Source organism: Flavobacterium xizangense (assembly GCF_054075145.1).
Genome location: NZ_JBSIPG010000005.1, coordinates 57232 through 114902, shown reverse-complemented (window position 1 = coordinate 114902; position 57671 = coordinate 57232). Strand labels below are relative to the sequence as shown.

Genomic DNA, 57671 nt, shown 5'->3' with positions numbered 1-57671 from the left:
TGCATTATCATCAAAAAGACTGGAAGTTAAAGTTGATATATTCATTCTTGTTGGGGCAGTATTCTAAAAAAGTTTTATTTTTATTTAATGAAAAGATTCTTGTTTTTTAACATTATCCTTCACTTTTGTTCGATAAATATATAAAAGCAAATATTTAAAAACAATTATTTTACACAAAAGAGACAGTTTCCTAATATAGAAAACTGTCTCTCTTAATTGATTTAACTAAGCTTTTGCTTAAATGTTAAAATTAATTCTATTAACTTACTATAGTTATATTGTAAGATTTTACCGCTTATAGATTTATTTGTTTTTAATAAATTTAAGAGATGCAACACCAAAATTTGTTTTAATTTTTAATATGTAATTTCCTGCGTGAAGTCTGGAAACATCAATATTTGAAATATTTTCAGCATGAGGTACAGAAATAACTAATTGTCCTAACATATCATAAACATACAGCGCCTGTTTTTCTGTTTCCTTCTTAGTGTTAATATTCAAAACATCTTTCGTCGGAGTTGGATAAATGTTGAAATATTCTGAAAACTCAAAATCTTGCGTACCCAACGCCTTAAATGTTGAAGTAGCTTTATTGGTTAAAATTGGAAAATTATAATCAAAATAAATATTGGCTTCATTTTCAAAAGTATCCCCTACCTTTAGAGTTGGCAATGTTTTTATTTTAAAAGCGATGTATCCATTTCGATTGACATTATTAAAAGGAAGATTAATATTTTCGAAAATAAATTCAACTTTATTTCCATCAGAAATTTTTGTCATATACGAATGACTTGAACTAGTTGGCACTAAAGTGGAAATATCAAATTTTGACAAATCAATCAAATCTTTAATAACAATATTTTTCGCCATATAAGTTCCTGTGTTTTCAAAACGAATCATATAATGAACATATCCCCCAATTAAACTTGGAATAACAATATTTCCTTCTAAGCAAGTTTTATCGTTTGGATCATAAGAACCAACTACAGTTTCATTATATGAAAAAGTATTATCAATAGGCAATTCATCTGTTGCAGAAGAAGTTATTGTTGCGACATACGAGAGAACATCACCATTATTTACCGCTGGAATTTCAGTTGGAGAATTAACGTCAAAATTTACTAAAATCTGTCTGGACTCGAAAGGCTTTAAATTATTGAAATTCCATGAAATTTTATTTGATGATGTTGTAGAAACTGAAGGACTAGCACCAGTTAAATCAAGAACAGCGTCATTAAATGCTAAACTAACTGTTCCTGATTGGGCACCATTTCCTTTATTTTTAAACACAATTTTATATCTAGCAGCAAAACCAGGTCGTGATGGCCAAATTGGCAAGAATGTCACTTCTAAATCATTATGAACTCCTATTGCTTTAATACAAAAATCCTGCTGAAATGGACTTGAAACTGTTGGAAATTCAACTTGGGTTGAAGCAGGAGAAATTGAAAAGTAACTAGAATTTTCAAAAACGGGCGTAACTTTATAATTTCCAGCTGGCACTTTTGCATCATATTTCCCTGCCTCATTGCTTATAAAATTTCCTGATTTCACCCCATCATCAATTTTGAATTTTAAGAACGAAGCTTGGACATCTAAAGCATCGCACCCATTATTATTTAAATCATTACGATTTGTCAACTGAATTGAATAACTTTCTCCTCCTGGTCCAAAAGTGCAATAAGAATTAACGTTATAATCTGTATATCCCTCTTCTCTAAGAATGTTTTCAATGCTACTTATCTGCTCATCATCTACACAGACATATTTCAACTTAGGATTATTTGAAAAATCTAATTCTATTTCAATACTGCCATTTTTCAAGAAAACGTTTTGCAATAATGGATTATCATTACAATAAAAATTTTGAAGACCTTTACATTCTGTTGCATCAATTTCCGTTAGCAAATTTCCAAAACAATTTAAAAAAGACAAATTAGGTACGTCTGAGAGCCCTAAACTACTAATTTCATTATTATAGCAATCTAAATATTGGAGCTTTTCAAGTCCTTTCAAATCTAATTGTTTTATTTTATTAGATCCACACATTAATTCGAGAAGACCTGACAAATGACTTAAATCTAAGTTTGTTAAAAAATTATTATTATAACCCAATTGCCATAATTTGTCCGTGACTGGTAATTTCAAACTAGTCAGTTTATTATTATTACAGTGCAATGTTTTCATATTAATTGAGCTACTTAAATCTAAATTGACCAGTTCGTTGTAACCGCAAAATAAATTTTCAAGTTTTGAAAAACTGCTTAAATCTAAATTTGATATTTTATTCATATAAATTCCTAAATCTAGTAAATCAGGACATTGATTAAGATCAAGCGAAGTAATCATATTCTCACCACATTGCAGATTTTGCAAACCTGATAATCCATTCAAATTTAGCTCTGTCAATTTGTTAGTCCAACAACTAATAGTTTGAAGTTTTGGTAATTGCTGAACATTTAAATTCACCAAATTGTTTCTATCACAGGATATTATTTTAAGCTTTGACAAGCTTCTTAAATCCAATGTTGTTATCTTATTATCAGAACATTCCAAAAACATTAAATTGCTAAAGCCTTGAATTCCTTCTAAGGATGATATATTACTATTTCGAACATCTAGTGATAAAATTAATAATGCTTCTGATACCTGAATCTCGCCATCACCATTTATATCAATTTTTCTTGCAGTTCCATCATCATTCATGGATATTGAGTTATCTACATCGGCTTCTAGCAATTTTGTCTTAAACTTAACATCAGGAATAGTAATTGTTTGGGAATTTACTGAGGAAAAAAAACACAGTGCCAGTAATAGCAAGTAGTTCTTGATCATAGGGTTAGTTTTGTTTTGGTTTTTAAATATATTAAATCAAAAGAACAAAACCTAAAATTTCATAAAAAAAGCCTTACTAATTAAAGTAAGGCTTTTTGATGTTTTTATATTAAAAAATAACTTTAGAAAGCTACATTCCAACGTGGTAATTTTCCGTTTGCATCCAAGAAATTTTGTAAAACCTGTCCTTCAACAGCAGTTGGAATTGCTTTAGCATCAGCATTGAAAGTTTCATACCAAACCACTTCAAGCTCAGCAATATTTTCTAATTTCATTTGTGCTGGCCAAGAATACTTTCTTCCAGTTTTTGCAAATTGGTGTCCGTTTACAATTTTGTCATATAAACCACCATTTTTGCTTTTTAATGTTCCGTCATTTTGAACGGTTCCAGTAGAACCAACCATGATCAATTCCTTCTCTCCTCCTTCAACAGCATAAACTACAAAAATTCCAGCGCTTCCTTCTGGAGCATTACAAACTTCTTCTAAACTGTCTTCAATCGCAAAAACAAAACTATTGCTTGTTTTAAATTTTTCTAATTCTTTGTACATATTTCTTTTTTAAGCTTCTAAGACACTGAGATACTAAGATGCTAAGTTTTTTCTATTTACGCCTCAGTCTTTAAAATGGAAAAAAGTCTCAACATAATATTGAGACTTTTTTTGAATTTATTATTTCAGAACTTGAAGATTATCCAAGTACTTCTTTTACTTTTTTACCAATTTCAGCTGGTGAATCAACAACGTGAATTCCGTTATCTCTCATGATTTGTTTTTTAGCTGCAGCTGTATCGTCAGAACCTCCAACAATAGCACCAGCGTGACCCATTGTTCTACCAGCAGGAGCAGTTTCTCCAGCGATAAAACCAATAACTGGTTTACGGTTACCATCAGCTTTTACCCATTTAGCCGCATCAGCTTCTAATTGACCTCCGATTTCACCAATCATGATGATAGCTTCAGTTTCAGGATCATTCATTAATAATTCAACAGCTTCTTTAGTTGTAGTTCCAATGATTGGATCTCCACCAATTCCGATAGCTGTAGTGATTCCTAAACCTTGTTTTACAACCTGGTCAGCAGCTTCATAAGTTAAAGTTCCAGATTTAGAAACGATACCAACTGTTCCCTTTTTGAAAACGAAACCTGGCATAATACCAACTTTAGCTTCACCTGGAGTGATAACTCCTGGACAGTTTGGTCCAATTAATCTAGAGCTTCTTTCTTTAACATAATTATTTGCTTTAATCATGTCTGCTACAGGAATTCCTTCTGTAATAGCAATAATTACTTTAATTCCGGCATCAGCAGCTTCCATAATAGCATCAGCAGCAAAAGCTGGCGGTACAAAAATAATAGATGTATCAGCTCCAGCTTGATCTACAGCATCTTTTACTGTATTAAAAACCGGACGATCTAAATGGCTAGTTCCTCCTTTTCCTGGAGTAACACCACCAACAACATTAGTACCGTACTCAATCATTTGAGAAGCATGGAAAGTTCCTTCGCTCCCTGTAAATCCTTGAACAATTATTTTGGAATCTTTATTAACTAAAACACTCATGATATATATTTTATGTAGTTTTTAAAATTGTGATGCAAAAGTAAGGTTTTGTAATGTATTTTACCTTTTTATTATCAAAAAAAATTAAGAAAATTGACTCATTTGATAACCGCGATAAAGCTTATCATCTTTTATTTGCCAAATTGCCGTAAAATGTGCCAGCAACATTTCTTCTCTTGGGTTTTCAATAGTTTTCACAAAATGAGAATAACGTACTGATACTAAATCATCTTCTTCAATAATATGACTCATCCTCACTTTAGAGCGCACATATGCACGACTCAATTCATTTGCCATATCCAACATCGAATCATAATCCATTTCGATTAATCCTTTAGTGCTGTGCCATTCTAACTTTACTTCAGGATGCAAGTACGTCTTCATAATTTCACTATCAATTAAGGCATCCGACTTATAAAATCTTTGAACAAATTCTTTTATAGACATATTACTTCAATTTATTTAGAATTTCAGGAATCTTTTTGATATTAGCCAATTGTTTTAACTTTTCTCTTGATTCTTCGATCGGGGTTCCAAAATAAGATTTTCCACCTTCAACCGATTTAGTAACACCTGTTTGTCCCATAATAACAGCCTTCGCTCCTATTGTGATGCCGCTAGTTGTTCCTACCTGACCCCAGATAGTAACTTCATCTTCAATTACCACGCAGCCAGCAATACCGGTTTGTGAAGCAATTAAACATTTCTTGCCAATTACAGAGTCATGTCCAACATGAACCTGATTATCTATTTTTGTTCCTTCTCCAATTGTTGTATCACCCGTAACTCCTTTATCAATAGTACAAAGTGCTCCAATACCAACATTGTCTTCAATAACAACTCTTCCGCCAGAAATTAATTGATCAAAACCGTCTGGACGTTTTTTATAATAAAAAGCATCTGCTCCTAAAATAGTTCCGGCATGAATAATGACATTGTCCCCAATTACAGTATGATCATAAATTGAAACATTGGAATGAATTAGACAGTTTTTACCAATTTTTACATGATTTCCAACAAAACTATTTGGCTGAATTAAAGTTCCCTCTCCAATTTCTGCTGATGAAGCAATAGCAACATTTGCAAATTGAAAAGGTTTGAAATGTTTGGTCAAAGTATTGAAATCTCTGAAAGGATCATCAGAAATTAAAAGTGCTTTTCCTTCTGGGCATTCCACTTTTTTGTTGATCAAAACAATAGTTGCTGCAGATTGCAAAGCTTTATCATAATATTTTGGATGGTCAACAAAAACAATATCTCCAGGCTCCACAACATGAATTTCGTTCATGCCCAAAACCTGAAAGTTTTTATCGCCTATAAATTCGCAATTAAGCAAATTTGCAATTTCTTCTAAAGAATAAACCTTTGGAAATTTCATATGTTATAATTAGAAAATTTGTCAATTAGAAAATGTGTCAATTAGAAAATGTGTCAATTAGAAAATAAAATTATTCAATTTCTGCGTTTGCATAATTTTCTAATTGACACATTGACAAATTATCTAATTAAAAACTACTCTTTTACACGCTCCATGTACGAACCTGAAGCTGTATCGATTTTAATTTTATCACCTTCGTTGATAAACAAAGGAACATTTACAGATGCACCTGTTTCAACAGTAGCATTTTTAGTTGCGTTTGTAGCTGTATTTCCTTTTACTCCTGGCTCAGCATAAGTAACTTCAAGAATTACAGATGCAGGCATATCAACTGATAAAGGTAAATCAGTTTCTGTATTGATCTGAACCATAACATTTGTTCCTTCTTTCAACAAATCTGGAGCATCTAAGATGTTTTTGTTTAAAGAAATCTGTTCAAATGTTTCAGCATTCATAAAGTGAAATTCATCACCTTCTGGATATAAGAATTGGAATGTATGTGTTTCAACACGAATAACATCAATTTTATGACCTGCTGAAAAAGTATTATCCAAAACTTTTCCTGAAGTTAAACTTTTTAATTTAGTTCTTACGAAAGCTGGACCCTTTCCAGGTTTAACGTGAAGGAATTCAATAATTTTATAGATGTCGTGATTAAATTTAATACACAATCCGTTTCTAATATCTGATGTAGACGCCATTTTAATTTGTTTTATTTTATTTTTTTTGAATCGTTTAATCGTTTAATTGTTTTTCGATTAACGATTCAACAAATAAACAATTAAACTTTATTTTTTAATAGTTTCCTGAATAACCTTTCATAATTCCTCGTGATGAATTTCTGATAAAATCCAAAATTTCATCTCTCTCAGGAGTCGCTTCCATTTCAGCTTCAATAATGCTTAAAGCTTGAGTCGTATTATAATTTTTTTGGTATAGAATTCTGTAGATTTCCTGAATTTCTCTGATTTTTTCAGTACTAAAACCTCTTCTTCTTAAACCAACTGAATTGATTCCAACGTATGACAAAGGCTCTTTTGCTGCCTTTGTATATGGCGGAACGTCTTTTCTAACCAAAGATCCACCTGAAATCATAGCGTGATCTCCAATATGAATAAACTGGTGAATAGCCGCTAAACCTCCAATAACAGCATGGTTTCCAACAACAACGTGTCCTGCCAAAGCAACACCATTTACAATAATTGCATTGTTTCCAATTTCACAGTCATGTGCAATGTGAGCATAAGCCATTACTAAACAATTATTTCCAAGAATAGTTTGCCCTGAAGCTACTGTACCTCTATTGATTGTAACACATTCTCTAATTGTACAGTTATCTCCAATTATAGCAAGAGAATCTTCTCCTCCAAATTTTAAATCTTGTGGCACCGCAGAAATTACAGCTCCTGGAAAAATATTACAATTTTTTCCAATACGTGCACCTTCCATGATGGTCACATTTGAACCAATCCAAGTACCATCACCAATAACAACATTATTGTGAATTGTTGTAAATGGCTCAATTACAACGTTTTTAGCGATTTTCGCGCCTGGATGAACATATGCTAATGGTTGATTCATCTGTATGTTTTATATTTTAAATTAAAATAATCTAATTTGAGGGCAACAAACCTAAACAATAAATTTGATTAATTATTGTTTTCTTGCAATTTGTGCCATTAATTCTGCCTCAGTCACTAACTTACCATTTGCGTATGCATTTGCCTGCATATGACAAATTCCTCTTCTGATAGGGGAAATTAATTCGCATTTGAAAATTAAGGTATCACCTGGCAATACTTTGTGTTTGAACTTAACATTATCAATTTTCATGAAATACGTCAAATAATTTTCAGGATCAGGAACTGTACTTAAAACTAAAATTCCTCCTGTTTGTGCCATAGCTTCAACAATTAAAACTCCCGGCATAACTGGCGCTTCAGGAAAATGCCCTACGAAGAAATTTTCATTCATAGTAACATTCTTCAAACCAACCACGTGACGATCAGACATTTCAATAATTCTGTCAATCAACAAAAATGGAGGTCTATGCGGAAGCATTGCCATGATTTTATGAATATCCATCAATGGCTCTTGGTTTAAATCATAAACTGGAACATGATTTCTCTGCTCAATTTTAATAATTTTAGCCATTTTTTTAGCAAATTGAGTATTTACAAAATGCCCTGGTTTGTTTGCAATAATTTTTCCTTGAATACGAACCCCAATAAGAGATAAATCCCCAATAACGTCAAGCAGTTTATGTCTTGCTGCCTCATTTGGATAGTGCAAAGTTAGATTGTCTAAAACTCCGTTTGGTTTTACAGAAATTTCATCTTTGCCAAACGCTTTCTTTAGATTTTCCATTGTAGATTCTGAAATTTCTTTATCTACATAAACAATCGCATTATTTAGATCACCACCTTTAATAAGACCATTTTCTAACAATGATTCTAACTCATGCAAGAAACTGAAAGTTCGTGAATTTGCAATTTCATTTTTAAAATCTGAAATGCTTTTAAGTGTTGCGTTTTGAGTACCTAAAACTTTTGTGCCAAAATCAACCATTGTTGTTACCTGATAATCATCGCTCGGCATTACAAGAATTTCGCTTCCTGTCGCTTCATCAGTAAACGAAATTACTTCTTTTACCACATAAACATTACGACTTGCGTCTTGTTCTTCGATTCCGGCTTTTTCAATCGCTTCAACAAAATATTTAGATGAACCATCCATAATAGGAAGTTCAGATGCATCTAATTCAATAATAATATTATCCAAATCGCATCCAACTACTGCTGCTAAAACATGCTCTGGAGTTTGTATTTTTACACCTAATTTTTCCAAATTAGTCCCTCTTTGCGTATTAACAACATAATTAGCATCAGCCTCGATGATTGGCTGACCTTGCAAATCTACTCTAACAAAAGTGAAACCATTATTAATAGGAGCTGGTTTGAAAGTCATTGTAACTTCTTTTCCAGTGTGTAATCCTACGCCTGTTAGTGAAATTTCATTTTTGATGGTCTTCTGTTTAACCATTATTTCCATTTTTTGGGTTTATTATTTGTTTTTTTATTTCTTCAACTTCAGCCACAATTTTAGGAAGGTTCTTAAAATGAACATAGGATTTATTAAAATCACTATATCCAAGCGATGGTGAGCCTTGTAAAACTTCATCATCTTTAATGTTTCTTGCTACTCCTGACTGCGCCTGAAGCCTTACATTGTTCCCTATAATCAAGTGACCTGCGATACCTACTTGCCCACCAATCATACAGTTCTCGCCAATTTTAGTAGAACCAGCAACTCCGCTTTGTGCAGCAATCACTGTGTTTTTACCAATTTCAACATTATGAGCAATCTGAATTTGATTGTCTAATTTCACTCCTTTTCTAATAATTGTAGAACCAAGAGTTGCTCTATCTATCGTAGTATTAGCACCAATATCAACATTATCTTCAATAATAACATTCCCTATTTGCGGCACCTTGCTGTATTCTCCATCTTCATTTGGTGCAAAACCAAAACCATCGGCACCAATAATAACGCCAGAATGAATAGTGCAATTATTGCCAATTACTGTTTCTGAATAAATTTTTGCACCGGCAAAAACAAAAACATTATCACCAATTGTTACATTGTCGCCAATAAAACTGTTAGGGTAAATTTTAACATTATCACCTAAAACCACATTTTGGCCAACATAGCTAAAACTTCCTAAATATAAATTCTCTCCATATTTAGTTCCTTCAGCCATAAAGGACTGAGGTTCGATACCATTTTTGTTCAATTTTACCTGATTATAAAAATGTAAAAGCTTAGAAAAAGCTGCATACGCATCTTCTACTTTTATTAAAGTGGTAGTGATATCTTGTTCTGGTACAAAGCTGTCGTTAACAATTGTTACTGTCGCTTTTGTCGTGTATATGTAGTTGACATACTTCGGATTAGCTAAAAAAGTAAGCGATCCTTCTTCGCCTTCTTCGATTTTAGATAGCCGAGAAACTTCTGCATTGGGATTCCCAATAACTTCTCCTTCTAAAATTCCTGCTATTTGTTCTGCTGTAAATTTCATCGCGACAAAAATATAAAAAATAGATTTTAAATGTTAATTTTAGATAAGTTGTTTTGGGAAACAGATATAATATTTTGTCACCAATTTAGATAACGATTTCAAATTCAGCTGATCAGATGCTTCGACAACATCTTCAATTGTTTTATCTTTTTTCAAAATTCGTATCGGTTCAGCAGCTTTACTATAGGCTTGGTTTTTAATTTTCCCTCTAAAAATAAAATAACCGGCTTCTAATAATGAAATATGATGATCTTGCGCGAACTCTTCTTTCATTGCCTGAGATTCTTCAATCGAAATCTTCTCTGCACTCATTTTTATTTTTAACAAATCCCTGTTAATGATCATTTTGCTTAAAGTAGAAAGTATAAAATCATCTTGTCTTTGCCAGGCTTTTAGAGCACTGATTATATCAAAATCATCTAATTGAGAAAACAAATCCAATTTTTCGGCATCAAAATCTTCAAGTGCGATTTTGTTTTGCATAAAAAACAAAAGTGGTTCGCTACAAGGAAGATTAATTCCCTTTAGCGTCAGTTCTTTTGCTCTTTTTAAAACTTTCATCAAAATCAATTCGGCTACTAAACTTGTTTTGTGCAAATATGCCTGCCAATACATTAATCTTCGAGAAAGCAGGAATTTTTCAACAGAATAAATTCCTTTTTCTTCTATAACTAATACGTCATTTTCAACATTCATCATCTGAATCAAACGCTCAGAATTCACATTTCCTTCTGCAACTCCAGTATAAAAACTGTCACGTTTTAGATAATCCATTCGATCCATATCCAATTGACTCGAAATCAATTGCAACATAAATTTTCTGTGATATTCTCCTTTAAAAACCTGAATAGCCAAACTTAATTTTCCGCCAAATTCTTCATTCAACTGATTCATAAACAATAAAGAAATCGCCTCGTGATGTACATCTTCAACAATACTTTTTTCCATTGCATGAGAAAACGGCCCGTGTCCTATATCATGAAGTAAAATCGCTATCAACAATGCATTTTCTTCATCTTCAGAAATTGCAACATCTTTAAATCGAAGTGTGTCTATCGCTTTTTTCATTAAATGCATACATCCTAATGCATGATGAAAACGTGTATGATTGGCTCCCGGATAAACCAAATACGAAAGTCCCATTTGTGAAATACGGCGTAAACGCTGAAAATATGGATGCTGGATTAGGTCGTAAATAAGTTCATTCGGGATTGTAATAAACCCGTAAATGGGATCATTGAATATTTTTAACTTATTGATATGAGTCACTATTTGGTTATTTTTTAGGTCAACAAATATAAGTAAATAACTATAGTTTTTCATTTAAAAGTTAACATTAAATTTAGCTGATTTTGAGGCAAATACTTAAAAATCAAAAAGATTTTATATCAAAATTAGATTTCATTTTTCTGAAATTTATACTATTTTTAATACTTTTTAAGTTCTATACTTCTAAATTGCATTAAAATTAAATTTGTTTATGGATAAGATAAAAATACTTTGGGTCGATGATGAAATTGATCTTTTAAAGCCTCATATATTATTTCTGGAGAAAAAAAACTACTCGGTAACGACTTGCAATAATGGTCTTGATGCAGTTGCTTTATTCGAAGAGGATAATTTTGACATTGTTTTTTTGGATGAAAATATGCCTGGAATGAGTGGTTTGGAAACGCTTTCTGAGATGAAAGAAAAAAAATCGGCCATTCCAATGATTATGATCACTAAAAGTGAGGAAGAATATATAATGGAAGAAGCGATTGGTTCTAAAATTGCTGATTACCTCATAAAACCAGTGAATCCCAATCAGATTTTATTGAGTTTAAAGAAAAATCTTGACGATTCGCGATTGATTACCGAAAAAACAACTTTAGATTATCAGAAGGAATTCAGAAAAATTTCAATGGAATTAGCGATGGTTAATTCCTATGAAGACTGGGTTGAATTGTATAAAAAATTGCTTTTTTGGGAATTGAAACTTGAGGATATCAATGATACTGCGATGATTGAAATTCTGGAATCTCAAAAAGTGGAAGCCAATTCTCAATTCGGAAAATATATTGAAAGAAACTATGAAGATTGGTTTGCTCCAAAAGCAGATAAACCGATACAATCTAATACTTTATTTAAGGAATTAGTTGTTCCGGAAATCAAGAAAAAAGATAAACCAATCTTGTTTGTTGTAATTGACAATCTTCGCTACGATCAATGGAAATCTTTTGAAACTGTAATCGCTAATTATTACAAACTTGAAAAAGAAGTTCCTTATTTTTCTATCCTTCCAACGGCGACACAATACGCCAGAAATGCTATTTTCTCAGGTTTAATGCCTTTAGAAATGGAAAAACAATTTCCAGAATATTGGAAAAATGATGTTGAAGACGGTGGAAAAAACCTTTATGAAGCTGAATTTTTATCGGCACAATTAAAACGTTTGGGCTTAAATATTAAGGAAGATTATTTTAAAATCACCAATTATGCCGGCGGTAAAAAATTAGCAGAAAATTTTAAGGCTTTAAAAGGAAATGACTTAGTAACGGTAGTTTACAATTTTGTAGATATGCTTTCACATGCTAAAACAGAGATGGAAGTTGTAAAAGAGTTAGCTTCTGATGATAAAGCATACCGCTCCTTAACATTAAGCTGGTTCAAAAACTCACCTTTGTTAGAGATTATTCAGCAAGCACAACTTTTAGGTTTCAAATTAATCCTGACAACAGATCACGGAACAATAAATGTAAAAAATCCGTCAAAAGTTGTTGGTGATAAAAATACAAGCCTAAATTTGCGTTACAAAACTGGACGTAGTTTGACTTACGAACAAAAAGATGTTTATGTTGTTAAAGAGCCCAAAACAATTGGTTTGCCAGCAATAAACATGAGCAGTTCGTTTATTTTTGCCAAAAATGATTTCTTTTTGGCCTATGTAAACAACTATAATCATTATGTGAGTTATTACAAAAACACGTATCAGCATGGCGGAATTTCGTTAGAAGAAATGATTATTCCGTTTTTGGTATTTAATCCGAAATAAAAATTATCGCCACGAATTTTGCTAATTTCCACTAATTTTTATTTTTAAATTAAAAAAGTAAAATTTAATTCGTGAAAATTCGTGAAATTCGTGGCAAAAAATAAACAACAATGAATATCGTTTTTTCATTAGATCAAATTCAAAAAGTTGCAGAGCAGATTATTGCTTCAAATCCTAAAAAAATCATCCTTTTTAATGGAGAAATGGGAGTTGGAAAAACAACTTTAATAAAACAATTATGCAAAACTTTAGGCGTTGAAGATGCAACCAGCAGTCCAACTTTTTCTTTAGTGAATGAATACCAAACCAACAATAATCAAACGGTTTATCACTTTGATTTTTACCGGTTAAACAAAGAAACCGAAGCACTCGATATGGGCGTTGACGATTATTTGTATTCGGGAAATTGGTGTTTTATTGAATGGTCTGAAAAAATTGCCAGTTTGCTTCCTGAGGAATATTCTACAATAAATATTGAATTATTGCCAGATGGGAAAAGAAATTTAGAATTAGCATAAAACTTTGCGAGAGACTCACAAAGAAAAAATAACAAAAATGAATACCTCAGAAGATATAGAGATAATCCCCTTTTCTCAAGACTTAAAAGAACATATCAAAACCTTAAATATTGCCTGGCTGGAAAAGTATTTTAAAGTCGAAGAAAAAGATAAATTAACCCTTTCAAATCCACAAGAAGAAATTATTGACAAAGGCGGAATGATTTTTTATGCTCGCCACAATGGCAAAATTATTGGTACAGCTTCTTTAATGAAAGTCAATGACTCAACCTATGAATTAAGTAAAATGGCCGTTTCAGATAACGCTCAAGGCTTAGGAATCGGGAATAAACTTCTGGAACATTGCATAAATATTGCTAGAGAAAACAACATCAAAACATTGTTTTTATACTCCAACACGATTTTACTTCCTGCAATTCACTTATACAGAAAATTTGGTTTTATTGAAATCCCTTTAGAATCGAGCATTTACGAACGAGCCGACATAAAAATGGAGAAAAAAATATCTTAACATTGTCATTACAGTATTAGCAGAATTTTTGCACTAATTTTAAATCTTTTTACGTAATTTGTACCTTTAATTTTTTGCACAACCCATGTCAATCACGTTAACTCCATTTACAAAACAACAATTGCTGCCACAGGAAGAAAAGCTTGAGGTTGGTCGTTTTAAAAGAGAACTTTTTATAGGAATTCCTAAAGAAACAAGTTATCAGGAACGTCGTATCTGCCTTACTCCTGATGCCGTAAACTCCTTAACTTATGAAGGCCATCGGGTTATGATTGAATCTGGAGCGGGTGAAAGTTCAAGTTATACAGATAAAGAATATGCAGATGCAGGTGCAGAAATCACAAAAGACACAAAAAGAGTTTTTGGTTGCCCGTTTTTATTGAAGGTAGAACCGCCAACTTTAGCTGAAATCGAAATGATTAATCCCGAAACAGTTATTATTTCGGCTATTCAGCTCAAAACAAAAAAGAAAGCTTACTTTGAAGCTTTGGCGCAAAAGAAAATCACAGCACTAGCTTTTGAATATATTAAAGATGAAGATGGATCATATCCGGCAGTAAAATCGTTGAGCGAAATTGCAGGAACTGCATCAATTCTTATTGCTGCCGAGTTAATGATTACAGATGAATTTGGAAAAGGGCTTTTGTTTGGAAATATTACCGGTGTCCCTCCTACTGAAGTTGTAATTCTTGGAGCCGGAACTGTTGGCGAATTTGCTGCAAAAACCGCAATTGGATTGGGTGCAAACGTAAAAGTTTTTGATAATTCGATTACAAAATTGCGTCGTTTACAAAATAATTTAAGCCAAAGAATTTTCACTTCAACTATTCAGCAAAAAGCTTTATTGAAAGCTTTAAGACGTTGTGACGTAGCAATTGGCGCCATGCGCGGCAAAGAACGTTGCCCGATTGTAGTTACTGAGACCATGGTAGAACACATGAAAAAAGGTGCTGTAATTGTCGACGTAAGTATTGACACAGGCGGCTGTTTTGAAAGTTCCGAAGTAACAACTCATGAAAAACCAACTTTCATCAAAAACAATGTCTTGCATTATTGTGTACCAAATATTCCTTCAAGATATTCGAAAACTGCCTCATTATCAATCAGTAATATTCTAACTCCTTATCTACATCAGATAGCCGAAGATGGTGGCATTGAAAGTGCAATTAGATGCAACAAAGGCCTTAAAAACGGAATTTATCTTTACCATGGAATTTTAACAAATAAAGCAATTGGCGACTGGTTTGATTTGCCAGACAATGATATTAATTTACTTGTATTTTAAAGGAACTTTAATGTACCTTTGCAAAAATTTTATTTCATGAAGTTCGTACACCGTTTTGCATATTATTTGATTGGTTTAGTGATGGGATGCTTTTTTGTAGCTCTTGTTTTTAGTGGTAAAGACACTCGTTGCAACTATTTTCCAAATGCCCGAGTTTTAAATAATTTAAGAACAAAACCTTTTCAATATTCAGCTAAAGCAATTCAGACTTTAAACGAAAAATGGGTTGATACTGCAGATATTAAAAGTACTTTAACTTACGGAGATGTTGATTTTGACCAAAGTAATGTTCCGTTTAAAAAAGGAAAATTATACATCATTGAAGGAAAAACAGCTAAAAATCAAGAGATTATTTTAAAAGTAGTAAATTTTGAAAACAAAGCTGTTTTAGAAGAAATTATCAAAAAAGAAACCGAAAAATAGTTTCCAAAATTTTAAAACCATTCTATTTCCTCGATTCCTTTTGACTTTAAAAAAGCATTTGTTTGAGTGAAATGCTTGTTTCCAAACCATTTACCTTGATTAGCACTCATAGGTGATGGATGTCCGGATTCTAAAATATGATGTTTTGAGCGATTTATTTTCAAACCTTTTTTTTGAGCGAAACTCCCCCATAAAAGGAAAACTACATTTTCTTTTTGGTCAGAAATAGCCTGAATGACAGCATCTGTAAAAAGATTCCATTTTAAATGCTTATGACTATTTGGACTGTCTTTTCGAACTGTTAAAGAAGCATTTAAAAGCAAAACTCCTTGCTTTGCCCATTTTTCAAGATTCCCAGATGTTGGCATAAAAATCGAATCAAAATCAGTATTTATTTCTCTGAAAATATTGCGAAGCGATGGCGGAATTTTAACAGTATCGTTTACAGAAAAGCTTAAGCCATTGGCCTCTCCTTCACCATGGTAAGGATCCTGGCCAATAATTACAACTTTTAAGTCTGAAAAATTGCAATTATTAAAGGCTGCAAAAATCAATTCAGCTGGTGGATAACAGGTATGTGTTTTGTATTCAACATCCAACGCATCCATCAATTCTTTAAAGTAAGGTTTCTGGATTTCGTCTTTTAAAACATTCTGCCAATCTTGAGCTAAATTAATTTTCATTTTAAAAATTTTATTACAAATTACGCAAAGTTTTATCCAAACTGCCAAATTATTAGTGCTATTTAGTTTTAAAACTTTGTAACTTTGAAATCTTTACAACTTACGCTATATAATGGTATCTATTACAGAAAAAACATTACAAGATTTACAATTTCCAACCGTGCTTGAAACCATTTCAGATGGCTGCAACACTGATATAGGGAAAGAAAAGGCTTTACAAATAAAACCATTTAGAGATAAAGAAGAATTGATGCAATCTTTGATGCAAACATCAGAGTATGTTTCTTCTTTTCAAAATAATAACGCAATTCCGAATCACGGTTTTGACGCTATCACGCATGAAATTAAATTTTTAGCAATTGAAGACAGTTTTCTTGAAGTAGGAAGTTTTAGAAAAATTGCTAATCTTTCTGCAACAACAAATGTCTTGTTGAATTTCTTAAAAAAATTCGATGATTATTATCCGAATTTAAATGCAAGAGCTTCACGTGTCGAATTGACTAAAGATATTATCACAGCAATTGACTCAATTGTAGACAAATACGGAGAAATTAAGGACAATGCTTCTCCGGCTCTTTCTGGAATTCGACAAAACATGAACTTGGTTCGCGGAAAAGTAAACCAAAGTTTTGGTGTGGCTTTAACGCAGTACAACGGTTTAGGATATTTGGACGATATTAAAGAAAGTTTTGTTCAAAATCGCAGGGTTTTAGCAGTTTTAGCAATGTATCGCCGTAAAGTAAAAGGTTCAATTTTAGGTAGTTCTAAAACTGGAAGTATTGCTTACATCGAACCAGAAGCTACTTTAAAATATTCAAGAGAATTAGCCAATTTAGAATATGAGGAAAAAGAAGAAATCACAAGAATTCTAAAAAATTTATCCAATGTAATTCGTCCATATCTTCCTTTATTGATTGAATATCAGGATTTTTTAAGTGATATTGATGTCGTTGCCGGAAAAGCAAAATATGCAAATCGCATTAATGGAATCTTACCTGCAATTACTGAAGAAAGAAGATTGTCTTTTAGAGAAGCCTATCATCCTATTTTGTATTTGAACAACAAGCAAAAAAAGGAAGTTACATATCCTCAAACTATTGAGCTTAAACAAGAAAACAGAATTATTGTAATTTCTGGGCCTAATGCCGGAGGAAAAACTATATCCTTAAAAACGGTTGGTTTATTGCAATTAATGTTGCAATCTGGAATTTTGATTCCGGTTCATGAGCGCAGTGAAACTTTCTTATTTGACAGAATCTTAACGGATATTGGAGACAATCAATCTATTGAAAATCATTTAAGTACTTATAGTTATCGATTAAAAAATATGAATTATTTCTTGAAAAAATGTAACAAGAAAACGATGTTTTTGATTGATGAATTTGGTACTGGTTCTGATCCTGAATTGGGTGGAGCTTTGGCTGAAATTTTCTTAGAAGAATTTTATCATCGTGAAGCATTCGGAATTATTACAACGCATTATTCGAATTTGAAAATTCTGGCGAACGAATTACCATACGCAACAAATGCGAATATGATGTTCGACGAAAAATCGCTTGAACCTATGTACAAATTAGCTTTGGGTCAGGCAGGAAGTTCGTTCACATTTGAAGTTGCTCAAAAAAATGGGATTCCGTTTGGCTTGATTAATCGTGCGAAAAAGAAAATCGAAGTTGGAAAAGTTCGTTTTGACAAAACTATTGCAACGCTGCAAAAAGAAAGATCAAAACTTGAAAAAACTTCTTTGAATTTAAAAGAAGAAGAAACCCGAGCGCGTGAAGAAAGCAAAAAGATGGAAAACATCAATACAAAAATCCAACAAAAATTAGAAAGCTATCAAGAACTGTATGATAGTAACCAGAAGATAATTTACATTGGACAAAAAATTGATGATATTGCCGAAAAATATTTCAACAACAAAAATAAGAAGGAACTTATTGGCGAATTTTTGAAAATTGTCGAAATCGAAAATTCAAAACGTAAAAAAGCAACTCCAAAAGAAACCAAAGCAAAAGTTGAAAAACAAAAAGAAATTATCGCTGAAGTTCAAGTAAAAGTTGAAGAAATTCGAAAAGAGAAAAAAGAGAAAAAACTTAAACCTGTAATCGAAAAACCAAAACCAATTTTAAAAGTTGGCGATCGAGTAAGAATGCTAGATGGAAAATCTGTTGGAAGTATTGATTCTATAGAAAAAAATAAAGCAACTGTTAATTATGGCATTTTTACCTCGAAAGTAAGTTTGGATGAATTGGAATTAGTGGAAGCGGTTAAGAAGTAATCTTTTTTATAAATTTTCATTTTAAAAAGCATGAAAATTTCATCAAAATTAAAATAAGACGATTTAAGCAATTGTTTTAAAAATTACGATTCGAAATATAGATAAATTTTAAAAGCAGATTTTAAGCAATTTATTTAAGTTATTTTTAATTTGTAAAATTTATTGAAATTAAAAAATTAATAGATTTTACAAATACTTATTAGTTGCTAAAATAAAATACAATTTTAAAAATCTTCTACGTTAATAGTTAATACAAAACTTGATTTACAATAATAATGGAAAGTCTTCCAAAAAATAAAAAAATAGTTCTCTTTGATGGAGTTTGTAATCTTTGTGATTCTGCTGTTCAATTTATCATTAAACACGATAAAAAAGACATTTTTAGGTTTGTGGCATTGCAGTTAGAATTAGGAATTTCAATTTGCAAACATTTAGGAATTAGTTATTCTAAAATGGATAGTGTCATATTCTATGAACCTGGAACAGCATATTTTTACAAATCTTCAGCGATTATTGAAATAGCTAAAAATTTTGGCGGATTTTGGAAATTGATTCCGATTTTTAGAATTGTACCAATTTTCATTAGTGACAGAATTTATGATTATGTTGCTAAAAACAGATACAATTGGTACGGCAAAAAAGAAAGTTGTATGATTCCAACTCCGGAGCTAAAAGCTAAATTTCTTTAATTCCACATTATTCAAAATAACATTAAAAATGAACAAAAAAAATTTTAGTATCCTATTTATTTTTATTTCATTGATTTCATGCAGCAGCGATTCAAACTCAGAAGAAATTGCGGGAGAAATTAGAGCTGATTACATTAGTGATATTTCCAAAATTGTAGACATAGACGGTTTTGCAGTAAGTAACAATAGTGTGTATATTACTGGAGGTGGTTACGCTTTACCCGAATTAAAAAAAATAGATCAGCAAGGAAAAGTAAGCAATATTGAAACATTTGTAGATCTTCGTTTCTTTTATAACAAACTGACCAATAATAGTAAAGGAGAAATATTTCTTACAACAAATAATTCAGAAGTCGGAGATAAAATGTATAACGTTACAAATAATTTCTTCACTCCTTATTACACTTTGAAGTATAATAATAACATTGGCGTTCCAACAATAAACGCCATATGCAACTACAAAGATGATTATTATTTCATTTTTGATCTCACTACTTTTTCCTTAAAAAAAATTAACCCCTCTTTAAAAACAGAATTATTAATTGCAGGCTCAGGAAAACCTGCTATAAAAGATGGAATTGGAGCTGAAGCCAGTTTCGGGAGAGTTTCCCAGATTTTAATAAAAAATGATATAATCTATGTCTTAGACAATGACGGAAATGGAAGCAAAATCCGTAAAATTGAAAACACAACTAATGGATGGAAAGTAACAACTCTAAATCCTGATATGTATGATTATATAAATCAGATTGCCATTGATAACTACAATAACTTGTACTACTTAATAAATACAGAAGGTATCTACAAGATTGATCTTACTAATGATACAGAAATAATGTACCATGATGATGAGATAAAAATCGGAACATACAAAGAACATCTTTCAATAAATTTCAAACATTTAAGATTTATTGGAATTAATAATGATGACTTGTATTTGTTTAACGGTCCGAATTTTATTAAAATTTCAAATTTTAAGTCAAAGCTTTAATTTAATATAAACAAAAATCCCAAATTCATTATTAATTGAATTTGGGATTTTTTTATTTATCAGATTTTTATTATCTAATCAATTTTCTGTATTTCAAACGTTTTGGAGTTAAATCACCACCAAGACGTTTCTTTTTATTTTCTTCGTAATCAGAGAAACTTCCTTCAAAGAAATAAACTTCAGAATCTCCTTCAAAAGCTAGAATGTGCGTACAAATTCTATCTAAGAACCATCTATCGTGCGAAATAATAACTGCACAACCTGCGAAATTTTCCAAACCTTCTTCAAGTGCACGAAGTGTATTTACATCAAGGTCATTCGTAGGCTCGTCCAGTAAAAGCACGTTTCCTTCTTCTTTCAAAGTCATTGCTAAGTGCAAACGGTTACGTTCTCCACCTGAAAGCATAGACACCTTTTTATTTTGCTCACCGCCACCAAAGTTGAAACGTGATAAATAAGCTCTAGAGTTCACTTGCTTTCCGCCCATCATAATTAATTCCTGACCGTCAGCGAAATTTTCCCAAATCGATTTATTTGGATCTATATTAGAGTGAGACTGATCTACATAAGCGATTTTTACAGTTTCACCAACTAAAAATTCTCCACTATCAGTAGCTTGCTCGCCCATAATCATTTTAAAAATAGTAGATTTACCAGCACCGTTAGGTCCAATAATTCCAACAATTCCGGCTTGTGGCAAAGTAAAATTCAAATTATCATATAATAATTTTTCACCGAATGCTTTTGCAACATTTTTGGCTTCAATAACATTCGTACCTAAACGTGGACCATTTGGAATATAGATTTCCAAGTTTTCGTCCAATTGTTTTTGGTCTTCATTTAATAATTTGTCGTAGTTCTGTAAACGTGCTTTTTGCTTGGTCTGACGACCTTTAGCACCTTGACGAACCCACTCCAACTCACGTTCTAACGTTTTTCTACGTTTAGAAGCTACTTTTTCTTCCTGAGCCATACGGTTTGATTTTTGATCTAACCAAGAAGAATAGTTACCTTTCCATGGAATACCTTCTCCTCTATCCAACTCGAGAATCCAACCAGCAACATTATCTAAGAAATATCTATCGTGTGTTACAGCAATTACAGTTCCTGAATATTGTGCTAAATGTTGCTCTAACCAAAGAACTGACTCAGCATCAAGGTGGTTGGTAGGCTCATCAAGAAGCAATACATCAGGTTGTTGTAATAACAAACGACATAAAGCTACACGACGGCGCTCACCTCCCGAAAGGTTTTTAATTGGCGTATCACCCTCTGGCGTACGTAATGCATCCATTGCGATTTCTAATTTCGTATCGATTTCCCAAGCACCAAGCGCATCAATTTTATCTTGCAATGCTGCCTGACGGTCCATCAATTTATCCATTTTATCTGGATCTGAGTAGTTCTCTTCAAGACCGAATAAATCATTAATTTGGTTGTATTCTTCTAGAACAGCCATAGTTTCAGCTGCTCCTTCACGAACAATTTCGATTACTGTCTTAGAATCATCAAGAATTGGTTCTTGCTCTAAATATCCTACTGTATAGCCAGGCTGAAAAACTACATCTCCCTGATAATTTTTATCAACTCCTGCAATAATTTTTAAAAGAGAAGATTTTCCAGAACCATTAAGACCTAAAATACCAATTTTAGCTCCGTAAAAGAAACTTAGATAAATGTTTTTAAGAACAGGTTTATCTGCTCCCTGATAGGTTTTACTCAATTTTTGCATTGAGAAAATTACTTTCTTATCGTCTGACATTTGTTTTATTTTAATTTATATTGTTTTTATTATAATCTCTATTTCAGTTAAAACAGATTAAACTCTGCCTTTCAAAGCATTGAATACCCAAGCATTAGCAAAAAAACCAACTCCAACGGCAGCAAAACCCCAGCCAGAAACATCACTGTATCTAAAAATTCCTAAACCTATAAGTAACAATCCCATAAGTACCATTATTAAAGTAGCCCATCCTAAAATGGTATTTTTATTCATTCCCATAATTGTGTAATTATTTTAATCTGATTATTTTTTAGAAAGGCAAATATCGTGAATTATTACGGCTTAATTAAATATTTTATACAGCATTTCTTTTAGCAAATCAGATTGTGGAAGCGCATTTGCACCAACACCTTTGCTCTTTACGTCAATATCGCGCAACGCTCCAACTATCTGGCTTACTTTTCGCATCGGGTAATTCTTCACGGCCAAATCATATTCTTTTAAAAAATACGGGTTTACACCAATTGCAGCCGCAACATTTTTTGGATTTTTATCTTTAAGTCCATGGTATTTCAAGAGTTGTACAAAAAATCCAAATATCAATCCTGTCGTCATAACTAAAGGATATTCTTTTGGGTTGTGAGCAAAATTCTCTGCAATTTTATACGCTTTCAACTGATTGCGTTCTCCAATTGCTTTTCGTAATTCAAAAACATTGTAATCTTTACTGAAGCCAATATTTTCCTCAATATGCTCAGCCGTAATCATTGTGCCTTGTGGCAAAATAATTTGTAATTTTTCAAGCTCATTATTGATTTTGCTTAAATCAGTTCCAAGGAACTCGACAAGCATTGCATTTGCTTTTGGATCAATCGTATATTTTTTTCCCGCCAAAATACGTTTTATCCAATCGCCAACCTGATTTTCGTAAAGTTTTTTGCTTTCGTAAACTAAACCATTTTGCGCCAATACTTTGGTAACTTTTTTACGTTTGTCTAGCGTTTTGTATTTGTAGCAAAAAACCAAAACTGTAGTTTCCATTGGATTATTGGCATAGGCTTCTAATTTATCAATATTCCTGGACAAATCCTGAGCCTCTTTCACAATAACAACCTGACGGTCAGCCATCATAGGATAGCGCTTGGCCGTTGAAACAATATCTTCTATAGAAACATCTCTTCCATATAAAACAGTCTGGTTAAAACCTTTCTCTTCTTCTGCAAGCACATTTTCCTCAATATATTCAGATAACTTATCGATATAATAAGGTTCTTCCCCCATCAAAAAATAAATTGGCCTTATATTTCCTGCCTTGATGTCATTGACAATTTTTACAACTTCGTCCATTAAATTAAGTTTTCAGTATTTAGTGCCAGTTTTCAGTTTAAATCAAAAAATAAATAATTGACTAATTTTCAAATTGACCAATTTTCAAATTATATTTGCTTTATGCAGCAATTAAATTTTCCAACTTATAGTTTTCGATTCAAAAATAGCGAAAATAAAGTGTCTATTTTTGATGAAATCAGAAAAAAATTTATCATTCTTACCCCAGAAGAATGGGTTCGCCAGCACGTTGTTCATTATCTATTACATGAAAAAAAATATCCCAAATCATTAATAAATGTCGAGAAGGTTTTAAGAGTCAACGGATTAAGAAAACGATATGATGTTGTTGTTTTTAATTCTGACGGTTCTATACATATACTAGTAGAATGTAAAGCTCCTGAAGTAAAAATTTCTCAGGCAACTTTTGATCAAATTGCTCGTTATAATATGACAATGCAGGCACGATTTTTGAATGTCACAAACGGGCTAAGCCATTTTTATTGTCAAATGGATTTTGAAAATGAAAAATATCATTTTTTAAGAAGCCTTCCAGATTACGAAGCAAATAAATAATACAAAAACAAATACAAATACATATTTACCTTTGGATAAAATAGCAATTGTCATTTTAAATTGGAACGGAGTAAAATTATTAGAACAATTTTTGCCCTCAGTTGTTCAATTTTCAAATGGAGCCACTATTTATGTAGCAGATAATGCTTCAACAGACGATTCAATTAACTTCGTAAAACAAAATTTCCCGATAATCAAAATTGTAAAAAACGAAGGCAATTATGGCTTTGCAAAAGGTTATAATGATGCTTTAAAACATATTGATGCCGAGATTTATGCACTAGTCAATTCAGACATTGAAGTAACTCAAAATTGGTTAAAGCCAATACTTGAAACTTTTGAATCTGAAAAACAAACTGCCATTATTCAGCCAAAAATTCTTGATTTTAAAAACAAAGAATATTTTGAATATGCAGGCGGTGCCGGCGGATTTATTGACAAATATGGTTTTCCTTTTTGTCGCGGACGCATTTTTGATACTGTTGAAAAAGATAATGGCCAATACAACGACAATTGTGAATTATTTTGGGCGTCAGGCGCATGTTTCTTTATCCGAAAAGAAGTTTATGATGAGTTGGGAGGTTTTGATGAAAGCTTCTTTGCGCATCAGGAGGAGATTGATTTGTGCTGGCGTGCCGCAAATGAAGGCCATATTATAAAATACAATTCGCAATCTACTGTTTACCATGTTGGAGGGGCAACTTTACAACAAGGAAATCCACGAAAAACATTTTTGAATTTCAGGAATTCATTATTGATGCTTGTGAAAAATTTACCAAAGAAAGGTTTATTCTTTGTGATCTTTTTCAGAATGATTTTAGACGGAATAGCGGGTATCCGTTTTCTTACACAAGGGAAATTTAGCCATACTTTTGCTATTTTGAAAGCACATTTCTCTTTTTATTGCCTATCTTTAAAGTATCTTAAAAAGCGAAAAGATTTTCAAATACAGCAATACTATACCGTAAAAAGTATCGTTTACCTGTATTACATAAATAAATTACTGGTTTTTAAAGAAATCTTTAACAGTAATCAAAATATTAAAAACTAAATTTGTAATCAACGTTTAATTAAATATAATACCTATGAGAAAAATAGTTATCGCACTATCAGTATTAATGGCCTTAACTTCGTGTGTATCGAAAAAGCAATACGCTGCACTTGAAGCTAAGAACAAAGAGACACAAGATTTATTAAACTCTTGTACTGTGAAATTAAATTCTTGTTTAGAAGAAAAAGCTGGTTTAGCTGCTACAGTTGACGGTTTAAAACAACATAATCAAGACTTAATCAACAGTTCTAAAGATTTAACTGTTTTAACTACTAAAGGAGCTGAAAACCTAGAAAAATCATTGGAAAGCTTAAAAGAGAAAGATTTGAAAATCTCAAGACTTCAAGATGCTCTTACGAAAAAAGACAGTGTAACTTTAGCATTAGTTACAAGTTTAAAAGGAGCAGTTGGAATCAACGATCCAGATATCGAAATCAATGTTGAAAAAGGAGTTGTATTTATTTCTATCGCTGATAAATTATTATTCAAAAGCGGAAGTTATGACGTAAGCGACAAAGCAAAATCTGTTTTAGCTAAAGTTGCTAAAGTTGTAAACGACAAACCTGATTTTGAATGTATGGTTGAAGGACACACAGATGACGTTCCTTACAAAAGCAACGGAGTTTTGTTAGACAACTGGGATTTAAGCGTTAAACGTTCTACATCTATCGTTCGTGTATTAACAAATGACCTTGGAGTTAACCCTGCAAAATTAATTGCAGCTGGTAGAAGTTCATATGTACCATTAGTTGCAAATGATACTCCAGACAACAAAGCTCGTAACAGAAGAACTCGTATTGTGGTTATGCCAAAAATCGATCAGTTCTATGATATGATTGAAAAAGAAATGAAAAAACAAGCTAAATAATCCTGTTTTACATATCATAAAAACAGAAAAAGCAGGTCTTACGACCTGCTTTTATGTATCCTTAATTTTTTTAATAACCAATTAAATATAAATTAAGAATAGCATTATTTTTAATCAACTAACTAAATTTTAACTATAATAAAGTTAGTGATTATTTTTTAACATTTACGCAATTTCAGTTTTTTTTTACAAATATACCATATTGCCGTTTTCAATATTACAATTATTCTATCCCATAATTTAAAGGTAACATATCTCCAACTCTTTTTTCCGAAATTTTCCCTGAAAAAAGTATGTCTTGAATATTTGAATTATTTCCATACTTATAAATATAAAAACTATCTGTTTCAAAAGTAATCCTCGATGCTTCCTTTTTATCAAAGATAAGATTATAGGTTACAATATTTTTTGAGTTTAGATTTGTGTTTTCTCCTTTATCCTGGTCAATTAATTCTACTTTTGCAAAATCGCCTTCTTTAGTTATTTTGAAGCATTTAGTTGGATCCTGATTATATTTACCTTTAAACAATAAAAACTTCTTCGCTTCCCAATCCGTATTTGCTAAATTTCTGAAAAACTGAATTTGAGATCCCTGGAATGTTTTTTCTCGTTTTTTTAAGACTTTAGTGCTATTATCAATTTCTTCAAATCGACTCATACCACCGTAAAAATTCTTAACCGCGTCTAATGAATTAATACTAAATCTATTAAAAGAAACTTCAAAAATTACTAATTCAAAATCAATTTTATATCCTAAGGCCGGATTTATAATCACCAAAGGTTTATCTGAAGAGGCTGTAAAAAGTAAATTCTTTTTATCATAATTAAATTTAATATCATCTTCATTTTTAATAATAGCCGATTTTGCATTACTAGTTGTTCCTAAAAAATATTCTCTAAACAACTTTAATTTCTGAGCTCTTGTAAACTGATTGTTATTATTAACAACAACTTCTTTAAGCTCATTTTCCGAAATCTTCATCACAATATTTAATGGCTTAGAGACATCTAATCCCGACAGATATTCCGTCTGATATCCCATTAAACTAATCACTAAAACATTATTAGCATTAGGTTCATACTTGATAGAAAATTTTCCATCAGCGTCTGAAACTGTTGAAATTGTTGTGCCATCATAGTAAACATTTACTCCTTCTAACGGAATATTATCTTTCCCTGTAATTTTACCTTTAAGATTCTGTTGCGAAAATATAGTGACCGCAGAAAACAAAAATAAAAGAGTAAGTAGTTTTTTCATTAAAGCCAAAAGGTTTGATTAATTCACTACTAATTAACCAAACCTTTTTGTATTATCCAAATCAATCTATTTCTTTTCTTACAAAATATCAATATCACCTTTCCCTTCTCTCACGATAACTGGCTCATAATCTGATAAATCTATAATTGTCGAACCTACATTGTCGCCATAACCACCATCAATTACCAAATCTACAAGGTTTTGCCATTTTTCAAAAATCAATTCTGGATCTGTTGTATATTCAATTACATCATCTTCATCACGAATAGAAGTCGAAACAACAGGATTCCCTAATTGACGAACAATTTCTAAAATAATATTATTATCAGGAACACGAATACCAACAGTAGTTTTCTTTTTAAACTCTTTTGGCAAATTATTGTTTCCTGGTAAAATAAAGGTGTACGGACCTGGTAAAGCTCTTTTCAAAATTTTGAAAGTCGACGTATCAATCTGACGTACATAATCTGATAAATTGCTCAAATCATGACAAATAAATGAAAAATTTGCTTTCTCTAATTTAACGCCCTTAATCTTTGCAATTTTTTCTAAAGCCCTCGAATTGGTAATATCGCAACCTAAACCATAAACAGTATCTGTCGGATAAATTACCAATCCTCCATTCTGAAGCACTTTAACAACTTTTGCAATTGCAGCTTCACTAGGTTTATCTGGATATATTTTTATGAATTCAGCCATTTTTTAGAAGAAAGATTTTAGACAATAGAATAAAGACTACTCTTTAATTCTTTTAAAGTTTTAGACACAAAGAACAACATTCCAAAAGCAAATAAATTCAACTTAAAACGAAAAGCTTCATCGCTTGCATTCAATGTTAAAAAAAATTGCGATGGTTGAAAATCAAATCCGGCAAAAGTATCATTTGTAAGATCCAAAGTAAAGTTTATAGCAATTCCATTTACAGATGTATAATATACGCCATAAAACTCGAACGCAATCATTTGTAAAAATAATGAAATGATAACGAAATTTAATCCTCTCAAATATTTTTTCTTATTTAATAACCATGCCGAATAAATAGAAAAACCAAAAAAAACAAAAGGAAGGATTAAAGGAATAAAAAATGGATCTTGATATTTTTCAGGATTCGTTGTAAAAAACAAATAAATCGTTAGAAGTATACCAACAATTCCACCAAATAACTGGTAAATTTCAATAAAATTAAGCTTTTTTGAAAACGCTTTGTCGAGCATATTTAATATCAATCTATTTTCTTGATTCTTTGTTCTTTGTTCTTTTACCCTACAACATCTAATTTCGCAAATCTTAACAACAATTTCTTAATTCCGCCAACTTCAAATTTAATTTCAGCTTTTTTGTCAGCGCCAACACCTTCCAGATTAATCACTTCTCCTTTTCCAAAACGTTCGTGCATTACAACATTACCAACCGTTAATTTACTATCAAATAAATTTGGAGCACCGGCATTTGGATTTGTTCCTCCAACTGGCTTTAGTTTTCTGATATTCAAATCCGGTTTCGGATTATTATCGGTAATATGTTTTGGCGGCGTTCCTCCTACTGGTTTTGCCAATCTTAATTTAGACTTATCTACGTCTCCAAAAATATCACCGTCAATTGGTGATTTATAACGATAATTGCTTTCAGACGGAGTTAAATATTCTAAATATTGACCATCAATTTCTTCAATAAAACGAGATGGTTCACTATCTGTCAATTTTCCCCAACGGTAACGCGACTGTGCATAAGTCAAATACGCCTGATGTTCAGCACGAGTTAAAGCTACGTAAAATAAACGACGTTCTTCTTCTAATTCACTTCTTGTACTCATACTCATAGCACTCGGAAACAAATCTTCTTCCATTCCAACAACAAAAACATGTGGGAACTCAAGTCCTTTTGCTAAGTGAATCGTCATCAAAGCTACACGATCTTCATCATTTGTATCTTTATCCAAATCTGTTGCCAAAGCTACATCTTCCATAAATTCAGAAAGCGCACCTCTTGCTCCATCAATTTCTCTTTGACCTTCAGTAAAATCTTTAATACCATTTAAAAGTTCTTCGATATTCTGAATTTTTGCCATTCCTTCCGGAGTAGCATCTTTTTTTAATTCCTGAACCAAACCCGTTTTCTTTGCAACATGATCTGTGATATAAAAAGCATCCTGATTCTGATCAATAACCTGAAAACTCTGAATCATCGTAACAAAATCTTTCAATTTGTTTTTGGTTCCGGCATTCAGTTTCAAGTCGATTTTATCAATATTCACCATTACTTCCCAAATCGAACGTTTGTAATGATTTGCTGCAATAGTTAGTTTTTCTACCGTTGTATCTCCAATTCCACGTGCCGGATAATTGATAACACGAATCAAAGCTTCTTCATCTTTTGGATTCAAAACCAAGCGCAAATAACACAAAACATCTTTAATTTCTTTACGCTGATAAAATGACAAGCCACCATAAATTCGGTAGGGAATATCACGTTTTCTTAAAGCGTCTTCCATCGCACGCGATTGTGCATTTGTACGATACAAAATGGCAAAAGCGCCATTATGCAATTGATTCTGCATTTTCTGCTCAAAAATTGTACTTGCAACAAAACGCCCTTCTTCTGCATCTGTCAAACTTCGGTGGACTTTAATTCTTGGCCCAAATTCATTTGCGGTCCAAACCACTTTATCCAATTTGGTTTTATTATGCTCCATTACCGTATTTGCCGCTTCTACAATATTTCGTGTCGAACGATAATTCTGTTCCAAACGAAACATTACTACACCTTCATAATCTTTTTGGAAATTCAAAATATTATTGATGTTCGCTCCACGAAACGCATAAATACTCTGTGCATCATCACCAACTACACAAATATTCTGAAATCTGTCTGATAAAGCTCTAACAATCAAATATTGAGAGTGATTTGTATCTTGGTACTCATCAACCAAAATATAACGGAAACGATCTTGGTATTTAGCCAAAACCTCTGGAAAACGAGTTAATAACTCATTGGTTTTTAGCAATAAATCATCAAAATCCATCGCACCGGCTTTAAAACAGCGCTCTACATATTGCTGGTAAATTTCTCCTAATCTTGGTCTTTTTGCCATTGCGTCGGCTTCAACCAATTCCGGATTATTAAAATAAGCTTTAACCGTAATCAAGCTGTTTTTATAACTTGATATACGTCCTAAAATTTGTTTTGGTTTATAGATATCACGATCCAGCTGCATTTCTTTAATAATTGAAGAAATCAATCTGGCCGAATCCTGAGAATCATAAATAGTAAAATTGGAAGGATAACCTAAATGATCCGATTCTGCACGAAGAATACGCGCAAAAATCGAGTGAAAAGTTCCCATCCAAAGATTTTTAGCCTCAGATGCTCCCACAATATCCGAAATCCTGTGCTTCATTTCACGAGCCGCTTTATTGGTAAAAGTCAGCGACAAAATATTGAAGGCATCAACTCCCTGAGCCATCAAATAAGCAATTCTAATTGTTAAAACACGGGTTTTTCCCGAACCTGCACCAGCAATAATAATCATTGGCCCGTCTTTCTTTAAAACAGGCGCTCTCTGCGCTTCGTTGAGCTGGTCAATATATTTCTGCATGTAATTTATCTCCTTTATATGCAAAAATAAGAATTAAAAAAGAAAGTTCCTAAGATGCTAAGCTACTGAGATGCTAAGTTTTTTTTTGAAGCCAAACAATAGGCATTTTATTGAACAGGTTTCCCGCTTTCGGCTATATCTCTCCTCCCGATAGCCATCGGGATGCGAGGATACCGCCTCAATCGGGGCTAAGTTCAAACAATTGGCTTTCTTTAAATATTTGGAAAAAACTCAATTAGACTCCATAAAGCATCTGAAGCTTTTCTCTAAATTCTGAAAAAGAAATAGTTCTACCCGCTTTAATATCGTCTTCACTTTTTTGAAGTTGTTGAAATAACGTTTCTTCCGAAAATTCATTATTACAATCTTCAAAACTTTCTACACATTCATCCATTTTTATAATCTTAATAGTTTTATAATTTACAAATACAAATTATTTACAGATAATCTTTTCCAAAAACCTTACAACCTTAGTGCCTCAGCATCTCAGAACCTTAGTAACTTATTTAAAAACACATCATAAGCAAATCGAATTAAAGTACCGACAACAACAACCAAAAAGAAAATCCTAATAAAACCATTTCCTTTGTTGATTGCTAATTTTGCACCAAGCCAACCTCCAAGTCCGTTGCTAATTGCCATCGGAATCGCGATTGACCAGATTATTTTTCCTTTAATCATAAACAAGCAAATCGAACCGAAATTCGTTGCCAGGTTTACCATTTTAGCATTCGCGGAAGCGTGAAGAAAATCAAAACCCAAAAGTGCAATAAAGGCAACTACAAAAAAACTTCCAGTCCCTGGCCCGATAAATCCGTCATAAAAACCAACGATCATACTAATTACAACTGCATAAATAATTTGAGTTGTTTCCGAATGTTCTTTGGCTTCATGCTGACCAAAATTCTTCTTTGCATAGGTATAAACAAACAACAACGACAAGACTACAAGCAAAAGCGGTTTCATAAAATCGTTGCTTACCATTGTCAAAATCGTAGAACCCAAAAATGCCGATGGAACTGCCAAACACATCATTATGATTAATAATTTCCATTGAATAACTACTTTTTTTAAATACTGAAAAGCAGCAAATGCAGTTCCGCTAAAAGCGGGAATTTTCAAAGAACCAATTACCGTAGAAACAGGCAAATTAGGCAATAAAATTAATCCCATTGGAGTTTGGATTAAGCCGCCGCCGCCAACAATTGCATCAATAAAACCTGCAGCAAATGCGGCTAAGCAAAGAAAAAGTATTATGTATGAATCCATTAAAAGTAAAATTGTGTAGAATTTAAAAAACAGCTACAAAAGTAAGTTTTCCGTTTTGTTTATTACCGAAAATTTAAAACGGATTTCTCCTCAAAAAGTATATTTTTGCTAAAAAATTTAACCCAAATGGATTTTACAAGAATTATAGAATTAGCCAGTTATACACTTCCTGCAATTGTTACAGGATTTGTTGCCTACAGTTTTTTTGAACTGCATATTAAAAACAATGATAAAAAGCGTGCTTTTTTATTAAATAGAGATTATCAAAAACAATCACTACCAATACGTTTACAGGCGTATGAGCGTATGACGTTATTTTTGGAGCGTATAAACTTGACCAAATTATTAATTCGAATTGCACCAATTTCACAAAATAAACACGATTACGAAAACTACATAATCGATCAGATTGAGCAGGAATTTGAACACAATTTAACGCAACAGATTTACATGTCTGACGAGTGCTGGACGATTATTACAACGGCAAAAAATGCTACAATTCAAATAATTCGCAAAGCTGCAATGAGCGACAAAGTAGAAAATGCCGATAAATTGCGTGAAGTAATTTTAAATGATTTACTAGAAAAACAATCTCCTAGTAACGCTGCTTTAGGGTATATAAAAAATGAAGTTGCTGAACTTTGGTAGAAAAATATTTTAGATTTTAGAATTCAGATTTTAGATTGTAAAAGATAAATCTAAAATCTGAATTCTAAAATCTATAATCATCTATTATCACTCATAACTTCCGATTTATTCTGAGCATACTCATATCCTTGTTCCCACCATTCTTTCATTACTTCTTTATTAAAAATCAAAGCATTATCAGTAAGTTTTGTTGGCGTGTAATATAAGTTAAGTTTGACATTCTTGTTGTTTGCCATAAGTTTTCCTATAGCAATATCATGTTTTTCAACCTGATCCAAAGCAATTCGGAACAAGTCAATCATCAGTGAAAATGGATTTTTGCCAATAACCGTTTTATCCATATTTACTTCAGTTTCTAAAATAATCACATCAATTTCAGTAGCTCCGCGATTAATTGCTTCACGAATTGGGACCAAACTCGAGAATCCTCCGTCACCATATTCGTAATTGTTTTTCTCCACCAAACTCATAAACGGAACATAATTACTTGAAATCCAAGACCATTCTATAAATTCTTCATAACTACAATCTTTCACCGATTTATATTCTGACTCGTTTTTGGTGAAATTGGTTACCGTGATAATAACATCTGTTTTTAGTTTTTTTAGCTTATTGAAATCAGATAATGAAAAGTTATTTCGAATATATTTTTTCAAGCCTTTACTCTCTCCAAAAGTCCTTTTTCCTTTAAAAAACTGACGCAATACGTTGAAATGATTAATTGTTACAATATCAACACCTTCTTTATTTTTAACCACAAACGGACAAATATTAAAAATACTTGCCATCGTAACATTAGTATAAACCGAATGAATTTTTTTAATATGTCCTAAAGCTAAATGCGGAATCAGCAAGCTTCCGGTAGAAGTGCCCAAAAACAAATCATATTCATGATTTTTTTCTTCGATTAAATACTGCGCAACTCCTCCGGCAAAGGCGCCTTTACTTCCGCCGCCAGAAATAACTAATGCTCTCATATGTGGTATTGTAGGTTTTATTTTTTTAGAGAATAGGTTAAAGAAGCAAGAACAAAGACTTTCTTTAAATAAAGAAATCTTTCCTCTTTCTTCTTGCTTCTATACTCTATATTCTCTTCTCTTTTTTACTCTTTCAATAGACGGTTCAATTGAAATTGTTCATCGGGGGTCAAATTAGGCAAAATTCTTTCAAACGACGCACGCATATCGGAATTTTTTAATAACAATCTTATTGTATCTCTTCCAAATTTTGAAAACTGCCACATATGATGCGTAGTTGAAGCAACTAAATTACTCAGAACCTGATCGTTGATAATTTTAAAAGCGATCAGTTTTTCGAGTGCATTTTGTCGAGTTGTTGCCTCATATTTAGTTGAAGAAAAATCAATTAATTCAGTAACAAGTTCATCTGGATTTGATGCATAATTTGGTGTAGATAAAGCCAAAGAAAGCCACATTGTGCGAAGATTATAGTCGTTAAAACCGATCCAGTTTTTTGATTTATCTAAATATTCATTTCTATGTTCTGGAAAATTTCTCCATAACCAATACAGCGCTATTTCTTGTGTTTGATATGATTTATCGTCTAACAAAGTTTCATACTCGGCTCTAAAATCTTCTGGAATTTTAGTTAAGCTTTCAGCGACTGTTTGACGAATCTGAATATGATTTGTTTTCATGGCCAAAACCAAGAATTCTTTTTTTGATTCATATTTCTCATTTTCTAATTGATCAATAATCGCTTCTTTTACCGCATGATAAACATCTGAATTTATAGTTTTAATGAAAAAATCTTTCTTTTCTGCCAATGGTGTTTTCTTCAATTTATCAACTTCAAGTCTAACCTGAATAGATTTATTTTTACTCAACAAAGTATTCGCAATGGGGGTATCAAAAACAGTCGATTCCAGCCAGATTTTTTGGAATTTATCCAAGTCAAAATTAGATACTTTTTTAATTTCGTTAAAGAAATCTTCCGTATTTACTGTTTGATATGCATATTTTTTTAAATAGCTTTTTATCGCTTTTTTAAATGCTTTATCACCAATCGATTCATGGAGGACAAAAAGTGCCCAAGCTCCTTTTTCGTAAAAAGTAAGTGAACTTGCTTTTGGATTCAAAACCGGAATTGAATCGGTTCTTGATGCAAATTTTATTTGCTGGGCAGTATCATAGAGTTTAGAATAAAAATAGTCATCACCAAAAATATCACGCTCCGCCAAAGCTGCATAATAGGTCGCAAAACCCTCTTGAAGCCAGTGATGTTTACTACTTTCGGCCGTAATTAAATCGCCAAACCAATGATGTGCTAACTCGTGAGCATCGACATTTGTGTAATTACGATCAACAAATCCAATTGAATCCACAACATATCGCGTTGCTAAAAGTGTTGAAGTTGTGTTTTCCATTCCTGCATACAAAAAATCCCGAACCGGAATTTCTCTATAAATCTCCCACGGATATGGAACACCAATTTCTTTTTCTAGAAAATCAAAAATGCGTTTTGAATATCGAAATGTCGGTTCAAAACGTGAAACATCTTTATTTTCTAAATAATATTCAAGCGGAACATTTGATTTCGATTTAAAACTTTTTTTATCATATTTTCCAATAGCAAGCATCAGCACATAAGAACTCATTGGTTTTTTCATTTCATATTGCCAATGATATGAATTTCCGTTTTGTGATTTTTCTTTTAAAATTCCGTTCGAAACAACCTGATATGCTGTATCATAAGTTATTCCTAAGTTAAAAATCACTTTTTCATTGACATCATCAAAACTCGGAAACCAATTACTTGTATATCTGCCCTGACCTTGTGTCCAGATTTGAACTTCTTTGCCTTCAATATCAATAAAATACAAAGCTTGTTTTGGTTTTGCTGTATATTCAAAAGTCAAATGATTGTCTCCTTTTTGAAAATTTCCAATGATCTGTAATTGCTTGCCTGAATTAACGAAAACAACATCTTTGTTGTCAATCTGCACTTTGGAAAATTCCATGTTTTTAGCATCAATTTTTATAGTGTCAATCGGTTTTAAAATCGTAAAACCATAATCGACAATACCAGAAATTGATTTTTCTTTGGCATTTAAAGTTAATTGTCCGGAAGCGGTTTTAAAATCAACAAATTGAGTTTGTTGTGCAAACGCAAAGGAAGTTATAAGGAGAAAAATGTATTTCATTAAAAATTTGATTTTATACCAAAATCCCAAAGTTACAAAGGTTTCGCCAACAAATAGAATGAAATTTGTAAGTTTACCATTTAAAATTCCAAATCGTGTCTACACCTAAAAAAGCCTTATTCAACTGGAGCAGCGGAAAAGATTCTGCTCTTGCCTTATATAAAATTCTACAAAATTCTGCATATAAAATCGAATGCTTAGTTACGAGCGTGAATCAGCAATTCCAGCGAATTTCGATGCACGGCGTTCGTGTTGAATTATTAGAGGCGCAAGCAAAAAGCATCGGAATTCCATTGAAAATTTTGCAAATTCCTGAAATGCCAACAATGGAAGTTTATGAAAATGTAATGACAAAAGCCTTAACCGAATTAAAAGGACAAGGTATTTCTCATTCTGTTTTTGGTGATATATTCTTAGAAGATTTACGCAAATATAGAGAAGATCAATTGGCAAAATTGGATTTTGAAGGCGTTTTTCCAATTTGGAAAATTCCATCACACGATTTGATTCAGGAATTTATCTCATTTGGATTTAAAACTATTGTGGTTTGTGTAAATGAACGTTATCTCGATAAAAGTTTTGTCGGCCGAATTATCGATCAGGATTTTATAAATGATTTGCCAGAAAATGTGGATGTCTGCGGAGAAAACGGCGAATTTCACACTTTTGCTTTCGACGGGCCAATTTTTTCCAAACCTATAGATTTTGAAATCGGTGAAATTGTTTATCGTAAATATGAAAAGCCAAAAACTGAAGATTCTTCAAACACAGCTTGCGATACAAATGACGAAACTGCTTTTGATTATGGTTTTTGGTATTGTGATTTGATACCTAAATAAAACAGTATAAAAACCACCACGAATTCACGAATTTTCATTTAACAAGCAAAAAGATAAATTTGTGAATTCGTGCCGGTTTTTCTTTTATTCACTATACATTGCCAGCAAATTAGTTACCGTATTCCAGTTTCGAATTGTTACAATAACATTTAGTTTTTTTTCAATATATTTACCTTCAAGCCTAGTTTTTCCGGCACCAACGGCGTATTTGATGAAAATTCTGTTGCCGTCAATAGTTGCTTCGTCTGGCTTAAACTGACTGATTTTTAGATCATTTATATTTTCACTTTTCAAAACAGTCGAAACAAAAGCAACATAAAGCTTTTTGGTGTCTAAATCTTTTTCTTTTAAATACGGACTGTTTTTAAAACACAGTTCTAAATCTTCTTTTGCAATGACAATTACAGGAACTTCATGTCCAAAAACCTTAAAAATTTCCTGTTTTATCATGAAACCAACTTTTGAGGCTTCTTCTTCGCTATCAACAAAAACATTTCCAGATTGCAGATACGTTCTGATATTTTGAAATCCGATGTTTTCCAACATTGTTTTCAAAGCTTCCATTTTCATCATATTATGTCCAGAAACATTGATACCGCGTAAAAGTGCTAAGTGAGTTTTCATCTTTTTTGTAATTTATACTCCAAAGATATTATTATATGTTTGATTTCGAATAAATCAATTTTCAAAATTCCTAATTAAAATCTATCTTCGCTTTTTAAAGAAAAAAGAATCAAGAAGAAAGAAAATAGAATATAATTTGTCTTTTTCTTGATTCTTGATTCTTTTTTCTTGAGTCAATAAAATCTAAATTTTCTAATGTCTAACAATCTTCTTGAAACCCCAATCGAATACTTAAAAGGTGTTGGCCCGAGTCGCGGTCAATTGCTTCGTAAGGAATTGGGAATTCATAAATATGGAGATTTAGTCAACTTTTTTCCGAATCGATACATTGACAGAACCCGTTATTATAAAATTAATGAACTTCAGAATACAGGAACAGAAGTTCAGATTATTGGAAAAATAATCAATATCAAAACAGTTGAATTTGCCAAAAACAAAAAACGTCTGGTTGCCAGTTTTGTGGATGATACAGGGCAAATTGAACTAAACTGGTTTCAAGGGCATAAATGGATTCGTGAGAGTTTGAAACTGAATGAAACTTTAGTAATTTTTGGAAAATGTTCTTTATACGGAAGCCAATTCAGTATGGCACATCCGGAAATTGAACTCTTGACAGAGCACGAAAGAAGTCTTCGCTCAGCCATGCAGCCGGTTTATCCTTCTACAGAAACACTTGCCAACCGTGGAATTTCCAACAGAACCATCAATAAACTGATGGAACAATTGTTTATCGAAACTCAGGCTTTGTTTACCGAAACTTTTCCTCCTTATTTAATCGAGGAATTGAAATTAATTCCGAAAAGAGCGGCCTTATTTAATATACATTTTCCAAAAAGCACTGATATTTTGGCGAAAGCCCAATTCCGATTAAAATTTGAGGAATTGTTTTTTATTCAGCTTCAATTAATTACCAAAAACTTAATTAGAAAGCATAAAATAAAAGGACATCCGTTTTCTAAAGTTGGTGAATTATTTAATGACTTTTATCAAAATCACTTGCCTTTTGACTTGACTGGCGCTCAAAAAAGAGTGATCAAGGAAATCCGAACTGACATGGGAAGCAACGCTCAAATGAACCGTTTACTTCAGGGTGACGTTGGTTCCGGAAAAACAATTGTTGCCTTTATGAGTATGCTTTTAGCAATTGACAATGGTTTTCAGGCTTGTTTAATGGCACCAACAGAAATCTTGGCCAATCAACATTTCATAGGATTATCGGCATTTGCAAATACCTTAAATATCAATATTCGCATATTGACGGGTTCAACTAAAACTTCTGAAAGAAAAATTATTCATGAAGAACTGGAAAACGGAACCCTGCAAATTTTAATTGGAACGCACGCTTTATTAGAAGACAAAGTTCAGTTTAAAAATCTAGGTTTGGCTGTTATTGATGAGCAGCATCGTTTTGGTGTGGAGCAACGTTCAAAATTGTGGAAGAAAAATGATATTCCGCCACATGTTCTGGTCATGACGGCGACACCAATTCCGAGAACTTTGGCGATGAGTTTATATGGAGATTTAGATATTTCTGTGATTGACGAATTACCGCCGGGCAGAAAACCTATTCAGACCGTTCACAGATACGATACAAACCGATTAAAGGTCTGGAAATTTCTTCGTGATGAAATTGCTCTGGGAAGGCAAATTTATATTGTTTACCCTTTGATTCAGGAATCTGAAAAAATGGATTACAAAGATTTAATGGACGGTTACGAAAGTATTTCGAGAGATTTTCCGCTGCCACAATATTCGATTTCGATACTTCACGGAAAAATGAAACCAGCAGATAAAGATGCTGAAATGAAACGATTTTCTGAAGGAAAAACCAATATAATGGTTGCAACAACTGTTATTGAAGTTGGGGTTAACGTACCGAATGCCAGTGTTATGATTATTGAAAGTGCAGAGCGTTTTGGATTATCACAATTGCATCAATTACGAGGACGAGTTGGTCGCGGTGCCGAACAAAGTTATTGTATTTTAATGACGAGCCATAAACTCAGTACCGATAGCAAAACTCGCATGGAAACTATGGTAGGCACAAATGACGGTTTTGAAATTGCAGAAGTAGATCTTAAACTTCGTGGCCCTGGTGATCTAATGGGAACTCAACAAAGTGGTGTTTTGAATCTGCAAATTGCTGATATTGTAAAAGATCGAGATATTTTATCTTTGGCCCGAAACTATGCAATGAAAATTCTAAAAGAAGACAGCGCACTGCAAAAACCAGAACATGCCGTTCTAAAAGCTGTTTTTATTGAGTTGACAAAAAAGAAGAATATTTGGAATTATATTTCTTAGTTAAGATACTAAGATTCTAAGGTACTAAGGTTCTAAGGTTCTAAGTTTTTCCCTTAGCTATCAACTTTACTCAGGATTGCATTAGAATTTGATTAATATTTTAATTCACTTTGAACCTAAAAAACTTAGCAACTTAGCCTCTTAAATCCTTAGTAGCTTAAAAAACTTCACTGCATCAAACTTTAAAATATTCTATTCGTTTTTCTTGGTGACTAGATTTGTTGGGGGACAAATTTAAGATTGAATATTTTGATTGATACAGCAAAGTTTTTTGAATTTCAAACTTATTTTTTAGGAGTTTCTTTTTTTTCAAAAAGGCCGCTAAACAAACCTTTGCTTACTTTATTTTTGTCATCTTTTCCTGTTGCTATAAGATGGTCAATATATTCCATATATGTTTTTTTGCGCTCTTCCAGAAAACCAATCAAATATTCTTCAGATGCCAACATGCCGCTGGCTTCTTCAATTTGCAAAAGCTTTTTATACAAAGGCTCAATAAATTTGACTATAATATCTTCTGGAACAGATTTTCGAGTTCCAAAATAACCTACGATTTGCCCATCGGAATCGGCTATAATTTTAAAATCTGTAATTACCCAGTAGTATCTGCCCGTTTTTGCCATATTCTTGATGATGGCATGAATATTCTTATTCGATTTGATACTATCCCACAAAAATTTGAAAATTACTTTGGGCATATCGGGATGGCGAATAATATTATGAGCTTGTCCAATCAGTTCAAATTCATCATAGCCTGATACGTCAATAAAATCTTCATTGGCATATAAAATAGTTCCCTTTGTGTCCGTTTTGCTAAGTAATATTTTATTTTTATTCCAATCAACTTCTCTCTCTGATGGCGTTGGGCGGGTAATTCTGGTATCCATAAATTCTGCATTTAAAATTAGTATCTGTTTACATTGTTGTGGGTAGTATTAAAATTGAGTTAATGATTTGGATTTGTTTTTCCACTAACTGACTTAAAATGAATATCATTCACAAGATCGTCAATCTTTTTAGCGCTTTCTTTCATCATTTCCAGATAATTTAAAAGCTGATCGTTATCAGTATGTCCTTTCGAAACATCAATTAGCTTCAAAACCGAACTTACAGGCATTTTTAAATCTAAAGTTGTTTTGTGAATAAAATCATTATACTCTTTAGTAGCCGACATAGAACTGAATTTTGCAGAAGCCAATTTGATGTTTTCCAATTCATATTCATCAGAGATTTTTGAAATGTGATTTTGACTATGCGCTTTAAAATAATAGGCCCAATATCCGTTCATGAAAAACACAGCGCCCGCTAATACAACATGCACTAAAAAAGTTTCCATATCAAAATTCACTTGCGAAAAATAAATTTGCAAGCCATTTGCATCGTTATATACATAATTTTGAAGATAAGCTAAAGCACCGTGATGTATTATAACCAAAAGAGTCAGAGGTATTTGTAATTTCCAGTTTTGATAAATAATCAAAATTGTACTCGCCACAAAAACGGTAAAATGCATTTCAAACAAACCATGCATTTGGTAAATGTATTGCGCCATAAAAATGGCCAGTACAACTGAAAGCACATATTGATAAAACTTAGAGTTTTTGAGAAAAAATTTAGCCGAATAATAAGCCAGTAAGTTCAGTGTTCCTACTCCTGCTCCAATCTCCCAAGTGTCATATTTAAAAGATAAGGCGATACCAAGAAGAAAATAGACCGCAAGAACATAATTAATAATTGTATCCGATTTTTCTGTCATTGTAGACATAAAACTGTGCAGGTAATCCTGCTCATTCAAACTAGCTTTTCTTTTCATAAATTAGGTAATTAAGGAGTTAGATTTATTTAGTGCATTTTGGTAATGAACATCCGTACGCTCTTAGTGCCAAAGCATCAAATGATGGGGCATTTGTCTGTTTTAATAAAGATTCTATTGCCTGCTGGGCATAATTAGTTTCGGAATCGGTACAATATCTTGTTTTATTGTAATTACCCCGAAAATATAATTTTTGTGAACTATCAATTAATGCGGCCTGCGGTGTAGAGAAAACGCCGACACTTTTTGCAATTTCCCGATCAAAATAAACAGGAATCTTAGCATCAAATTTCTTCTGGATTTCTTCAATGCTTACGCTCTTTTCATTATTAATGACTACGATTTTAAAATTAACGTGGTCGCCATATTTTTTTATCAGTTCGTTTACATGAGGAACATTAAACCGGGAACAAGGACATTCCGGATTAAAAAAATGGATAAAAACAGGTTTGTGATCCATTGTACAACATTTCAAATCAATTTTAGTTCCTGGTGCGACAGCAAGATAATCTTTTGGGATGGGTGTGGGAAGACTGTACTGAAATTCATTTTTCCAAAACAAAACCGAAATAGCGGCAAAAAGCAAAGAAAGCCATAAACCAAGAAGTAGTTTTCTCTTCATAAATAAATAGATTTTGAATTAAAAATATAAACAGTTGTTAATTTTAAAATTCCCTAATGCTAAAAAATCAACTCTCAACAAATAAAAAACCTACATTTATCAATGTTATAAGCAAAAAAACGATACAATTTACATTAAACTAACGTCGTTTTGTTTAACCTTATCAATGTTACAAATAAAATCGATAAAGCACAAAATAATTCGGATAAAATACATTCAAAAAAAACATTGTACGTTTTTTCCTTAATTATTTCCACGTGTTTTTACTTTTTTTACAAGTAAAAACTTACTTTTAAATTTATTGTTTTTAGATAAAAACCAAAAGTTCAGATTAAAAGCTAATTTTGACAATAAAAAATGATATTTTTTCTCAACAGCGTTAAACCATTGTAAAGAAAAACAGTCTAAACCACGCAGCTAAGTAAAAACTTGTACATACAAATGTTAAATTAAGAGCAAGCTCTTTCGTTTTCGCATCAAAAAGTTAAATTTGTTAGCTACAAAAACAAAAACCCAAAAAAACATATCACTTTAATTTATGAAAGTAAAAAACCTAATTTATGCCTTGATTATTATTGTTTTAGGAGGATTCATTGCTTACAGAGTAATGTCCAATAAAAGCAAAAATGACGAATCAAAAAAGTCTGGTGACAAAGACAAGCCAACAACTGTTACTGGTATTGTTGTAAAAACAGCCACTTTTGATAACAATTTATCTTTGTCAGGATCAATTGAGGCAAATGAACAAATTGAAATCAGAAGCGAAGTTTCGGGAATTGTTGAAGGCATTTACTTCAATGAGGGAAGCTTTGTTAATAAGGGTCAAGTACTTTTCAAAGTTAATGATATTGAACTAAGAGCTCAGCTTCGTCAGGCACAAACCAGAGAAGGTTTAGCGGGTGAAAACGAAAGAAGAGCAAAATTACTGCTTCAAAAAGAAGCTATCAGTCAGGAAGAATTTGATGTAGCCAACGCAGATTACGCTTCAGCAAAAGCACAAACACAATTAATAAAAGCGCAAATTTCAAAAACTTCAGTAAAAGCTCCTTTTTCAGGAAAAATTGGTTTGCGTAATATTTCTCCGGGAACTTACATTACACCAACAATTTTAGTAGCGAAATTAGTAAACACTGGAAAATTGAAAATCACTTTTTCTATTCCTGAAAAATATGCTACACAAGTAAATAATGGATCGAACATTGACTTCACCGTTTCTGGCTCAGACAAAGTTTACAATGCTAAAATATATGCAATAGAACCAGAAATCGCTGTAGCAACAAGAACTTTACAAATTCGCGCTATTGCAGATAATATTGACGGAAAACTATTCCCAGGAACATTTGCAGACGTAAAACTTCCTTTAAACATTATTAAAGATGCTATTGTAGTTCCGTCTGAAGCTATTGTTCCTGTTCAAAGCGGAAAAAAAGTTTACATCTCAGATATGGGAAAAGCCAAAGAAGTTATGGTTGAAGCAACTACTCGTACAGATTCCTCAATCTTAATTTTATCTGGACTAAAAGCTGGTGATACTCTGGTAACAAGCGGTGTAATGTCTTTAAAAAATGAAGCACCAATTAAAGTTATAGTAAAATAATTTTAGATTTCAGAGTTTGGATTTCAAATTAACAAACAAGAAATCCAAAATCAATTAAATAATATAATTATAGATTTTAAGATAAATCTAAAATCATAAAGCATATATGAGTTTATCAACCACTAGTATAAGAAGACCCGTTTTAACGATTGTACTGAATCTTTTGATTATTCTGTTCGGTTTCATTGGTTATACCTTTTTGGGTGTTCGTGAATTTCCTTCTATTGACCCGGCGCAAGTTTCGATTAGAACAAATTACACCGGAGCCAATTCAGACATTATTGAATCGCAAATTACAGAACCTCTTGAAAAAGCTGTAAATGCTATTGACGGAATTAGAAATATTACTTCGTCAAGTAATCAGGGAAGCAGTAATATTACAATCGAATTTAATTTAGATAAAGACTTAGAAGAAGCGGCAAATGACGTTCGTGACAAAGTTTCACAAGCTATCAGAAGTTTACCTCAGGATATTGACGCACCTCCAGTTGTATCAAAAGCCGATGCGGATAGTGATGCTATCATTTCGATGACAGTACAAAGTGATTCACGAAATTCACTTGAACTAAGCGATTATGCCGAAAACGTAATCTCACAACGTTTAGAAACTATTCCAGGAGTGAGTGGTGTGCAAATTTGGGGACAAAAACGCTACGCAATGCGTTTGTGGATTGATCCGGCAAAACTTGCGGCATATGGCTGTACAGTTGCTGAAGTCCGCAGTGCATTAAATGCCCAAAACGTTGAACTTCCATCAGGAAAACTGACAGGAAACAATACTGAATTAACAGTTAAAACAATTGGAAATTTATCTAAACCGGAAGAATTCAACAATATTATTATTCGTACCGATGGAGATAAGATTGTTCGTTTCAGCGATATTGGCGGAGCTGAATTAGGACCGGAAAATATCGAAACAAAATTAAGTCAATCCGGGTTGCCAATGATTGGTTTAGCAATTGTTCCAATGCCTGGTGCAAACTATTTAGATATTTCGGCAGAATTCTACAAAAAATATGAAGCCTTAAAAAAAGATCTTCCAAAAGATATCAAACTTAATATTGCACTTGACAATACTGTTTTCGTAAAAAAATCAGTTCTTGAAGTTGCTGAAACGCTGGGAATTTCAATTATTTTGGTAATCATTATTATTTACCTTTTCTTTAGAGACTGGGCGATTGCATTTAGGCCTTTAATTGATATTCCAGTTTCATTGATTGCTACATTCTTCATTATGTGGCTTTTTGGATTCTCGATCAACGTATTGACTTTATTAGCAATTGTATTAGCAACTGGTTTGGTGGTAGATGACGGTATAGTTGTTACCGAAAATATCTTCAAAAAAGTGGAAGAAGGAATGTCTCCAATTGAAGCTGCTATCAAAGGTTCAAATGAGATTTTCTATGCTGTAATTTCGATTTCTGTTACACTTGCTGCGGTATTCCTTCCTGTAATTTTCTTAGAAGGTTTCGTAGGTCGACTCTTTAGGGAATTCGGAGTTGTAATTGGTGCAGCAGTATTAATTTCTGCATTTGTATCTTTAACGCTTACGCCAATGCTAAATGCTTATTTAATGAAAGGAGGCGAGCAGAAAAAATCAAAATTCTATATTAAAACCGAGCCATTTTTTGAAAAGATGAACCGCAGTTATGCCGAATCGCTTTCAAAATTCATGGATAAAAAATGGATCAGTTTCCCGATTCTAATCGTTTGTTTTGGATTGATTTATTTGTTTTTTACAATTCTTCCAAAAGAAACTGCTCCGCTTGACGACAGAAGTTCTGTAACAATGCGAATGACAACTCCTGAAGGTTCTTCATACGAATATACAGATCGCTTTATGCAGGAAATCTCAAAATTAGTTGATGACTCTATTCCGGACAAAAAAGTGAGTTTGGTTATTACAGCGCCAGGTTTTGGTGCTTCGGCAACAAATACAGGTTTCATCAGACTTTCATTGAAAGAACCAGATGAACGTAAAACTTCGCAAAAAGATATTGCTGATAAATTGACAAAATGGACTAAAAGATATCCCGAAGCTAAAACTGCCGTTATCCAACAACCAACTATTGCTGTAAACAGACGTGGAGGATTACCGATTCAGTATATTATTCAAGCTCCAAATTTTGAAAAATTAAGAGAAAAAATTCCATTATTTATGGAAGAAGTTGGTAAAAGCGATGTGTTTTCGACAACCGATGTAAACTTAAAATTTAACAAACCTGAAATTAATGTTACCATCAATCGTGAAAAAGCAGAAAGTTTAGGAATTTCTATTTTAGATATCGCTCAAACATTGCAGCTTTCATTAAGCGGACAGCGTTTTGGTTATTTCATAAAAAATGGAAAACAATATCAGGTAATCGGTCAATTTGATCAAAAAGACCGTTCTAAACCATTAGATTTAACTTCGATGTTCGTTAAAAACAACAAAGGCGAACTGATCCAGATGGACAACGTGGTAAATGTTGAAGAACAAAGTAATCCGCCTCAATTATACCATAATAACAGATATATGTCGGCTACTGTTTCTGCTGGTTTAGCTCCTGGAAAAAGTATGGGGGACGGAATTGAAGAAATGAACCGAATTAAAGCGAAAGTTTTAGATGAAAGTTTCACAACTGATTTAGCTGGAGAATCAAGAGATTTCGTAGAAAGTAGTTCAAATACATCTTTCGCTTTTGGATTAGCATTGCTATTAATCTTTTTAATTTTAGCAGCACAATTTGAAAGTTTTATTGATCCGTTCATTATTATTTTAACTGTACCAATGGCCGTTGCTGGGGCTTTATTTTCACTATGGCTTTTCAATCAGACATGGAATATATTTAGCCAGATTGGAACCGTTATGCTTATTGGATTGGTAACTAAAAATGGTATTTTGATTGTCGAATTTGCGAATCAGCTTCGAGAACAAGGCAAGCCAAAATTAGAAGCAATTTTAGAAGCTTCAGAAGCTCGTTTGCGACCAATTTTAATGACCAGTTTAGCAATTGCTTTAGGAGCACTACCAATTGCAATGTCACTTGGAGCAGCTTCTACAAGTAGAATTGGTATGGGAGTTGTAATTGTTGGAGGAACCATTTTTTCTCTTGCTTTAACACTTTTTGTAATCCCTGCCATTTATTTAATGTGGTCAAAACAAAGAAAACATTATCCAGAATTTGATCATATCGACGAATACGAAAAAGAAAGTATAAAATAGCAGCTAAAAAATCATGAATTTTACGTTTTGTAAAGTTCATGATTTTCTGGTAAAAGAATATAAATATGAACATTAAAAATATATACAGCACTTTACTAATTCTCTTCTTTTGCATTGTAAAAACAAATGCACAGACGGTTTTGACTATTGAAGATGCTACAAAAATCGCTTTAGAAAACAACTTTGAAATTAGAATTGCAAAAAATAATTCAAAAATAAGCGAGACAAATGTTACGATTGGAAATGCAGGAATACTTCCAACTGTAGCAGCAACAGTAAACGACAACAACAGCGTTACAAATTCATCACAGACACGTCAGGACGGAACTTCAACTTCGTTAAACAATGCAAAAAACAACTCCTTAACTTATGGAGTTGGCTTAAACTGGACTGTTTTTGACGGAATGAAAATGTTTGCTCGTCTTGATCAGCTAAAAGAACTTCAAAAATTAGGCGATTCTGAATTGAGAAGAACCGTTTTAATCAAAATTGTGCAGGTAAACTCGGCTTATTATGATCTTGTACAACAACAGCATCAATTGGCTGCTCTAGATACGACAATCGTAATTTCTAAGCAACGATTAACGTTGGCACAAAACCGTTTCAGTATCGGAAAAGCTTCAAAATTAGAGGTTTTAAACGCTCAGGTTGATTTAAATTCAGATCAGGTTGCTTTATTGCGACAAAAAGAAACATACGCAAATTCTAAAATATTGCTGAATCAATATTTAGCACGTGATCCTAAAATTGACTTCACCGTAACCGATTTAGTTACGGTTGATAATGCTATGAATTTAGCCGAATTATCTGAATTGGCACATAAGCAAAATCCTGCTGTAGAAGCTCAAATTATCAATAAACGAATTGCTGAATTACAATTAAAACAAATAAAAGCAGACCGTTATCCGGTTGTAAACTTAACATCTGGATATAATTTTTCAGAAAATCAATCAAGTTTAGGTTTTACAAGCCAATCTTCATCAAAAGGTTTTAATTACGGTTTTAATGCAAGATTAAATATTTTTGATGGTCTGAATCAACACAGAAATGAGAAAGTGGCTAAAATGGAAATCGAAAATTCACAGATTGCTATTGATCAGCAAAATATGATTTTAGACACCCAGTTGAGCACTGCATTTCAAACTTACCAAACAAACTTGGAATTAATTGATCTGGAAGAAGATAACGTAACAATTGCCAAACAAAACTTAGATATTACGTTAGATAAATTCAGAATCGGAACTATTACAACACTGGATTTCAGAACGGCACAATTAAATTATGTCAACGCAAAAGTGCGTTACAGCAATGCTCAATATCAGGCAAAATTATCTGAAATTGCCTTGAGAGAATTAGCTGGAAATATTAATTTTTAATTTAAATTTGTTTTAAAAAACAAATATAAATGATCGCATACAACACAAAAGAGTGGTTTACTTTTATCTTTCATTTTCATAAATCAGACACTATCAGGCAATTATTTCCTGTAATGATTGGCATTGGTATTTATGCAGGCATTGTAGGTTATGTTGAAGTCGTTTATTTTGGAATTGATGAAAACCATTATCTTAAAAATATTCCCGTAATGCATGGAATATTAGGTTTTGTGATTTCACTTTTATTAGTTTTTAGAACAAATACTGCATACGACCGCTGGTGGGAAGCCCGAAAATTATGGGGTGGCTTAGTCAATAACAGCCGTAACTTTGCGATAAAACTTTCGGCTATTTTAAAAGATGAAAATGACCGAAAGTTTTTCAGAAAGTTTATTCCTGGATACGCTTCTATTTTATACAAACATTTGAACAACTCAGAAACTGCGAAACAGCTTTTTGAAGACGTTGATTTAGAATTGGATCATCATAAACACAAACCCAATCAGGTTAAGCAAATGATGTACAATAAAATCAATGCTTTGTATGAATCAAAAAAAATAACCGGAGACCAGCTTATCATTTTAAATGCCGAATTAGTTGCTTTTACAGATATTTGTGGTGCTTGCGAACGTATAAAAAACACCCCTATTCCCTATTCTTACAGTGCTTTTATAAAAAAATTTATTTTCTTTTATATTATGACTTTACCTTTTGGTTATTCTTTGAGCTTGGGTTATTATGTCGTTCCTGTAGTTGTTTTTATTTTTTATGTTTTGGCCAGTTTAGAATTGATTGCCGAAGAAATTGAAGATCCTTTTGGAGATGATGAAAATGATTTGCCAATCAAAAAAATATCGGAAAACATAAAAAAACATGTTGAAGAATTGATCTAATCAAGATTGTATTCGCAATCAAATCCTTACAATAAATCCGTTTAACCAGTAAAACATTTCAATGAACGAGTATTCTTTGAAATGTTAGAATTTTGCCATAAACTTTGTGTTAGCAATTTAAACCGCCTCTTTTTGAGTTGCATCTAATTTTTTCTTATTACTAACTTAAATTTTGTTACTATGAAAAAAATTATTTTACTCATGGTTTTTGCTTTTCTAATTGTCAATTGTACCACTGAACCTATAAGCAATGACATACAAACTGAAACTAAACAAGCGGATAGTTCTTCTCTTACTGCAAAGGGAACTTATTCAGAATGTGATCCTGTCTCAATTAATATTATGGCCGGGCAATTTACGAATTCGGGAAAAATATTAGTTGAAAATGATGCCACAAACCTTTATGTGACATACACTGCACTGCCAAACTGGTATTTTAGCGAAATGCATTTATATGTTGGTCCATATGCCAATGTTCCTGTAACAAATGGAAATCCAATTCCTGGAAAATTTCCATACAAAAAAAGCTTTAATCCCTTAGTTCAAACGTACACTTTTACAATTCCACTTTCGTCAATAGTTTTGGATTCAAATAGATGCCTGTTTATTGCCGCTCATTCCAGCATGAAAAATATTGTAAACGGAACAACCGTAAGTACTGAAACCGGATGGGCTGGAGATATTAAATTTCCGGGCAAAAACTGGGCAACCTATTTTAATTACTGCCTAAGAAACTGTAATACACCACCACCAGTAACAACTTGCGATACCGCTTATATGTTTGGAAATAATACATTCATCGATTTGGGAATTTCTGACAAATGGGGCTGGGCTCAGGAATTTTTACCTGTTCAAAATGGCAGTTATACAGCCAATTTATATGCAGCCGCAGGGCAAAATGACATTACAAATGGATATTTGGCTGGAACCGTTACAATTGTCGTATTAGATGGAACCGTTACTGTTACAATCAATGCAACACATCCTGGAACTGTTTTGACAGAAACACATGTATATATCTCAAATTTCCCACCAACTACTGCGGCTCCGGGACAATATGGTAATGGACACGTATTAAACAACGTCACTAACGACAGTTATACCTTATCTCATAACGGAGATGGAAGTCTTTGGATAATTGTACATGCGGGAGTATGCACTACAGAGTAAATTGAAAATTAAAAAAAAGAGAGACGTTATTCTCTCTTTTTTTTTGCTTATTATTTAAATAAAAGCCTGTTTTATTTTTGAAAACAATGCCTAATCAAAAAACAAAAAAAATTGTTTTCAACTCCGCCGATCAATCCTTATATTTACATCCTCATACAAGAATAATAAAACTAACATGAAAATATCTTACAACTGGCTAAAACAATTTATTAAAACAGACTGGACTTCAGAACAAACTTCGGAATTACTTACAGATTTAGGTCTGGAAGTTGAAGTAGTTGAAAAATACCAATCTATAAAAGGTGGATTGGAAGGGGTTGTTGTTGGTCATGTTCTTACTTGCGAAAAACACCCAGATGCTGACAGACTAAAAGTAACAACGGTAAATATTGGTTTAGAAGCTCCTGTACAGATTGTGTGCGGTGCGGCAAACGTTGCAGCTGGTCAAAAAGTTCCTGTTGCTACTATTGGTACCGTTTTATATGATAAAGAAGGAGCAGAATTTACTATTAAAAAAGGAAAAATTCGCGGTCAGGAAAGCCACGGAATGATTTGCGCTGAAGATGAATTAGGACTTGGAACAAGCCATGACGGAATTATGGTTCTTGATGAAAACTTAGTTCCTGGAACTCCAGCTGCAGAAGTTTTTAAAATTGCAAATGATGAAGTTTTCGAAATTGGATTAACACCAAATCGTGCTGATGCGATGAGTCATTACGGAACTGCACGTGATTTAAGAGCTGGAATGTTGCAACGTGGTGTAAACGTCGAATTGATTACGCCATCTGTAAGTAATTTTAGAGTTGATATGCGTACGTTAAAAATTGATGTTAACGTTGAAGATTCACATTTAGCTCCAAGATATTGTGGTGTGACCATTTCTGGAATTACCGTTCAGGAATCTCCAAAATGGCTTCAAGACAGACTAAAAGCGATTGGATTAACTCCAAAAAACAATATTGTCGATGTTACTAATTATGTTTTACACGAATTAGGACAACCTTTGCATGCTTTTGATGCCGCGAAAATCAACGGAAAAGTAATTGTTAAAACACTTCCGGAAGGAACAAAATTCATAACTTTAGACGATGTTGAAAGAACATTGCACAAAGAAGATTTGATGATTTGTGATGAAAAAGGTCCATTATGTATTGCCGGAGTTTTTGGAGGAAAAAAATCTGGAGTTACTGACGGAACAACTACAATCTTCTTAGAAAGTGCTTATTTTGATCCTGTAAGCATTCGTAAAACGGCAAAAAGACATCAATTAAACACAGATGCTTCTTTTAGATTTGAAAGAGGAATTGACCCAACCATAACGGAATATGCTTTGAAACGTGCTGCTCTTTTAATTCAGGAAGTAGCAGGCGGAAAAATTACATCTGATGTAGTTGAAGTTTATCCTAAAAAAGTAGAAGATTTTTCAGTTTTATTGAATTTCAGCCATGTTTACAAAATTATCGGACAGGAAATTCCGAAAGATACAATCAAAAAAATATTAGTTTCATTAGATATTAAAGTTAACAGCGTTTCAGATTCTGGTTTAGGATTGACTATTCCTGCATATCGCGTAGATGTACAGCGTGAAATTGATGTGATCGAAGAAATCTTGCGTGTTTATGGCTATAACAACATTAATTTTTCTAAAAAATTCAATGCAACTGTAGCAAATTCTCCAAGAACCGAAGACTATAAAGTTCAAAACGTAATTGCTTCGCAGTTAAATTCTCAGGGTTTTCATGAAATGATGGCAAATTCTTTGACAACGGCAGCTTATGCAAAACTTTCAGCTTCGTTAAAAGAAGAACATAATGTAACGATGCTTAATCCTTTGAGCGGGGATTTGTCAACAATGCGTCAATCATTATTGTTTTCTGGATTAGAGGCTATTTCATATAATATTAACAGAAAAAACTCTGATTTAAAATTATTTGAATTCGGAAAAACATATCATAAATACCTTACTGGATATGAGGAACACAAACACCTTACTTTATTGGTTTCTGGAAATAGAAACAAAGAAAGCTGGACAAATCCTCAAAAAACAACCGATTTCTTTTTATTAAAAGGATATGTAAAAGCGGTTTTAGCTCGTTTGGGAATAGATAAAATTTCGAACGCTCCAGTTCAGTCTGATATTTTTTCTGAAGGAACCGCAATTTGCTACAACAATGATACTTTAGTAGAAATGGGTGTAGTTAAAAAATCAATTCTAAAACACTTTGGAATTAAACAAGATGTTTATTATGCTGATTTTAACTGGGATTTAGTTCTTAAAATCATCACAGGAAAAATTAAATATACTGAAATTCCGAAGTATCCTGAAGTGCGAAGAGATTTAGCATTGTTGATTGACCAAGCTACAACTTACGAAAGCATCTTCAATTTGGCAAAACAGACTGAAAAATCACTTTTAAAAGACATTAATTTATTTGATGTTTATCAAGGAGATAAACTGCCAGAAGGAAAAAAATCATATGCTTTGAGTTTTACGATTCAGGACAATACAAAAACACTTACAGATGCTCAAATTGACAAAATCATGTCGAAATTACAGCAAACTTTTGAAACTGAACTTGGTGCAAGTTTAAGATAAAAAAGTATTACTAAACAGAAAAACCCGACCATAAAAAGTCGGGTTTTTCTGTTTTAGAACGTTACGCGAGTTGATAATCTCCTCGCTCCTGCTGAGTTTGGATGAATTTCATCTCTCCAAAATTCAGATGAATTCAATAAACCACGATAATCTATGATTCGGCTTTGAAAACGATATCCATAATAGGCAAAATGATTTTTGATTTGCCACAAAAGCGCGTAAAATTTATCTAATAATCGTATAATGATGTACGATCTTAAAATTTCGTCGGCAATTCCTAAACGGTCAAAAACAGGTTTTATCCACGGGCCCAAAGGCAAATCAACACCAACAATCGAAGGTCTTACGCCAAGTTTGAATAACGGATAATCATAAGTGTGCATATAAAATATGGTATTCGGCGTTGCATGCGCGTTGACAATACTTCCAAAACCAAGATAATTTCGCATAATGGTGCTAAAAATAGAACTGAGATTAGTTGAATTAAAAAGCGCACGATCAAAAGCATTTGTGTTTAAATATCTTTTGTACAAAATACATTTTTGGTACAAAGCATCACCAGACAAACTTCTGAGTTCTGTTAGCTTAGCCTGATCAGTAAAAAAACTTGGATCAAAAGATGTTACTCCGGAATTTAAGATTCTGCCAAGCTGCGGAAAAACATCATTTCCGCCTCCGCTAAAATAAATTCTGTCTATGCGATAACCGCTTACATATTGCACAAAATGAGCTCTGTCAGCATACATCTGGGAAGTTGTCTCTCCAAATTTCGCTAAATGCAAACAGTTTAAATTGAGTCTTTGATTTCGATCTGTAATAGTATCATACAAATCCAAAATTGTCGGAACAGGATAATCCAGCCAGGAATCACCTTCAAAAATAACATTCAATGTATTTGCGTTTCCGGCATTTCTTCTAAACAAAAATGAATTGGTCAAGAATGGCTGATGCAGGGATTCGTCTTCCGATTCAACCAGCGAAGTATTCACACTATTCAGTTGTTTCAGGGTATTATAAGTCACATCACCCGGATTAATATTCCCAGTGACCTGAATTCTATTATTTGCCTGAAAATTGAGAATAGAAATAATGGTGCTATCCGTTTGATTATTTACTATACTTCCGCTGGTTGGCACGGGATAACCTAGTGCTTTTAAATAATTTTGTATTTGCAATACATCAGATCTATTGTTTACTGCATTTAATCCTACACTGTTCAAAAGTGCGCTTATTGCAGGAGAATTTTGATTTATAACTGAGGGATTCGAAACTAAATTTTCCATAGTATTCCAGATTTATGTTATTTTATTTGGATTGATATAGCCGTGTCCTGCTCTAAAAACCTCAAAATTATTTTCTTTAAAAGAAGCAGCATCACAGGCTTTAAATAGTTTTTTACGGATTGAAAAAATATCAAGGTCAGGTTCTTTCTCTAGAATTTTCATTACTAAAGAAGCTACATAAGGGGCAGCCATACTGCTACCGCTTTTAGAAGTTAGCTTGTTTGATGCTCTGTTTTCTCTGCTTGAGGATGAACAGGACGATTTTATTTTAAAACCGGGTGCAACAAGTTCTGGTTTCATGCGTCCATCAGCTGTTGGGCCGGAACTGCTGAAAGACAAAATAGGTTTTGTGTCATCATTCTGGTTATAAGCGCCAACAACAATACTATATTTTGAATTGCAGATTGAATTTGTGGTGTGGGTTTTATTAGCAATTGCAGGCAAAAATATCGATTGTCCGCCATCATCACGTTCTATATAACAATGATAGCGACCATTTTTTACAACTCTCCCAACCAATTCAACTGTCCAAAATTTTGAATTTAATTTACCATTAACCAAAATATTGATTTGATTTTTTCCTGTATTGGGTTCGTTACTTCTGTGCAGACAAATTCCTACTTCATCATTATCTTTTAAAATTAATTCGTCTTTAAAAGGAGTTGACGAAAGCAATTTTTCTCCATTATCATCATAAATATCCACACTTAAAATATCGTCACCATGATACCAGATTTCCATTTCGTTTGGAGTCCGGTCATTCTTTTTAAACATCCACGGAATTTTAATTTTCTGATCTGATTTGATATCGCCGTAAGTATGAGCATTTGACTGGTGATAATTTCCTGTACTTTGAACAATCGCAGTCCCTTTACGTGTCGTTACAATATGATCGATGATTTGTTCAAACAAAGTTTTCCCCATATGTGCGTCACCATGACCACCCAAGCTCATATTGATTACTAAAGGTCTTTCTCCAGCTTCATTCGTAATCAAACACAAGCCTTCAGCTCCTTTTACAGAATCTCCAAGCGATAAATTAGACCCGTTAACCAGATTGATTCCCATATCAACAGCAATTATTGGCACATTCGGCGCGAAACTTTTTGATGCAACAGCTCCATTGCCACAGGCAATTCCGAGTACATGTGTACCATGTGTTCCATTACCAAACAAATCCGATTTTCCGGGATGATAACCAAGTTTTTTGAATGGAAATTCATCCAACAAAGCTTCATCTATCTGCGCTTTTGTGATGATTCTTCCGTACCCGTATTTATTTCCATCGTATCGGTCTGATTGTACCCAAATTTTCTCGAAACGCGTTTTTCCATTGCTTATAAAATCCGGATGAGTGAAATCAAAACCAAAATCTATAATTCCGAATACAACATTTGAAACAGCGTCGTCTAAAACATCATTTTTTCTATCCAGAATTTGCGTTTCAGGAGCAAGTTCAATATTGTCATTTGCAGGAACTACACTTGGAGCTTTTAAGCTCTTTACTTTTTTACTGTTGTAAATGGAACATAAAAAGCGACGCTGTGTCCTAATGCTTACTACATTTCCAAATTCAGAAATAATTTTACAATGATCAGGATAATCTTTTTCTTTTTCTAAACGCATTAAGAGTGATAATTCTTCGTCTGGATTACCATATAATATAACTTTGAGTCTTGGATCCATATTCTTGAATTTAGTGGTGTAAACGAATTGTAATTAACTTACCATCAATTTCAAAAAGCTCAGAATTTAAATAATTGAAATAAAGCATCTCTTCAGCCAAAGAATTGAAAACTACGTCCAACTCATTTCCCTGCGATACAAAACTGTTTATTTCATTTACATATTGACTGTTTTTAAGATCAATATTTTTTAATCCTAAAATAAAATTTTGATCTTTTTGATCGAGTTTCAAAAAATCAGAATCTGCTAAGATTTTATTCAATAATTCTAAGGTTTTATCTATTGAAAAAATCTTTTTCGGAATCAATTCCTGAAACAGCTTTGTCTTTTCCTCTTCAGCTTTTTTTGAAAATTTCAGATTTTTTGAATAAAAACTTGGACGAATAGCATTTATTTTTTTTAGAATTTGAGTTGTATTTTCTTCAATTCTGTCTAAACGCACGCTCTCTTGGTCAGTCACTGCGGTTTTCATCTCTTTTCGTTTTTAGCTGGTGCTTTTTGATTAGAAACACTATCTGGAGTTGGAACACCTTTAGAAATTGCCTCTAATCTATTTTTAATTTCCAGTATAGCGTCATTTAGAGTACCAGCACTTTTTTCTATTAAAGCGATTCTAGCATCAAATTTTTCTGCAATTGCCTTAGTCAATTCTGCGTTATTGCTTGCTGCAATTTTAGCAATCTCTTCTTTTAAAAGGTTGTTGCTGATTGAAATTTCGTTTCTCACGTTCTGCAAGGTCACAACATCTGCTGTTGCAGTTCCGTTAGCCGGCGAACCTGTCTGTGCTGGATTTTCTGTATTTGTTGGCGGATTTACAATAGGAGCTGTACCAGGTGCTGGCAAACCAGGAGTATTAACTGTAACGTTCGCTGTTTCCGTGGCTGTCAAAGCATTAAACTTATCGCCTTCAATCTTTGCTTTGTTCTCTATAAGTATATAGCTCAATAATGGATTTTCAGAAACCACGCCCGCCAAAAGTGCTGTGTTAGTAATTTCCTGATTTCCTGAAACATTGTAGAAACTGGCTCTGCTATTTGCAATCACATAATTGATTAATAAATTAAATGGATTCATCATTTCATAATTTTAAGGTTAATAGAAATTAAAGGGCAATTGAGGACCAACTGCCCTTTCTATGATTTACTTATTCATCATCATCATCAATGCAATAGGCAAAATAGTATTGTTAGTATTTCCGGCATTGTTTTGATTTTGCTGTGACATTATAAGTACTAATGGCAACATCATGTTTGAATTATCTGATTTTCCTGAACCAGAATCACCCATTGTAGTCATCATTGGCAATAATAAAGACATAGTGGGATCTACATAAATGGCACTCGTATTTGGTTTTTCAATAATTTTAGCTTCAACAGCCGGATTATTACCTTCCGCAGCTTTAGCGGGAATATATTGTAAATTCTCAGCCTTTAATTTTGGCTGATTTAACAATGATCCCACCATACTCATCATTTGCATATTTTTTAAAACCTTTGTTTGGTTATCGCCTTTTCGAGCGTCGATTTTTGCAAATTCAGTATGTTTTTGATCTAATGCAACCAATGCTTTGTTTGTTGCTAATGATGTCTTTTTAAGCTCATTAACTTGGTTAGAAATAGCATCTAATGATTTTTTAAGTTCGCTTTTAGTAGCATAATCATTAGCTCTTCCGCTCAATGCTTTTCCAAAATTTGATCTTTGTTTTACAGCTGAACTTACATTAGGTCTAATACCGCGTGTTGAAGGTCTTCTGCGTTTTGCAGCTTCATCATAACTTTCGTCATAACTTTCTAATAAATCTTCGCTTAAAAGATCTTCGTTGAAATAATCTTCATTCAATAAATCTTCGTCTAAATAACTTTCAAAATAGCTCATAATTTTAATTTTTAATGGTTAATTTTTGTTGAAATAATGTTTGTT

The 57671-nt window shown here is 32.7% G+C and carries 53 protein-coding genes (2 of these 53 only partly in view); 20 read left to right on the top strand and 33 right to left on the bottom strand.

All coding sequences use genetic code 11. The annotated features are described in order from the left end of the window. The 11 genes from ACWA1B_RS13765 to ACWA1B_RS13715 all read right to left on the bottom strand — a co-directional run. Positions 1–45 carry the 5' end (the start) of an RNA polymerase sigma factor gene (locus ACWA1B_RS13765; RefSeq protein ID WP_456907793.1) on the bottom strand. Its footprint begins 570 nt before the window's first position, so the window shows 45 of its 615 coding nt (coding positions 1–45); it begins with the start codon at positions 43–45; the stop codon falls past the left edge of the window. Positions 46–303: 258 nt separating this feature from the next. Further along, entirely contained in the window at positions 304–2835 is a 2532-nt protein-coding gene (locus ACWA1B_RS13760) for a DUF7619 domain-containing protein (RefSeq protein WP_456907791.1), read from the bottom strand. Between the two features lie 122 nt (positions 2836–2957). After that, on the bottom strand, positions 2958–3386 hold the full coding sequence (locus ACWA1B_RS13755; RefSeq protein ID WP_456907789.1) for a hypothetical protein: 429 nt from the start codon (positions 3384–3386) through the stop codon (positions 2958–2960). 139 nt (positions 3387–3525) lie between these two features. Then, on the bottom strand, positions 3526–4398 hold the full coding sequence (gene sucD, locus ACWA1B_RS13750; protein ID WP_012024957.1) for a succinate--CoA ligase subunit alpha: 873 nt from the start codon (positions 4396–4398) through the stop codon (positions 3526–3528). A gap of 84 nt (positions 4399–4482) precedes the next feature. Beyond that, a complete protein-coding gene (locus tag ACWA1B_RS13745) occupies positions 4483–4782 on the bottom strand; it encodes a nuclear transport factor 2 family protein (RefSeq protein ID WP_456907787.1) in 300 nt (99 codons plus the stop codon). 64 nt (positions 4783–4846) lie between these two features. After that, the gene (locus ACWA1B_RS13740) at positions 4847–5776 is read right to left on the bottom strand and encodes a UDP-3-O-(3-hydroxymyristoyl)glucosamine N-acyltransferase (RefSeq protein ID WP_456907786.1); all 930 of its coding nucleotides are present in this window, start codon (positions 5774–5776) and stop codon (positions 4847–4849) included. A 134-nt stretch (positions 5777–5910) separates the two neighbouring features. Further along, on the bottom strand, positions 5911–6477 hold the full coding sequence (gene efp, locus ACWA1B_RS13735; protein WP_132991049.1) for an elongation factor P: 567 nt from the start codon (positions 6475–6477) through the stop codon (positions 5911–5913). Between the two features lie 94 nt (positions 6478–6571). Further along, positions 6572–7357, bottom strand: coding sequence for an acyl-ACP--UDP-N-acetylglucosamine O-acyltransferase (gene lpxA, locus ACWA1B_RS13730; protein ID WP_029270176.1), 786 nt, complete (start codon positions 7355–7357; stop codon positions 6572–6574). 72 nt (positions 7358–7429) lie between these two features. Beyond that, positions 7430–8818, bottom strand: a complete 1389-nt coding sequence (locus ACWA1B_RS13725) for a bifunctional UDP-3-O-[3-hydroxymyristoyl] N-acetylglucosamine deacetylase/3-hydroxyacyl-ACP dehydratase (protein ID WP_456907783.1) — start codon at positions 8816–8818, stop codon at positions 7430–7432. Beyond that, complete coding sequence (gene lpxD / locus ACWA1B_RS13720; protein WP_456907781.1) at positions 8811–9854, bottom strand: UDP-3-O-(3-hydroxymyristoyl)glucosamine N-acyltransferase; 1044 nt, start codon at positions 9852–9854, stop codon at positions 8811–8813. Before lpxD ends, ACWA1B_RS13725 begins: the two co-directional genes overlap by 8 nt. Positions 9855–9893: 39 nt before the next feature. After that, positions 9894–11123 carry an HD domain-containing protein gene (locus tag ACWA1B_RS13715; protein ID WP_456908109.1) on the bottom strand — a complete coding sequence of 410 codons (1230 nt, stop codon included), beginning with the start codon at positions 11121–11123 and terminating at the stop codon, positions 9894–9896. 211 nt (positions 11124–11334) lie between these two features. Here ACWA1B_RS13715 and porX point away from each other — a divergent pair, with 211 nt between their 5' ends. From porX to ACWA1B_RS13690, 5 genes are all read left to right on the top strand, one after another. Continuing rightward, positions 11335–12888, top strand: coding sequence for a T9SS response regulator signal transducer PorX (gene porX / locus ACWA1B_RS13710; protein ID WP_456907779.1), 1554 nt, complete (start codon positions 11335–11337; stop codon positions 12886–12888). Between the two features lie 110 nt (positions 12889–12998). After that, positions 12999–13406, top strand: coding sequence for a tRNA (adenosine(37)-N6)-threonylcarbamoyltransferase complex ATPase subunit type 1 TsaE (gene tsaE / locus ACWA1B_RS13705; RefSeq protein WP_456907777.1), 408 nt, complete (start codon positions 12999–13001; stop codon positions 13404–13406). Between the two features lie 37 nt (positions 13407–13443). Continuing rightward, on the top strand, positions 13444–13917 hold the full coding sequence (locus ACWA1B_RS13700) for a GNAT family N-acetyltransferase (RefSeq protein ID WP_456907775.1): 474 nt from the start codon (positions 13444–13446) through the stop codon (positions 13915–13917). 85 nt (positions 13918–14002) lie between these two features. Further along, positions 14003–15202 carry an alanine dehydrogenase gene (locus ACWA1B_RS13695; protein WP_456907773.1) on the top strand — a complete coding sequence of 400 codons (1200 nt, stop codon included), beginning with the start codon at positions 14003–14005 and terminating at the stop codon, positions 15200–15202. A 36-nt stretch (positions 15203–15238) separates the two neighbouring features. Next, entirely contained in the window at positions 15239–15625 is a 387-nt protein-coding gene (locus tag ACWA1B_RS13690) for a DUF4258 domain-containing protein (protein ID WP_035643899.1), read from the top strand. An 11-nt stretch (positions 15626–15636) separates the two neighbouring features. On the opposite strand, the gene ACWA1B_RS13685 is transcribed toward ACWA1B_RS13690, so the two are convergent. Further along, positions 15637–16308, bottom strand: a complete 672-nt coding sequence (locus ACWA1B_RS13685) for a uracil-DNA glycosylase (RefSeq protein WP_456907771.1) — start codon at positions 16306–16308, stop codon at positions 15637–15639. 112 nt (positions 16309–16420) lie between these two features. On the opposite strand from ACWA1B_RS13685, the gene ACWA1B_RS13680 reads away from it, so the two are divergent. From ACWA1B_RS13680 to ACWA1B_RS13670, 3 genes are all read left to right on the top strand, one after another. Next, entirely contained in the window at positions 16421–18586 is a 2166-nt protein-coding gene (locus ACWA1B_RS13680) for an endonuclease MutS2 (protein ID WP_456907769.1), read from the top strand. 275 nt (positions 18587–18861) lie between these two features. Continuing rightward, positions 18862–19275 (top strand): thiol-disulfide oxidoreductase DCC family protein, encoded by a 414-nt coding sequence (locus tag ACWA1B_RS13675; protein WP_456907767.1) that lies wholly within the window; start codon positions 18862–18864, stop codon positions 19273–19275. 28 nt (positions 19276–19303) lie between these two features. Next, complete coding sequence (locus tag ACWA1B_RS13670; protein ID WP_456907765.1) at positions 19304–20266, top strand: hypothetical protein; 963 nt, start codon at positions 19304–19306, stop codon at positions 20264–20266. A gap of 70 nt (positions 20267–20336) precedes the next feature. Here the strand turns inward: ACWA1B_RS13670 and ettA are convergent, their stop codons facing one another. From ettA to holA, 3 genes are all read right to left on the bottom strand, one after another. After that, the gene (ettA, locus tag ACWA1B_RS13665; RefSeq protein WP_456907763.1) at positions 20337–22028 is read right to left on the bottom strand and encodes an energy-dependent translational throttle protein EttA; all 1692 of its coding nucleotides are present in this window, start codon (positions 22026–22028) and stop codon (positions 20337–20339) included. A 57-nt stretch (positions 22029–22085) separates the two neighbouring features. After that, entirely contained in the window at positions 22086–22268 is a 183-nt protein-coding gene (locus tag ACWA1B_RS13660) for a CAL67264 family membrane protein (protein ID WP_035643908.1), read from the bottom strand. 63 nt (positions 22269–22331) lie between these two features. Continuing rightward, positions 22332–23336 (bottom strand): DNA polymerase III subunit delta, encoded by a 1005-nt coding sequence (gene holA / locus ACWA1B_RS13655; RefSeq protein WP_456907760.1) that lies wholly within the window; start codon positions 23334–23336, stop codon positions 22332–22334. Between the two features lie 102 nt (positions 23337–23438). On the opposite strand from holA, the gene ACWA1B_RS13650 reads away from it, so the two are divergent. Genes ACWA1B_RS13650 through ACWA1B_RS13640 form a run of 3 tightly spaced genes read left to right on the top strand, consistent with a single transcriptional unit; the run spans position 23439 to position 25810 of the window. Beyond that, positions 23439–23891, top strand: coding sequence for a type I restriction enzyme HsdR N-terminal domain-containing protein (locus ACWA1B_RS13650; protein ID WP_456907758.1), 453 nt, complete (start codon positions 23439–23441; stop codon positions 23889–23891). A 31-nt stretch (positions 23892–23922) separates the two neighbouring features. Further along, on the top strand, positions 23923–24942 hold the full coding sequence (locus ACWA1B_RS13645; RefSeq protein WP_456907756.1) for a glycosyltransferase family 2 protein: 1020 nt from the start codon (positions 23923–23925) through the stop codon (positions 24940–24942). A 34-nt stretch (positions 24943–24976) separates the two neighbouring features. Continuing rightward, the gene (locus tag ACWA1B_RS13640; RefSeq protein WP_456907754.1) at positions 24977–25810 is read left to right on the top strand and encodes an OmpA/MotB family protein; all 834 of its coding nucleotides are present in this window, start codon (positions 24977–24979) and stop codon (positions 25808–25810) included. A 223-nt stretch (positions 25811–26033) separates the two neighbouring features. On the opposite strand, the gene ACWA1B_RS13635 is transcribed toward ACWA1B_RS13640, so the two are convergent. The 6 genes from ACWA1B_RS13635 to ACWA1B_RS13610 form a co-directional block, all read right to left on the bottom strand. After that, complete coding sequence (locus ACWA1B_RS13635) at positions 26034–27068, bottom strand: carboxypeptidase-like regulatory domain-containing protein (protein ID WP_456907752.1); 1035 nt, start codon at positions 27066–27068, stop codon at positions 26034–26036. Positions 27069–27146: 78 nt separating this feature from the next. Then, positions 27147–27767, bottom strand: coding sequence for an L-threonylcarbamoyladenylate synthase (locus tag ACWA1B_RS13630; protein ID WP_035643919.1), 621 nt, complete (start codon positions 27765–27767; stop codon positions 27147–27149). Positions 27768–27784: 17 nt separating this feature from the next. Beyond that, positions 27785–28282: a hypothetical protein gene (locus ACWA1B_RS13625; protein ID WP_456907750.1), complete on the bottom strand. Its 498-nt coding sequence runs from the start codon at positions 28280–28282 to the stop codon at positions 27785–27787. A gap of 44 nt (positions 28283–28326) precedes the next feature. Then, positions 28327–30663: an ATP-dependent helicase gene (locus tag ACWA1B_RS13620; RefSeq protein WP_426485162.1), complete on the bottom strand. Its 2337-nt coding sequence runs from the start codon at positions 30661–30663 to the stop codon at positions 28327–28329. Positions 30664–30898: 235 nt separating this feature from the next. Beyond that, on the bottom strand, positions 30899–31057 hold the full coding sequence (locus ACWA1B_RS13615; RefSeq protein ID WP_456907747.1) for a hypothetical protein: 159 nt from the start codon (positions 31055–31057) through the stop codon (positions 30899–30901). Between the two features lie 92 nt (positions 31058–31149). Further along, positions 31150–31932, bottom strand: coding sequence for a sulfite exporter TauE/SafE family protein (locus tag ACWA1B_RS13610; protein ID WP_456907745.1), 783 nt, complete (start codon positions 31930–31932; stop codon positions 31150–31152). 126 nt (positions 31933–32058) lie between these two features. On the opposite strand from ACWA1B_RS13610, the gene ACWA1B_RS13605 reads away from it, so the two are divergent. Continuing rightward, complete coding sequence (locus ACWA1B_RS13605) at positions 32059–32580, top strand: DUF7935 family protein (protein WP_456907743.1); 522 nt, start codon at positions 32059–32061, stop codon at positions 32578–32580. A 77-nt stretch (positions 32581–32657) separates the two neighbouring features. Here the strand turns inward: ACWA1B_RS13605 and ACWA1B_RS13600 are convergent, their stop codons facing one another. Together ACWA1B_RS13600 and ACWA1B_RS13595 are read right to left on the bottom strand one after the other, a co-directional pair. Then, positions 32658–33557 (bottom strand): patatin-like phospholipase family protein, encoded by a 900-nt coding sequence (locus tag ACWA1B_RS13600; RefSeq protein WP_426485165.1) that lies wholly within the window; start codon positions 33555–33557, stop codon positions 32658–32660. Positions 33558–33682: 125 nt separating this feature from the next. After that, positions 33683–35743 (bottom strand): M1 family metallopeptidase, encoded by a 2061-nt coding sequence (locus tag ACWA1B_RS13595; RefSeq protein ID WP_456907741.1) that lies wholly within the window; start codon positions 35741–35743, stop codon positions 33683–33685. Between the two features lie 95 nt (positions 35744–35838). On the opposite strand from ACWA1B_RS13595, the gene ACWA1B_RS13590 reads away from it, so the two are divergent. Then, positions 35839–36582, top strand: a complete 744-nt coding sequence (locus ACWA1B_RS13590; protein WP_456907739.1) for a Dph6-related ATP pyrophosphatase — start codon at positions 35839–35841, stop codon at positions 36580–36582. 84 nt (positions 36583–36666) lie between these two features. On the opposite strand, the gene ACWA1B_RS13585 is transcribed toward ACWA1B_RS13590, so the two are convergent. Further along, on the bottom strand, positions 36667–37206 hold the full coding sequence (locus tag ACWA1B_RS13585; protein ID WP_456907737.1) for a DUF1697 domain-containing protein: 540 nt from the start codon (positions 37204–37206) through the stop codon (positions 36667–36669). Positions 37207–37401: 195 nt separating this feature from the next. Between ACWA1B_RS13585 and recG the strand changes: the two genes are divergently transcribed. After that, positions 37402–39510 (top strand): ATP-dependent DNA helicase RecG, encoded by a 2109-nt coding sequence (recG, locus tag ACWA1B_RS13580; protein ID WP_426485172.1) that lies wholly within the window; start codon positions 37402–37404, stop codon positions 39508–39510. Between the two features lie 284 nt (positions 39511–39794). Here recG and ACWA1B_RS13575 read toward each other — a convergent pair whose 3' ends face one another. From ACWA1B_RS13575 to ACWA1B_RS13565, 3 genes are read right to left on the bottom strand one after another with little or no spacing between them, the layout of a single operon-like run. Next, positions 39795–40397, bottom strand: coding sequence for a PAS domain-containing protein (locus ACWA1B_RS13575; RefSeq protein ID WP_456907735.1), 603 nt, complete (start codon positions 40395–40397; stop codon positions 39795–39797). A 59-nt stretch (positions 40398–40456) separates the two neighbouring features. Further along, positions 40457–41323 (bottom strand): hypothetical protein, encoded by an 867-nt coding sequence (locus ACWA1B_RS13570; RefSeq protein WP_456907733.1) that lies wholly within the window; start codon positions 41321–41323, stop codon positions 40457–40459. 25 nt (positions 41324–41348) lie between these two features. Beyond that, entirely contained in the window at positions 41349–41945 is a 597-nt protein-coding gene (locus tag ACWA1B_RS13565; RefSeq protein WP_456907731.1) for a DUF6436 domain-containing protein, read from the bottom strand. Between the two features lie 538 nt (positions 41946–42483). Between ACWA1B_RS13565 and ACWA1B_RS13560 the strand changes: the two genes are divergently transcribed. The 6 genes from ACWA1B_RS13560 (at position 42484) to pheT (ending at position 52782) form a co-directional block, all read left to right on the top strand. Continuing rightward, complete coding sequence (locus ACWA1B_RS13560; protein ID WP_456907729.1) at positions 42484–43542, top strand: efflux RND transporter periplasmic adaptor subunit; 1059 nt, start codon at positions 42484–42486, stop codon at positions 43540–43542. 106 nt (positions 43543–43648) lie between these two features. Next, positions 43649–46747: an efflux RND transporter permease subunit gene (locus ACWA1B_RS13555; protein WP_456907727.1), complete on the top strand. Its 3099-nt coding sequence runs from the start codon at positions 43649–43651 to the stop codon at positions 46745–46747. Between the two features lie 65 nt (positions 46748–46812). Continuing rightward, on the top strand, positions 46813–48123 hold the full coding sequence (locus ACWA1B_RS13550) for a TolC family protein (protein ID WP_456907725.1): 1311 nt from the start codon (positions 46813–46815) through the stop codon (positions 48121–48123). Between the two features lie 29 nt (positions 48124–48152). Then, complete coding sequence (locus tag ACWA1B_RS13545) at positions 48153–49016, top strand: bestrophin family protein (protein WP_456907723.1); 864 nt, start codon at positions 48153–48155, stop codon at positions 49014–49016. A gap of 180 nt (positions 49017–49196) precedes the next feature. Next, positions 49197–50186: a hypothetical protein gene (locus ACWA1B_RS13540; RefSeq protein ID WP_456907721.1), complete on the top strand. Its 990-nt coding sequence runs from the start codon at positions 49197–49199 to the stop codon at positions 50184–50186. 175 nt (positions 50187–50361) lie between these two features. Then, a complete protein-coding gene (gene pheT / locus ACWA1B_RS13535; RefSeq protein WP_456907719.1) occupies positions 50362–52782 on the top strand; it encodes a phenylalanine--tRNA ligase subunit beta in 2421 nt (806 codons plus the stop codon). Positions 52783–52835: 53 nt separating this feature from the next. Here the strand turns inward: pheT and ACWA1B_RS13530 are convergent, their stop codons facing one another. The 6 genes from ACWA1B_RS13530 to ACWA1B_RS13505 all read right to left on the bottom strand — a co-directional run. Then, on the bottom strand, positions 52836–54065 hold the full coding sequence (locus ACWA1B_RS13530) for a peptidoglycan-binding domain-containing protein (protein ID WP_456907717.1): 1230 nt from the start codon (positions 54063–54065) through the stop codon (positions 52836–52838). 12 nt (positions 54066–54077) lie between these two features. After that, positions 54078–55751, bottom strand: coding sequence for a S8 family serine peptidase (locus ACWA1B_RS13525; RefSeq protein WP_456907715.1), 1674 nt, complete (start codon positions 55749–55751; stop codon positions 54078–54080). A 10-nt stretch (positions 55752–55761) separates the two neighbouring features. Continuing rightward, the gene (locus ACWA1B_RS13520) at positions 55762–56223 is read right to left on the bottom strand and encodes a hypothetical protein (protein WP_456907712.1); all 462 of its coding nucleotides are present in this window, start codon (positions 56221–56223) and stop codon (positions 55762–55764) included. Continuing rightward, positions 56220–56828, bottom strand: coding sequence for a hypothetical protein (locus tag ACWA1B_RS13515; protein WP_456907710.1), 609 nt, complete (start codon positions 56826–56828; stop codon positions 56220–56222). The genes ACWA1B_RS13520 and ACWA1B_RS13515 overlap by 4 nt, the downstream gene beginning before the upstream one ends. Positions 56829–56891: 63 nt before the next feature. Continuing rightward, positions 56892–57626, bottom strand: a complete 735-nt coding sequence (locus ACWA1B_RS13510; protein WP_142448878.1) for a hypothetical protein — start codon at positions 57624–57626, stop codon at positions 56892–56894. Positions 57627–57644: 18 nt separating this feature from the next. After that, positions 57645–57671, bottom strand: the final stretch of a protein-coding gene (locus ACWA1B_RS13505) for a hypothetical protein (protein ID WP_035643967.1). The gene runs 378 nt beyond the window's last position; 27 of the gene's 405 nt are visible here — the last part of the coding sequence; its start codon lies off the right edge, out of view; it ends in the stop codon at positions 57645–57647.

What these genes read in the sequence shown, in the direction of transcription:
- ACWA1B_RS13760 (WP_456907791.1), bottom strand. Translation starts at nt 2,835, where the DNA reads ATGATCAAGAACTACTTGCTATTACTGGCACTGTGTTTTTTTTCCTCA.
- ACWA1B_RS13755 (WP_456907789.1), bottom strand. Translation starts at nt 3,386, where the DNA reads ATGTACAAAGAATTAGAAAAATTTAAAACAAGCAATAGTTTTGTTTTT.
- sucD (WP_012024957.1), bottom strand. Translation starts at nt 4,398, where the DNA reads ATGAGTGTTTTAGTTAATAAAGATTCCAAAATAATTGTTCAAGGATTT.
- ACWA1B_RS13745 (WP_456907787.1), bottom strand. Translation starts at nt 4,782, where the DNA reads ATGAAGACGTACTTGCATCCTGAAGTAAAGTTAGAATGGCACAGCACT.
- ACWA1B_RS13740 (WP_456907786.1), bottom strand. Translation starts at nt 5,776, where the DNA reads ATGAAATTTCCAAAGGTTTATTCTTTAGAAGAAATTGCAAATTTGCTT.
- efp (WP_132991049.1), bottom strand. Translation starts at nt 6,477, where the DNA reads ATGGCGTCTACATCAGATATTAGAAACGGATTGTGTATTAAATTTAAT.
- lpxA (WP_029270176.1), bottom strand. Translation starts at nt 7,357, where the DNA reads ATGAATCAACCATTAGCATATGTTCATCCAGGCGCGAAAATCGCTAAA.
- ACWA1B_RS13725 (WP_456907783.1), bottom strand. Translation starts at nt 8,818, where the DNA reads ATGGTTAAACAGAAGACCATCAAAAATGAAATTTCACTAACAGGCGTA.
- lpxD (WP_456907781.1), bottom strand. Translation starts at nt 9,854, where the DNA reads ATGAAATTTACAGCAGAACAAATAGCAGGAATTTTAGAAGGAGAAGTT.
- porX (WP_456907779.1), top strand. Translation starts at nt 11,335, where the DNA reads ATGGATAAGATAAAAATACTTTGGGTCGATGATGAAATTGATCTTTTA.
- tsaE (WP_456907777.1), top strand. Translation starts at nt 12,999, where the DNA reads ATGAATATCGTTTTTTCATTAGATCAAATTCAAAAAGTTGCAGAGCAG.
- ACWA1B_RS13700 (WP_456907775.1), top strand. Translation starts at nt 13,444, where the DNA reads ATGAATACCTCAGAAGATATAGAGATAATCCCCTTTTCTCAAGACTTA.
- ACWA1B_RS13695 (WP_456907773.1), top strand. Translation starts at nt 14,003, where the DNA reads ATGTCAATCACGTTAACTCCATTTACAAAACAACAATTGCTGCCACAG.
- ACWA1B_RS13690 (WP_035643899.1), top strand. Translation starts at nt 15,239, where the DNA reads ATGAAGTTCGTACACCGTTTTGCATATTATTTGATTGGTTTAGTGATG.
- ACWA1B_RS13685 (WP_456907771.1), bottom strand. Translation starts at nt 16,308, where the DNA reads ATGAAAATTAATTTAGCTCAAGATTGGCAGAATGTTTTAAAAGACGAA.
- ACWA1B_RS13680 (WP_456907769.1), top strand. Translation starts at nt 16,421, where the DNA reads ATGGTATCTATTACAGAAAAAACATTACAAGATTTACAATTTCCAACC.
- ACWA1B_RS13675 (WP_456907767.1), top strand. Translation starts at nt 18,862, where the DNA reads ATGGAAAGTCTTCCAAAAAATAAAAAAATAGTTCTCTTTGATGGAGTT.
- ACWA1B_RS13670 (WP_456907765.1), top strand. Translation starts at nt 19,304, where the DNA reads ATGAACAAAAAAAATTTTAGTATCCTATTTATTTTTATTTCATTGATT.
- ettA (WP_456907763.1), bottom strand. Translation starts at nt 22,028, where the DNA reads ATGTCAGACGATAAGAAAGTAATTTTCTCAATGCAAAAATTGAGTAAA.
- ACWA1B_RS13660 (WP_035643908.1), bottom strand. Translation starts at nt 22,268, where the DNA reads ATGGGAATGAATAAAAATACCATTTTAGGATGGGCTACTTTAATAATG.
- holA (WP_456907760.1), bottom strand. Translation starts at nt 23,336, where the DNA reads ATGGACGAAGTTGTAAAAATTGTCAATGACATCAAGGCAGGAAATATA.
- ACWA1B_RS13650 (WP_456907758.1), top strand. Translation starts at nt 23,439, where the DNA reads ATGCAGCAATTAAATTTTCCAACTTATAGTTTTCGATTCAAAAATAGC.
- ACWA1B_RS13640 (WP_456907754.1), top strand. Translation starts at nt 24,977, where the DNA reads ATGAGAAAAATAGTTATCGCACTATCAGTATTAATGGCCTTAACTTCG.
- ACWA1B_RS13635 (WP_456907752.1), bottom strand. Translation starts at nt 27,068, where the DNA reads ATGAAAAAACTACTTACTCTTTTATTTTTGTTTTCTGCGGTCACTATA.
- ACWA1B_RS13630 (WP_035643919.1), bottom strand. Translation starts at nt 27,767, where the DNA reads ATGGCTGAATTCATAAAAATATATCCAGATAAACCTAGTGAAGCTGCA.
- ACWA1B_RS13625 (WP_456907750.1), bottom strand. Translation starts at nt 28,282, where the DNA reads ATGCTCGACAAAGCGTTTTCAAAAAAGCTTAATTTTATTGAAATTTAC.
- ACWA1B_RS13620 (WP_426485162.1), bottom strand. Translation starts at nt 30,663, where the DNA reads ATGCAGAAATATATTGACCAGCTCAACGAAGCGCAGAGAGCGCCTGTT.
- ACWA1B_RS13615 (WP_456907747.1), bottom strand. Translation starts at nt 31,057, where the DNA reads ATGGATGAATGTGTAGAAAGTTTTGAAGATTGTAATAATGAATTTTCG.
- ACWA1B_RS13610 (WP_456907745.1), bottom strand. Translation starts at nt 31,932, where the DNA reads ATGGATTCATACATAATACTTTTTCTTTGCTTAGCCGCATTTGCTGCA.
- ACWA1B_RS13605 (WP_456907743.1), top strand. Translation starts at nt 32,059, where the DNA reads ATGGATTTTACAAGAATTATAGAATTAGCCAGTTATACACTTCCTGCA.
- ACWA1B_RS13600 (WP_426485165.1), bottom strand. Translation starts at nt 33,557, where the DNA reads ATGAGAGCATTAGTTATTTCTGGCGGCGGAAGTAAAGGCGCCTTTGCC.
- ACWA1B_RS13595 (WP_456907741.1), bottom strand. Translation starts at nt 35,743, where the DNA reads ATGAAATACATTTTTCTCCTTATAACTTCCTTTGCGTTTGCACAACAA.
- ACWA1B_RS13585 (WP_456907737.1), bottom strand. Translation starts at nt 37,206, where the DNA reads ATGAAAACTCACTTAGCACTTTTACGCGGTATCAATGTTTCTGGACAT.
- recG (WP_426485172.1), top strand. Translation starts at nt 37,402, where the DNA reads ATGTCTAACAATCTTCTTGAAACCCCAATCGAATACTTAAAAGGTGTT.
- ACWA1B_RS13575 (WP_456907735.1), bottom strand. Translation starts at nt 40,397, where the DNA reads ATGGATACCAGAATTACCCGCCCAACGCCATCAGAGAGAGAAGTTGAT.
- ACWA1B_RS13570 (WP_456907733.1), bottom strand. Translation starts at nt 41,323, where the DNA reads ATGAAAAGAAAAGCTAGTTTGAATGAGCAGGATTACCTGCACAGTTTT.
- ACWA1B_RS13565 (WP_456907731.1), bottom strand. Translation starts at nt 41,945, where the DNA reads ATGAAGAGAAAACTACTTCTTGGTTTATGGCTTTCTTTGCTTTTTGCC.
- ACWA1B_RS13560 (WP_456907729.1), top strand. Translation starts at nt 42,484, where the DNA reads ATGAAAGTAAAAAACCTAATTTATGCCTTGATTATTATTGTTTTAGGA.
- ACWA1B_RS13555 (WP_456907727.1), top strand. Translation starts at nt 43,649, where the DNA reads ATGAGTTTATCAACCACTAGTATAAGAAGACCCGTTTTAACGATTGTA.
- ACWA1B_RS13550 (WP_456907725.1), top strand. Translation starts at nt 46,813, where the DNA reads ATGAACATTAAAAATATATACAGCACTTTACTAATTCTCTTCTTTTGC.
- ACWA1B_RS13545 (WP_456907723.1), top strand. Translation starts at nt 48,153, where the DNA reads ATGATCGCATACAACACAAAAGAGTGGTTTACTTTTATCTTTCATTTT.
- ACWA1B_RS13540 (WP_456907721.1), top strand. Translation starts at nt 49,197, where the DNA reads ATGAAAAAAATTATTTTACTCATGGTTTTTGCTTTTCTAATTGTCAAT.
- pheT (WP_456907719.1), top strand. Translation starts at nt 50,362, where the DNA reads ATGAAAATATCTTACAACTGGCTAAAACAATTTATTAAAACAGACTGG.
- ACWA1B_RS13530 (WP_456907717.1), bottom strand. Translation starts at nt 54,065, where the DNA reads ATGGAAAATTTAGTTTCGAATCCCTCAGTTATAAATCAAAATTCTCCT.
- ACWA1B_RS13525 (WP_456907715.1), bottom strand. Translation starts at nt 55,751, where the DNA reads ATGGATCCAAGACTCAAAGTTATATTATATGGTAATCCAGACGAAGAA.
- ACWA1B_RS13520 (WP_456907712.1), bottom strand. Translation starts at nt 56,223, where the DNA reads ATGAAAACCGCAGTGACTGACCAAGAGAGCGTGCGTTTAGACAGAATT.
- ACWA1B_RS13515 (WP_456907710.1), bottom strand. Translation starts at nt 56,828, where the DNA reads ATGATGAATCCATTTAATTTATTAATCAATTATGTGATTGCAAATAGC.
- ACWA1B_RS13510 (WP_142448878.1), bottom strand. Translation starts at nt 57,626, where the DNA reads ATGAGCTATTTTGAAAGTTATTTAGACGAAGATTTATTGAATGAAGAT.